Origin of the sequence: Brevundimonas sp. (assembly GCF_046295595.1) — a bacterium.
Taxonomy (GTDB): domain Bacteria; phylum Pseudomonadota; class Alphaproteobacteria; order Caulobacterales; family Caulobacteraceae; genus Brevundimonas.
The window spans coordinates 1-54,577 of sequence record NZ_JBKBMX010000011.1; the positions used below are offsets into that span (position 1 = coordinate 1).

A 54,577-nucleotide genomic window follows, 5' to 3' on the forward strand; every position below is an offset into this window, starting at 1 on the left:
GCGGCGGTGTCGGGCGCGGCGTGGGCCGCGGCGTCGGGGCCTTTTCCGGCGGACGCGGGGTCGGCACGGGCGCGGGTTCGGGCGTCGGCGGCGGCGGCTCGACCGCCTCGAGGGGCGGGGCGGCGGCGTTGTCGGCGGCCGGCTCTTCGGACGGCGCATCGGCGGGCCCGGCGAGGACCACGTCCTCGGACAGGATCGAGACCGGAACGGTGGTCAGGACCTCGCGCTCGGGCCGCTCGCCGCCCAGCGACAGGGCGAGCAGCACGGCGCCGATGATCGCCCCATGGACGACCACCGATCCGATCAGGGCCGGGCCGGGACGCTCCAAGGTTTCAGCCCTCCTCGCCCGGGCCGGCGGCGGTATCGGTGATCAGGTTCAGCCTGGTGTAGCCGGCGGCCGACAGCCGGGCCATGACCCGGGCCACGGCCTGATAGGGGGCCCGGCCGTCGCCGCGCACCGAGACCGGCTTGTCGCGCGCCTCGGGACCGCCGGCCTCGGCGACGCGGGTCAGCAGGTCGTCCCAGGCGACGGCGCTCTCGCCGACGAACATCTCGCCGTCCTGACCGATGGTGACGACCACCGGCTCGTCGACCGAGTTCATCGCGCTGGCCTCGGTCTTGGGCAGCTCGACCGGCACGGCGACGTTCAGCAGCGGGGCCGAGATCATGAAGATGATCAGCAGCACCAGCATGACGTCGACCAGCGGGGTGACATTGATCTCGCTCAGGGGCCGCTTGCGGGCCCGTCTGCGGCCGCGGACGTGTCCGCCGGCGCCGCCGCCGCCTCCCATCGCCATGCTCAGATCCCCCGACGGGCGTAGTCGGCCGCGGGCGCCGGCGGCGGCGGGCTGGCCGGGGCGCCGAGGCGGCGGGCGACGGCCGCCTGCAGGTCGTCGGCGAAGCTTTCCAGCCGGCCGGTGAACTTGCCGGCGTCGATCGAGAAGGCGTTGTAGGCCATGTAGGCGGGGATGGCGGCGGCGAGGCCCAGGGCGGTGGCGAACAGGGCCTCGGAGATCGCCGGAGCCACGGTGGCCAGGTTGGTGTTGCCCGAGGCGGCGATCGCTCCGAAGGCGTTCATGATGCCCCAGACCGTGCCGAACAGGCCGATGAAGGGCGAGGAGGTGGCGACCACCGACAGCACGCCGAGGCCGTTCTCGACGCGCTGGCTCTCGCGGGCGATCAGGCTGTCCAGCGCCCGGTCGGTGCGGGCCATCAGCATATTGCCCTGGCTTTCGGTCAGCGGGCCGCGGGTGCGCGCCTCGCGCCAGTCGGCGAGGGTGATGACCAGCATGCGCGGCAGGGGATGGGCGGGATCGGGGCCGGCCTGGGCGGCGATGTCTTCCAGCGAGCGGCCGGAACCGACGGCCTGTTCGAAGGCCGTGGCCTGACGGTTCAGGGCGGCGAGGCGGAGGGCCTTGTCGATGATCACGGCCCACGACCACAGCGAGGCCACCACCAGGCCGATCATGATCGCCTTGACGACGGGATCAGCCTCCATGAACAGGGCCACGGGGTTCAGCATCATCGATGCGTCGGCGGCGATGGTCATTCGGTCGTCCTCTTTCGTCCGTCCGCTCCTGTGCACCGGACCGGCGTGGCGGATGTGTGGCGATTCAGCCGGGTCTAGCGGGGTGTGGCCGCCACGTCACCCGACGACGTCTGACAGGTGTGTGAATGGTCAAGCTTCAGGCGCGAGCCAGGGCGTGACCTTCTCGATCAGTTGTCGGGTCGGACGACGCGGGCGGCCGTCCATGTGGATGCAGACCACCACGACCTCGGCGCGGCACAGGTCGTCGTCGCCGCGCGAGATGATCTGCGAGATATGCAGGCGCGGCCCCTTCACCCGGTCGTAGAAGGTGCGGACGACCAGTTCCTCGTCGATGCGGGCGGGCTTGAGGAAGGTCAGGGCCAGGGTCGAGACGACGAAGGCCATGGGCCGGTCGCCGTCCAGCAGTTCGGCGTGGCCGATGCCCATCAGCCGCAGGCAGTCGGAGCGCCCGCGCTCCAGATAGCGGACATAGTTGCCGTGATAGACCAGGCCGGTGAAGTCGGTGTCCTCGTAATAGACGCGGACCGGCAGGCGGTGTTCGCGGCCCTCGAAACGGCCGGCGGTGGGACGGTCGGTCATCGGCGGGCCCCTCCCCCCGGCCGCGTCGGTCGGGTCAGGAAGCCGGGGCAGACGTCGCGCAGCATTTCATCGAACTCGGCCTTCAGCGGATCGGTCTCCAGCAGGATCCGGTTGGGGCGGGAGATGAAGATGACCGGCTCGCCGCCGTTCGAGACATAGCCGCAGACGGCGCGGCGACGGCCGGTCTCGGTATAGCGCACCACGGCGCCGGGGCCGATGTGCTCGCGCAACTGGTCGCGGGCGCGCTCCTCGGCCGAGGGCTCGCCGCGGCCGAGGCCGTCGCGGGTGACCAGCCAGAACAGCAGGGCGCCGAGGACCAGCACCGCGCCGCCCAGCAGGGCGATCAATCGTTCGGTCCTGATCCTGCGTGTGGTCATGCGGTCTCCGTTGGCGGCGAAGCATGACGGGGTTCGCGGGCGGGGTGAAGGGGCCGGGGCTACTTGCCGCCGAACAGGCCGCCCTGTTCCGGCGCCCGCGGCGGTTCGGTCAGGCCGAGGTGGGCGTAGGCGCGGGCGCAGGCCATGCGGCCGCGCGGCGTCCGCTGGATGAAGCCCTGTTGCAGCAGATAGGGCTCGATGACGTCCTCGACCGCGTCGCGGGCCTCGGCGATGGCGGCCGCGAGGGTGTCCATGCCGACCGGCCCGCCGCCGTAGTTCTCGATCAGGGCCTTGAGGAAGCGGCGGTCGTTGGCGTCGAGCCCGGCCTCGTCGATCTCGAGCCGGGCGAGGGCGCGGGCGGCGGCGAGGCGGTCGATGGAGGTGGCGCCGTCGGCGCTGGCGAAGTCGCGCACCCGGCGCAGCAGGCGGCCGGCGACGCGCGGGGTGCCGCGCGAGCGCGAGGCGATCTCGCGGGCGCCGTCCTCGGCGATCGGGGCGCCCATCTTGCGGGCCGCGCCCATGATCACCTTCACCAGCTCGTCGGGCGTGTAGAATTCCAGCCGCAGCGGAATGCCGAAACGGTCGCGCAGGGGCGTGGCCAGCAGGCCGGCCCGGGTGGTGGCGCCGACGAGGGTGAACGGGGCCAGGTCGATGCGCACCGACCGGGCCGAGGGGCCCTCGCCGATGATCAGGTCGAGGACATGGTCCTCCATGGCCGGATACAGGATCTCCTCGACCGCCGGGGCGAGGCGGTGGATCTCGTCGATGAACAGCACGTCGCGCGGTTCGAGATTGGTCAGGATGGCGGCGAGGTCGCCGGCCTTGGCGAGGATCGGGCCGGAGGTGGCGCGGAAGCCGACGCCGAGCTCGCGCGAGACGATCTGGGCCAGGGTGGTCTTGCCCAGCCCGGGCGGGCCGAACAGCAGGACGTGGTCGAGCGCCTCGTTGCGGGCGCGGGCGGCGTCGATGAAGACCTTGAGATTGCCCTTGGCCTGCTCCTGGCCGACGAATTCGGACAGGCTCTGGGGGCGCAGGGCCCGGTCGTAGGTTTCGCCGGGGGCGGGATCGGGGGAGACGATGCGGTCGTCGGTCACCGCCCCAGCTCCTGCAACGCCGCGCGGATCACCGCCGACAACTCGGCCGCGTCGCCGAGGCGGATCAACGCCTGGTCGACGGCGCGGCGGGCGTTGATCTCGGCGACGCCGAGACCGAGCAGGGCCGAGACGGCCTCGCCGGTGACGCTGGGGACGGGCGGCGCGACCTCGGCGTGGACGCCGGGGGCCGAGGGGGTGAAGCTGACGTCGCCGAGCGGCTTGCCCTTCAGTTCGGTGACGATGCGCAGGGCCAGTTTGGGGCCGACGCCGTTGGCGCGGGCCACGGCGGCCTTTTCGTCGCGGGCCACGGCGGCGGCCAGCTCGCCGGGCGGCAGGACGTCGAGCACCGACAGGGCGGCCTTTGGGCCGACGCCCTGGATGTCGGTCAGGGTGCGGAAGGCGCGGCGGTCGTCGCGGGTCAGGAAGCCGTAGAGGCGCGGGCCGCTCTCGGCGTTGAAGGTCGATTCGATCTGCAGCGTCGCCTCGTCGCCGGGGGCCGGCAGCCGCTGCAGGGTGCGGGCGCCGCAGACGACGACATAGCCGACGCCGGCGCAGTCGATCAGGCAGTGGTCGGGCTCGACCTCGGCCAGCACGCCTCTGAGCCGGCCGATCATGACGCAATCCTCCCCCGCCGGGGTAGGGGGACCGCGAAGCGGTGGAGGGGGCCGGATCCGGGCGCCGTCGCGAGCCCTGCACCCCCTCCACCATGCTTCGCATGGTCCCCCTCCCCCACAGGGGGAGGAATGAGGAGCGCGCGTTTGCGCATCTGGGCGTGGGTGATGGCGACGGCTAGCGCGTCGGCGGCGTCGGCCTTCACATCGCCGGCGGCAGGCAGGAGCCGTTTGACCATGAAGGCGATCTGGGTCTTGTCGGCGTGGCCGGCGCCGACCACCGCCTTCTTGATCAGATTGGGCGAATATTCGGCGACGCTCAGACCGTGCCGGGCCGGGGCCAACATGACAGCGGCGCGGGCGTGACCCAGTTTCAGCGTCGAGCTGGGGTTCATGTTGACGAACACCTCCTCGATCGCCGCCTCGTCGCAGTCATGGGCGGCGCAGACGGCGCCCACGGCCTCGAGCAGGAACAGCAGCCGCTCGCTGAAGGGGGCGGTCTCGGGCGGGGCGACGACGCCGTGGGCGATCCAGCGCAGGCGCGAGCCCTCGGCCGCGACCACGCCCCATCCGGTGCGGCGCAGGCCGGGGTCCAGTCCCAGGATTCGAGTCGCGGCGTTCGTCATTCGTTCCAGTCATGCCCCAAAGAGGGTTGACGGACAATGACCGGAACGAAGGCCGGCCTATTCGGTGGTCTTGCCGTCGAAATGCTCTTCGGAGGCGTCGGCCTCTGTCTTGCCGGCGAAGCGGACGCCGTCGCGGTGCTCGGGCGGGCCGTACAGGGTGTAGAGGGCCAAGGGCTGGTCGCCGGTGTTGATCACATTGTGGCGGGCGCCGGCGGGGACGATGATCGCGTCGTCGTCCTTGATCGGGGTGCGCTTGCCGTCGATCTCGACGTGGCCGGCGCCGCTTTCGATGCGGAAGAACTGGTCGTGGTCCTCGTGCACCTCGGCGCCGATCTCCTCGCCCGGCTTGAGGGTCATCAGCACCAGCTGGAGGTATTGGCCGGTGTAGAGCACGCGCCGGAAGTCGGTGTTCTCGACAGTGAGCTTTTCGATATCGGCGATGAAGCCTTGCATGGCGGTCTTTTCCTGCTGTCCGGAGTAGCCCGGGAGAATGGGCCGGAGCGCCGTCCGGTCAAGGCGGGGCGGCATGGTCCGGCAACGACGGGGCCGCGCGCGGGTTCCCGGGGGCGACCTGCCCGACCGGCGGGAACCGGATTTCGGGCGCCGGGTTATTTTCCGGCGGCCAGCCCCGGCCGCCGGCTACGGGAGGCCCGTCGATGGGACGCTCGAACCAGAGGACGCTGCCGTCGGAGGCCTATGAGCAACTCAGGGCCGAGGTGCTGCGCGCCGCCGTGGAGCTGTCGGACGCCCAGCTGATGGAGCTGACCGACTCGCTGCACAGCGTCATCCGCCTGCGCCGCCCCGGACGCCCGCTGCGCAATCCGGACGGCTGGGTCACCGACGAACTGCGCGATTTCGCCCACTGAGCCTCAGCCGGCGTATTTGGCCAGGTCCTCGTCCGAGATGTCCTCGTTCGAATAGACGTTCTGCACGTCGTCCTCGGCGTCGAGCGCGTCGAGCAGCTTCATCAACGTGCCGACCGCCTCGCCGGTAACCGGGACCTCGGTCTGCGGCCGCCACACCAGCGCCGTCGACTTGGCGTCGCCGAGGATTTTCGACAGGGCCTCGGCCACCTCGTTCAGATCCTCGAACGTCGTCCAGATGGTGTGGCCGGGGGCGTCCTCATAGATGTCCGGCTTGACCAGATCGCTTTCGACGTCCTGCGCGCCAGCCTCGATGGCGGCCTCCATGACGGTATCCTCGCTGCCGGCCTCGGCGGCGTAGATGATCCGGCCGACGCGATCCCACATGAAGGCGACCGAGTTCATCTCGCTCAGCGCCCCGCCGTTCTTCTTGAACGCCGCGCCGATGTTGGAAGCCGCGCGGTTGCGGTTGTCGGTCAGGGCCTCGACGATGATGCCGACCCCACCGGGGCCGCGGCCCTCGTAGCGGACCTCCTCCATCGTATCGACGTCGCCGCCGGCGGCCTTGTTGATGGCCCGCTGGATCACCTCGCGCGGCAGGCTTTCGGCCTTGGCGTTGTTGACGGCCAGGCGCAGGCGCGGGTTCATCGCCGGATCGGGCAGGCCCAGCTTGGCGGCGACGGTGATGTCGCGCGACAGCTTGGAGAACAGCTTGGACCGCTGCGCGTCGGCGCGGCCCTTGCGGTGCATGATGTTCTTGAATTTGGAATGGCCGGCCATGAGGATCTCTTTGGTGCGCTATCGCTCGCGACGCGGTCGCTCGCTGCGTGAGCGCGGTCGCTGTTCGTCGGCGCGCCGTCTAGCCGATGGAAGGGCGGCTGTCACGGGACAGGAACCGTCAGGCTTGCGGGGCATTTCTGGACTGACCCCGCCGGAGCCCGACATGACCGCCCAGGACGCCCTGTACGACGCCGACCTCTACACCGATGAGGATTTCGAGGAGGCCGACATCGTCGAATGGTACGAGGCCCGCCCGGTCACCGTGCCCGCCGCCGTGGCCACCGGCGCCATCATCGGCGCCTTCGCCCTCGGCGTGCTGACCGCTGTCGGCGCGCTGGCGCTGATGGGACGGCTGGACGACTAGGTCTTCAGGCTTTCGAGGAAGCCGCGCATCTTGTCGTCGATCGGCGCCGGCCGTTTGCTTTCGCGGTCGACGTAGACATGGACGAAGCTGCCGACGGCGGCGGCCTCCTCCTCATTGTTGCGGAACAGGCCGATCTCGTAGCGCACGGACGAGGTCCCGACGTGGGCGACGCGGACGCCGGCCTGGATCTCGTCCGGAAAGGCGGTCGGCGAGAAATAGCGGCAGCCGGTCTCGGCGACCAGGCCGATGACCTTGCCGTGGTGGATGTCGAGCAGGCCGTTGACCACCAGCAGCCGGTTCACCGCCGTGTCGAACCACGAGTAGTAGACGACATTGTTGACGTGGCCGTAGACGTCATTGTCCATCCAGCGCGTGGAAATGGCCTGGAAGCGGCGGTAGTCGCCGCGCTTGGTCCGCTCGATGGTGCCGGTCATGAAGTCTCCCAGTCCCTTGGTGCGCTAACGCGAGCGACGCGGTCGCTCGCTGCTTGAGCGCGTTCTGTGTGCGGGCTTCGGTCGAGTCCGCTTGTAGTCAGCCTTGGGCTTGGCGGACGCGGCGTCAAGCGCCTAGCGTCGGCGCCATGAAGACCACCGCCGCCGTTCTCCGATCAATGGGCGCCGCCCGCCCCTATGCCGACAGCCGCCCGCTGGCGCTCGAGACGGTGACGCTGGACCCGCCGGGGCCCGGCGAGGTTCTGGTGGCGATCAAGGCGGCCGGCTTGTGCCATTCCGACCTCAGCGTCATCAACGGCGACCGGCCGCGGCCGATGCCGATGGCGCCGGGCCACGAAGCGGCTGGGGTAGTCGAGGCGCTGGGACCGGGGGTCGGGGACCTGGCCGTCGGCGATCATGTCGTCATGGTCTTCATGCCCAGCTGCGGCCATTGCGATCCGTGCGCCGGAGGCCGTCCGGCGCTGTGCGAACCGGGGGCGGCGGCCAATGGCAAGGGCGAGCTGCTGGGCGGCGGGGTGCGGCTGCATGACGGCGCAGGGGGCCTACATCACCACCTCGGCTGTTCGGCCTTCGCGGCGCATGCCGTGGTGTCGCGACGATCGCTGGTCAAGGTCGACGCCGACCTGCCGTTCGAACACGCGGCCCTGTTCGGCTGCGCCGTGCTGACCGGCGTGGGCGCGGTGGTGAACACGGCCGGGGTGCGGGCGGGGCAGAGCGTGGCGGTGGTGGGACTGGGCGGGGTCGGGCTGTCGTCGGTGCTGGGGGCGCTGGCCAGCGGGGCGTCGCCGGTGGTGGCCGTCGACCTGAGCGAGGACAAGCTGGCCCTCGCCCGCTCGCTGGGCCCGGTGCGGACCGTCAACGCCGCCGACGCCGACGCGGTGGAGCAGGTGCGGGCCCTGACCGGCGGCGGGGCCGATGTCGTGTTCGAGATGGCCGGCAGCTTGCGGGCGCTGGAGGCGGCGTGGCGGATGACGCGGCGGGGCGGGACCACGGTCACCGCCGGCCTGCCCCCGCCCGAGGCGGCGCTGGCGGTCAATGTGGTCCAGCTGGTGGCCGAGGAGCGGACGCTGAAGGGGTCGTACATCGGCACCTGCGTGCCCAGCCGCGACATCCCCCGCTATGTTGGCCTGTTCCGCGACGGGCGGCTGCCGGTGGACCGGCTGCTGAGCGGGACCATCGCCCTGTCCGACATCAACGCGGCCTTTGACGCCCTGGCCGACGGAGCGGCGGTGCGGACGGTGGTGACCTTCCCCTGAGGCCAAGCTAGAAGCCGGCAAACCCGCGAGGAGAGCGCGCCATGGCCACCGAACTGTATGACCTGACCGTCCCGGTCTTCACACGGGCGCTGAAGGCCCTGTCCGGCCTGCTCGACAAGGCGGTCGCCCACGCCGGCGAGGCGGGGGCGCAGGCGCTGCTGTCGAACCGGCTGATCGACGACATGCATCCGCTGGCCAAACAGGTGCAGATCGCCTGCGACTCGGCCAAGCTGTGCGTCGCCCGGCTGTCGGGGGCCGAGGCGCCGGTGAACGAGGACACCGAGACCACCATCGCCGAGCTGAACGCCCGCATCGCCGCGACCCTGGCCTTCATCGCCTCGGTTCCGCGCGGGGAGATCGACGGGCAGGAGGGCCGCGAGGTGGTGCTCAAATTCCCGGGCGGGGAGCTGCCGTTCCGCGGCCTGGCCTATGTCACCGGCTTCGCCCTGCCGAACTTCTTCTTCCATGTCAGCATGGCCTACGCCCTGTTGCGGCAGGCCGGGGTGCCGCTGGGCAAGCGGGACTATATGGGCGCCGCCCTGACCGGAGGCTGACCGGCCCGGGGGTGGACCGGGTCCGGCCAACGCTGCTACCCCATGCTCCATGGAAACCGGCGCCCTCATCACCATCGGCCTCTATTTCGTCCTGATGCTCGGCATCGGGGTCTATGCGTGGAGGAAGTCCACCAGCGACGTGTCCGGCTATATGCTGGGCGGGCGGCAGCTGGGGCCGGCGGTGACGGCGCTGTCGGCGGGCGCCTCGGACATGAGCGGCTGGCTGATGATGGGCCTGCCGGGGGCGATGTTCCTGAGCGGCCTGTCGGCGGCGTGGATCGGCGTCGGCCTCGTCATCGGGGCCTATCTCAACTACCTGATCGTGGCCCCGCGGCTGCGGGTCTATACCGAGGTCGCCGACGACGCGATCACCATCCCCGACTATCTGGGCAAGCGGTTCGCCGACCGGTCCTATCTGCTGCGGGTCATCTCCTCCCTCGTCATCGTCGTCTTCTTCACCCTCTACACCGCCAGCGGCCTCGTCGCCGGGGGCAAGCTGTTCGACAGCGCCTTCGGCCTCGACTACGCGACGGGGCTGTGGATCACCGCCGGGGTGGTGCTGGCCTACACCCTGTTCGGCGGCTTCCTCGCCGTCAGCCTGACCGACTTCGTCCAGGGCTGCATCATGTTCCTCGCCCTGATCCTCGTGCCCGTCGTGGCCATGATCAATGTCGGCGGACCGGTCGAGACGGCGGAGATCGTCCGCTCGGTCGATCCGGCGCGGTTCGACCTGCTGGCCGGCACGACCGCCATCGGCATCGTCTCGGCCCTGGCCTGGGGCCTCGGCTATTTCGGCCAGCCGCACATCATCGTCCGCTTCATGGCCCTGCGCTCTGTGCGCGACGCGCCGGCGACCCGCCGCATCGGCATGAGCTGGATGATCGTCTCCCTGCTGGGCGCCCTGGGCACCGGCATCAGCGGACTGGCCTACGCCACGGTCAACGGCCTGTCGGTCGCCGACCCCGAGACCATCTTCATCATCCTGTCCGACCTGCTGTTCGACCCGCTGATCTCGGGCTTCCTGCTGGCCGCCATCCTCGCGGCGATCATGAGCACCATTTCCTCGCAACTGCTGGTCTCGTCCTCCTCCCTGACCGAAGACTTCTACGGCCTGTTCGTGCGGCGCAGCGCGTCGCAGAAGGAGCTGGTGCTGGTCGGCCGCATCGCCGTCCTCGCCGTCGCCCTCGCCGCCATCGGCCTGGCGTACAATCCGGACAACAATGTCCTCGGCCTGGTGGCCAACGCCTGGGCCGGCTTCGGCGCCGCCTTCGGGCCGCTGATCCTGCTGTCGCTGACGTGGAAGCGGATGACCCGCAACGGCGCCCTCGCCGGCATGATCGTCGGCGCCGCCACCGTGCTGTTCTGGATCTTCGCCCCGGTGCTGGCCGACGGCGCGGCCCTGACCACGGTGCTGTACGAAATGGTGCCCGGCTTCGCCTTCAGCCTCCTCGCCATCGTCGTCGTCAGCCTGATGGGCAAGGCGCCGACGGGCGCGGTGGCCGAGACCTTCGACCGGGTGCGGGTCAAGCTGGACGAGGCGAAGCGGCCGGAAGGCCCGGCGGCGTCATGAGCCCGCGCCGCCTCGCCGACCTGCCGGGGATCGACGCGATCGAGCTGAAGGCGCTGATGAAGCCGGGCGTCGCCGACCCGGACCGGCGCGACGAACATCCCGAGGTCGACGCCGTCGCCATGGAGGCCTTCGGCCTGACGCTGGACGACGCCGAAGCGACCGCCCTGCCCGCCGATTGGCCCGAGCATCTGCGCGACCTGCATCGCCGCTCGCCGGCCGAACTGGTCGAGGCCTTCGAGGCCGAGGGCTGGGACGTCACCGACGCCAGGCGCAAGCCGCTGCGCACCCTGCCCCTGTTCGCCCTGCCGCTGGCCCTCGCCGCGCGCGGCGTCGCCGGGACCCTGCCGTTCGTCGCCGAGCCCGATCATCCGGAGACGGATTGGGGCGCCAGTCTGAAGGCCGAGGCGGGGCGGTTCAGGAAGCGCTGACACTGGCGGCCTCTGGCGCCGCCGCCTCGAGGCGGCATTGTTCGTCGATGTAGAGCAGCGGCGGCAGGATGAAGTCGCCCAGGGTCGCGCGCTCGCCCTGCAGCAGCCACCATTGAAAAAAGCCCTCGCGCTCGCCGACCGGCTCGATCTCGCCGCGCGCGATGCGAACGAGGCGGTCGCGCTGGACTTCGCGGAGGACGAGGGCGTCGATGCGGGCGCGGGAGGGCGGGCGGTGTTTCATGGGGCGCTCCGGGCGAGGGGATGAGGGATGAGGGATGAGGGATTGGGATCAGGCATGACTCTTCGCCGCTTCGGGGGAAGCGGGTGGGGAGAGAGCGGGGCGACCGGGCCTCGCCCGGTGCATTTGGTTTTACCGTTTCGACGAAGCTGGGCGCCCCGCGCGGTCGTTTTCCACACGACCCTCCGGCTGGCGGCCCGCTTTAGGCCTTACCGGAACGGGACGGAGCCATTGCTGGACCCCGCCCCGGGTCGGACGTGACCGCATGTAGCGGCATCGGCCCGATCCTCAAGCCGCGCGGCGAGCAAGCAAAGGCCATCCATCGACCTCCGCGAGGACCCCCGAACTCTCCATCGCCCGGGCTTCATCGCTCGACCACAGCCCGCCGCCATCGAGGAACGTGGATCCGACGCCCTCCCCGTTCGACGGGATGGGCAGCATTTTACGGGAGGCCGGCCCTAGTACAGCCAAAACGGTTCGAGAAAAGGTTAGTCCGTTGAATATTAGGGGGGAATATTTTGATAACTAGACTATAGATTCGCGGATTGTAAGCACAGCGTCATGGCCCCGCTTTCATCATCCCGGGGCCAGCGGCGCAAGCCGCGCGACCCCGGGACAGGGCGGCGCGCGAGAGCGCGACCCTGCGGAGAGAACCGCTGATCACAATAGCCCGGCTGAACAGGTCGCCTTCGGCGCCGCCCGGTCCCGGAGTTCGCTGCGCGCCCCCGGGATGACGAAAGCAAGGAGAGGCGGCGTCGGCGTGAAGCGTGTCGCTGTCCCGGACGGCGGCTTGCGACGACGGAACCAGCCGACCCTCATCCGGCGGGGCTCCGCTCCGCCACCTTCTCCCGAGGGAGAAGAATGGGTGGACAGCGGCGCTCCCGACAGCTTCGCGCTCGCGCGCGCCGCTGGGTCCCCCGGTCTGCGCCGCTGCGCGGCTTGCCGGAGGATGACGAAAGCGGGGAGAGGGCGACATTCGGCGCAAGCGGCGTCGCTGTTCCGTGCGGCGGCTTGCGCCGACGGAACCCGCCGACCCTCATCCGACGGGGCTCCGCCCCGCCACCTTCTCCCAATGGGAGAAGGGCCCGTTGAGCGTCGGGTCAAACGGGCGTACGGGCGCGGGCCTTCACGAGGCCGATGAGGTCGTCGAGCGAGAACAACCAAGCCTGTTGAGCCGGGCGATAACTGGCCTGAATCGGCGTGGGTACGACAAGTTGAAGCTGGGCGGCGCGCATCTCATCGGTCTGGTTCTCCGAGATGCCCGGTTCGAGCGTGACGAGGTGTTTGTCCCCGACCCGTTCGCCCTCGGATAGCACCTGTCGCCAACGGTCCTTGCAACTCGACTTGGCGCCCAGAAGGGTCAGACGCCCGGCGTCAAAATCGGCGTCCCGATAGGCCGCCGCGCCGGGAAACAGGAAATCCGGCTTCTTGTTGCCTTCGGTCCGACCACCCCGGTCGAATGTCAGACCGTGCGCCTCGAAAACGCCGGCTAAGTGGTGCTCCAACGAGTAGCCCGCGCGCGACTTTCGACGGTTTTGGACGCTCAGCGAGAACGAGATGAAGCCGTCAACGTCAGTCTTTCCGTCACCCAGAAACCCGGCCCGCAACCGGTCGTCGATGATATGTCGCTCGAGTGTGAAGAAGAGGATTTCTTCCAGTTCGAGCCAAGCCATTAGCGCCTGATCGGGTCGCTCGAGGGGGGCAACGTCAGGACAAAGCTTACGCGCAAATGCCGAAAAGGCAGCGGTTCCAGGAAACTTTGGCCCAAACGCCTTCAAGATGGTTTCAAGCCAGTGGTCGTCCGCCACCGGCACCTCGATCTCGATCGCTTCGAGGATGTGGCGCGCAGCGAAGTCTAAATGACCGTCATGGCCGGGGTCGAACGCCTTCTGATTGAAGCGCTCCGTTGGAGCCTCCAGACCGAACAGCCACAGCAACTGCTGTTCGATGTCGCTGGCAGCACGACAGAGGAGGATGAGCAAACGTCCGTCTCGGCCAAGGCAGACAAACAAGGTGTCCCCGTCCGCGGCCTGATAGACGATAGCCTCAGCTTCTGTCGTGTACAGGAGGCGGGGCTCAGGTCGTCGATGAGGTTGGTTGGCCCGCGCGTCATACCAGGTTGCCGAGGCATCAAGCCGAGCCGGTGGTTCGTCGTCGGTCAGCCACAAATAGGTGCAGGGGATAGACTGGCGGGTTGATGGGGGGCCCAGAAACGCCTGCAAAACCCGCGTGCCCTGGAACTCGTGACCGTTGGAAACCCGCGGGTCGATTTCTGTGCCGCTCAGCCGCTTGACGCCCACGCCGACGAAATAGTCAGCCAGATACCCACGCTTCATTGGCCGCCTCTATCCTCAGCACGGGCTCGTCACCGTGAAGCCAATCTGCGATCCCCGCCACTACCTCTGGCAATCTCGCCTGACCCTGACGCCCCTTTATGGCGCATTCCCAGATCACCGCAACGCGCCACCCTGCGCTCCGCAAAGCGTTGATCGCCGCCTCATCCACCGCCCGATTCCGCCCGATCTTCTCTCGCCAAAACTCCGGCCGCGTCTTCGGCCATTTGAATAGGTGGCAGCCGTGGCCGTGCCAGAAGCAGCCGTGGACGAAGATCACCGCGCGGTATTTCGGCAGGCAGAGGTCGGGATTGCCGGGCAGGTCCTTGCAGTGCAGCCGGTAGCGGAAGCCGCGCGCGTGCAGGGCCTTGCGGATCAGCAGTTCCGGCTTGGTGTTCTTGCCCCGGATGCCGGACATCATCCGGCTGCGGGTCGCCGCATCGACGACGTCAGCCAAGCGCGGCCTTCGGCCGTTTCCCGAGCGCGGCGAAGAGGTGCGGCTTCATGTGTTCGGCGACGGCTTTCACGGCCGGCACCACAACAGAATTCCCGAACTGGCGATAGGCCTGGGTGTCCGAAACAGGGATCAGGAAGTCGTTGCCCTGGGGGGCATCAAAACCCATCAGCCGGGCGCATTCGCGTGGCGTCAGCCGACGCGGGGCCTTGCCGTCCTCCTGCTTCACCAGGATTTCCGAACCGTCCTTGTGGTAGCGGGCCGACAGGGTGCGGGCGACGTCGCCGGGCCCGACCAGGCCGAAGCCGAAGCCGTTGCCGGCGGCTTGGTGCTTTTCCTTGTAGCGCTGGAGATAGTTCCAGAGGTGGTCGGTCAGGGTGTATTTGTCGGACACCCGCCCGGAGTTGCCGACGGTGAAGCGTTGGTCAGGGACCTCCGAGCCATCACCGGGATGCAGGATGGTCTCCAGCTTCGGAGCCGCGTCGGGCAGTTTCAGGTCAGCGAAGCGGAAGCCCTGGTGCTCGCGGAAGCCGATGATGAAGATCCGCTCGCGGTGCTGCGGCGTCCAGTGGCGGCCGTCGATGACGCGGAAGTCGATCGTATAGCCGAGCTCTTCGGTCAGGACGTCCTTGATGGTCTGGAAGGTCTTGCCCTTGTCGTGGCTGACGAGGTTGCGGACGTTCTCGAGCAGGAAGGCCGCCGGGCGATGGTGGGCGATGATGCGCGCGACGTCGTAGAACAGCGTGCCCTGGGTCTTGTCCTCGAACCCGTGCGCTCGGCCCAGGGCGTTCTTCTTGGACACGCCGGCGATGGAGAAGGGCTGGCACGGGAAGCCGGCCAGAAGGACGTCATGGGCCGGGATGTCTCCGGCCTCGATTTTGGTGATGTCGCCGTTGATCTCGTGATCGTCGTCGGGGAAGTTCGCCCGGTAGGTCTTCTGGCTGTACTTGTCCCACTCGGACGTGAAGACGCAGCGCCCGCCGATGGATTCGAAGCCGCGACGCAGGCCGCCGATGCCGGCGAACAGGTCGATAAAGGTGAAGTCGCCGGGGGCCGAATCCTTGTCGCTGCGGATCAGTTTCAGCGCAGGCTGTTTCGCGGCCGGCCGGACGGGGCCGTCGATGAGGCCGAGGTCGACCGCCTTGTCGGCCGTGGCCTGGCCAGCCTGTTTCACCATCAGGGCATACTCCGACACGGTCGACTCCGCGCTTGTTCAGCGTGGCAGGTTGAAGAGATTCCGCCAGGAGAACAAGTCAGGAACAACCTGATCATGAACAGCTTTCCGGATACCTACCGGAGCGTCGCCCCCTACGCCCGGTCCCGTACCCTCATCGCCCCGCCGCTGCCCGTCTCCACCTCGAACCGCCCCGTCCCCCGGATCAGGTCCGACAGCTTGGCGTAGCCGTACGAGCGCTGGTCGAAGTCCGGGTAGGCGTTGCGCAGGCGGTTGGCGATGCCGCCGGCGTTGACCCAGCCGTCGCCGTCCTCGTCCATGTCGGCGATGACCGAGGCGATCAGGCGGGCGGCCTCGGACGGGGGGCGTTTGCCGGGGGCGGCGGGCTCGGCCCGGACCGCCGGGGCGGCGGCGGTCGCGTCGGCGACGGGGCGGCGGGCGCGCTTCGGCGCGGCGGCGGCCTCGTCTTCCGCGGCGGGGGCGGCCACGGTCCCGGCGAGCGGGGCGCTGAGGTTCTCGGTGTAGATGAAGCGGGTGCAGGCCTGGCGGAAGCTTTCGGGCGTCTTGCGCTCGCCGAAGCCGTAGACGTCGACCCCCTCCTCCCGGATGCGCGAGGCCAGACGGGTGAAGTCGGCGTCGGAGGAGACGAGGCAGAAGCCGTCGAACCGGCCCGAATGCAGCAGGTCCATGCCGTCGATGACGAGGGCGATGTCGCCGGAGTTCTTGCCCTTGGTGTTGGCGAAATTCTGCTGCGGCTGGATGGCGAAGCGGGCGAGGACCTTGGTCCAGCCGGCCAGCTGGGCGCTGGAGAAGTCGCCGTAGATGCGCCGGGCCGAGGCCTCGCCGAGGGTGGCGATCTCGGTGAACAGGGCCTCGGCGATGCGTGGCGAGGCGTTCTCGGCGTCGATCAGCACGGCCAGGCGGGGGGCGCGGTCGGCGGCTTTGAGCGTGTCGGTCGCCATGATGGTTCGGTCCCTGCGGCTGGAGCCGGTGTGTCGCGCGGCGGCGGGAAAGGGTCAAGCGGGGGCGGCGGGGGCCAGCGCAGCCATTCGGGCGGTGCGGCGTTGTGCAGCTTCACAGGAGCGACCCATGAGCTACGGCAACCACTTTCTCGACAGCCTGGCGCCGGACGACGAGGCGGCGCTGCGGCCGCATCTGCGCGCGGCGGAGACGGCGTCGGGGCAGGTGCTGATCGAACAGGACGGGCCGATCCCGCAGCTGCATTTTCCGGTCACGGCGCAGCTGGTCAATCTGGTGCGGTTCTCGGACGGCTCGGCGGTCGAGACGGCGGTGATCGGGCGCGAGGGGCTGTCGGGCCTGGCCCCGTTCATGGCCGGGATGCCGTGCGGCTGGGAGGTGTCGGTCCGGGCCGGCGGCGGGCTGTATGTGATCGCCGCCGAGGTGGTGCGGGCGCGGCAGGGGGAGAGCGCGACGCTGCGCGACGGGCTGCTGCGGCTGTCGCATGTGTATCAGATGCAGGCGGTGCAGCATGCGGCCTGCAACGCCCGGCACAAGGTGCTGCCGCGGGTGGCGCGCTGGCTGTTGCTGGCCAGCGATCTGGGGCCGGGGGTCAAGCTGCAGATGACGCAGGAGGAGCTGGGCGGGCTGCTGGGGGCGCAGCGGACCACGGTCAATGATGCGGCCAGCCAGCTGAAGGCGGCGGGGGCGATCCGCTATGCGCGCGGGGTGGTCAGCGTGCTGGACCGGGGCGCGCTGGAGGGGCTGGCGTGCGAATGCTACGCCATGGAGCGGCGGCGGATCGAGGCGGCGGGGGTGATGCCGTAGGGGTCAGGGGGCGGGGTCGGCCGCGCCCGCCGCCTCGCCGTATCGTTCGCCGTCCCACCCCAGCACCTTGCGCCGCACCGCCTCGAAGGCGGCCGCGTCGGGCTCGGGCGTGTTCCAATTGTCGCCGCCGCGCCCGGCCCGGTCGGCCAGCCGCGCATAGCTCTCGGCCAGCCCGGCCAGCGCCCGCGCCTCGGCCCACAGCCGGCCGGTCATGGCCCGGCCCGAGGCCAGCACCGCCAGCCGCGCGAGGGCGGCGGGGTCGGCGGGGTCCTCCGGGGGATCGACGCCCTCGAACAGCCGCGCCGCCACCGCCTCGGGGCTGTTGCGCCGCGCCTCGTCCAGCTCGGCCTCGCGGGCGAGGGCCTGGCCGATCGCCTGGGCGTCGCCCCAGTCGCGCTTGGTGGCGTTGTGGCGGGTGATGCGGCGGCGAAGGGCGTGCTCGGACACCCGCCATTTGCGCGATAGCAAGGGCGCGGTGGCCCCGGCGCGATACTCGGCGAGGATGAGCGCCCAGGTCTCGGAGGAGAGGCGGTAGTGGGCGGGGCGGTCCTCGGCCGGCGGGGTTGGCAGCGGGACGGCGGCGGGAAGCGGGGCGAGGTCGGTCATGACGCGGGAGGGTAAGGGGCGGATGCGTCAGAAGCGGACGTAGGGGTAGAAATTCGATCGCCCCCGGTCGTCCCCTCCCCCTCTCCGATGGGGAGGGGGACCGCGAAGCGGTGAAGGGGTGGAGCAGCGAGCGGCTCGGCTTGACGGCTCTACTCGTCCTGATCCTCTGGCGAGACCAGCGGAACCGCCTCGCCCGCGAAGAAGTCCGCGACCCGCTGCTCGAACACCTCCGCCGGCTGCGGATGGGCCGCGAGCATTTCGGCGAAGGATCGTCCGGGGTGCAGCACATCCCAGGGCGAGCGATACTGCGTGGCCCGTCGGGCGCCGGGCGTCTTGTTGCCAAAGCCGTCGATCACGACGTTCCAGACGGGCTGGAAGCTCTCGATCAGCATGTTCTCGCCCAGCGGGATCCAGATGTCGTCGACCACCAGACTGCGCGTCTGAAAGTCGGTGATCTCCAGATTGACGGCCTGGTCGATGCTGGCCGCGTGCTGCCGCAGCCGATCCTGAAGCGCGCGCCCCACCCCGGTGTTCACCGACAGACCGCCCTTGCGACCGCCCTTGGGAATGGCCTTGCCGACATAGATCGGCCGGCCCCCGTCCGCGATGGCCGCATAGGCGGCGAAGGGCCCGGTGTAGTAGATCGCGTACACCCCGGCTCCGGCGATGGCGCCGAGGTCCGCCATCGGCTGCTTCGGGCGGCTCAGCAGTTCGACTTCGATGCTCCGCGCGAGGTTCAGCTTGTCGAGCGGATTATACGGTTCCGTCACGCGGCGAACCTCAGCGCCCGTTCGACATCCCGTCCGACGATCTCCGCCAAGCGCACCGGCACCGCGTTCCCCAACTGCCGCATCGTTTCCGACCACGAGCCCTGGAATACATAGTCATCCGGGAAGGTCTGCAAGCGCGCGCTTTCGCGGACGGTGAAATAGCGCACCTCGCCCGACGGCTTCAGCAGCATGTTCTCGCCGCCGGGCACGCCGTGGACGCCGGCCTTCAGGGTCTTGGCCGGTTCGTCCAGCGGGCTGCCGGTGTGGCCGGCGTAGCTGCGGGCGCCGGGCTGGAAGCGGTGGTTGGCGACGCCGCGCGCCTTGTCCGGCTGGTGCTCGGGATCGGGCAGGTCGGCGATCGCGTCGCGGACCGTCTTCCACGGCAGGCCGGCGGGCTTTTCGCCCAGCCGCGCGGCCCGCGCCTTGAGGGTAGGGTTGTCCGGCCGGTCCTTCGTCGCCACCCGGTGCCGGTCCCAATAGGCGCCGTCGCCATACTGGTCCCAGATCAGGGCCTCGGCCGTGTGCAGTTCCCTCGGGAAATGCCATTCCTCGGCGAAGTCCGAGCGGAAGCCAACGAACAGCACCCGCTCGCGCCGCTGCGGCACGCCGTGATTGGCCGCGTTCAACAGCCGCGTCACCAGATGATAGTGCAGGCCGTCGCGCGAGCCGGAGGTCTCGTGCTGCTCCAGCCGGACATGGTGATCGGTCCAGTCCTCGCCCGGACGCGCGACGACCTCGGGGTGGCGCATCTGCAGCTGGATGTATTCGAAATAGTTCTGGAAGCTGGCCCGGGTCAGGCCCTTGACGTTCTCGAACACGAAGGCCCGAGGCTTGGCCTCGCGCACGGCGCGGACGGCCTCCGGGAACATGTCCCGGGCGTCGTCGTAAGCCCTGTGCTTGCCGCCCATCGAGAACGGCTGGCACGGCGGACCGCCCGAGATCAGGTCGACCCTGCCCTCGTGCTCGCGGAAATCGACCTGGCGGACGTCGCCCTGCTCCAGCAGCCAGTCGGTCACGACGGAGCCGGCCAGCGTCTGGTTGGCGCGAATGGTGTCGCAGCACCAGACGTCGCGCTCGACCACCTTCACAGGGTGGAAGCCGGCGCGGTGCAGGCCGATGCCCAGCCCCCCGGCGCCGGCGAACAGTTCGATGGATTTCATGTGACCCTGGCTCATGAGTCCAAGAATGTTCTAATTCTGTTCTCGAGTGAAGCGGCGTCCCGCAGTTCGCATTCCCAGATCGTCATCACGCCCCAGCCCGCGTCCGTCAGCGCCGCCTCGTGGCGGAGATCGCGGGCGCGATTCCCCTCCAGCTTCGGCTTCCAGAATTCCTGCCGCGATTTGGGCATCCGCGCCAGCTTGCAGTCCGGATCGGGATGCCGATGCCAGAAACAACCGTGGACGAAGACGACCTTGCGCCGGCCGGCGAAGACCAGGTCGGGCGTGCCGGGCAGGTCGCGGCGGTGCAGGCGGAAGCGGTAGCCGAGGGCGTGGATCAGGCGGCGGACGGTGAGCTCGGGGCCGGTGTTCTTGCCGCGGACGCGGGACATGCGTTCGGAGCGTTGGGTGTCCGTAAGCGGGTCCCTACGGGCGGGTGGGTTCTTCAAAACAGGTCGCGATACGGGACAAACGCCTGATTTGTTTCCGACGCTCTACGCGCCTTTGCAGCCAGAAGGTCAGAGAGCTTGGTCTGACCGCGAAGCATTTCGATGAGGTCCAAGCCTTCCAAACATATGATGTTTGTTCGGCGCCCCCTAGAGAAAGCGGCAAGTCCGTCCGAAGAGAAGCCACTGTAACTGACGAATAAGCCTCGGGTCCAAATAGCCTTTCCATCAACCTTGCCTCCAAAGGCGAGGAGGTCTTGTTGACCAGTTCGAACTGCGTGCCACTTAGCCTCGACCAGATAGGTCTGGCTCTCGAATTGGAAGCTTCCGTCGATTTGTTCTCCCACCAATCTGAAGGCGGAACGAGGGGCCAATCCGGCGACACTAAACAGGTCGGTAAGAAATCGCTCAAACGCGTATCCTCGCTCATGCGGAGCCACCGCATTGAGGGCGAGCAGTTGTGAGCTCAATCGGTCCGCGTGGTCGGCCCAAGGCACTTCCTTGATCACCGGCGCTTCGTTCGGAGTTTGAATCGGCTCGGGAATGCCAGCCAAGCCTTTCAGAAATGCATCGCTGGCCAAGTCCTTGACCCGAAAGCCTAAGGCTAGAAGCAGGTCATTGAGCCGGTCGGCTTCTGCGCGCGTGAGCGGATTTCCCTTCCGCTTTCGCCAAGTCATCGACTGCCGAGCGACGCAGAGCATCAACGACGGCAACCGATCTCTCTTGGTGAGAAGTGTGCGTGTCAGAAGACCGACAATAGCTGGCCGCTTACTATACTCGAGGCTCCAAAGCTCACCGACTCCCGCCATGCGCGCAGCGATCGGGAACGACGTGGACGTATTTCCGCTCGCCGGGAGAAAATCATAGAGAAGGTCGGCAAGGTCCTCGACAACCGTATATTCTTTTGACGTGAGCGGCATAAGCGAATCCTAGCAGCGCCAGTTTCTTGCGCAATGAGCAGGCTGCTGCCTCTCTGACCGGAGATCATCGTGTCGACTTTTAAGATAGCTCACCGGCCGGATGATCAACGCATCGAGATTGCGGTGGACCTGAATGCACTACGGGAGGTTGGTCACGTCGGCGTCCGGCGAGCGTCCTGCTTTCTCGGGCTCGGGCTAAGAACTACATTAGAGGGGCCGCCAGACTCCGTCACGCTCGGAGAGACGTTTACCTATCAGTTCATGCCGGACCCGTTGCCGGATGAGATCAGAGAATCGGTGGCTTCTGAATACGAAGCATGGATCGTTGGGAGTGCCCTCAAGGAGCTAGATCAGTATTTAAGCCTGTTTTTGGATGACGCTTGGGATGTCATCCAAATTATGGATCGCCATGAGCAGGCTGTGGATATGTCGGAGGTTCTGTTCGACCAAAAATTCCGCATGGCGACCAACGCTGGAAAGAAGCTCGCAAGAGTAGCCGAGGCCATTGGCGCTGATCTCGACGCCTCTCCCCACCGTAGCCTTAGTCTGGCACGAAACGCGCTGACGCACACTAGGGGTGTCGTTTGCGTCCAGCACACAAATGAAGACGAAACGCTTCGGGTGCATTGGTTTGCTCCTCAGACCTACATCAAGGAAGGCAATGAGGAACGCCCGTTTGCGGGACTGGTACGGGTTGAGCAGCCGGACGGAGCTCAAGTGATGATGCGTATTGAGGAGCGCTCTGAGCGATTTAAGTTGGGAGCGAAAGTAAGGCTAACCGCTCACCAACTGTCGGAAATCTGTTTCTTCTACCATCAGCAGATCGAGGTCATTGTCGTGCGCCTCGCCGACTTTCTCAGGCAACGGGGCTTGACCGTTTAAGCCCTCAATCCTCATCCATCTTCAGCGCCGCGATGAACGCCTCCTGCGGGATCTCGACCTTGCCGAACTGGCGCATGCGCTTCTTGCCGGCCTTCTGCTTCTCGAGCAGCTTCTTCTTGCGGGTGGCGTCGCCGCCGTAGCATTTGCTGGTCACGTCCTTGCGCAGGGCGCGGACGGTCTCGCGGGCGATGATCTTGCCGCCGATGGCGGCCTGGATCGGGATGACGAACAGGTGGGGCGGGATCAGCTCCTTCATCTTCTCGACCATGCTGCGCCCGCGCATCTCGGCGCGGCCGCGGTGGACCAGCATGGAAAGGGCGTCGACCGGCTCGGCGTTGACGAGGATGTTCATCTTGACCAGGTCGCCGACCTTGTACTCGCTGAGCTCATAGTCGAACGAGGCGTAGCCCTTCGAGATGGATTTGAGGCGGTCGTAGAAGTCGAAGACGACCTCGTTGAGCGGCAGTTCGTAGACGACGAGGGCGCGGCTGCCGACGTAGCTGAGCTCGACCTGGGCGCCGCGGCGGTCCTGGCACAGCTTGATGACGCCGCCGAGGTATTCGTCGGGGGTCAGGATGGTCGCCTTGATCCACGGCTCGCTGATTTCCATGATCTGCATCACGTCGGGCAGGTCGGCCGGGTTGTGCAGCTCGATCTCGGAGCCGTCGCGCAGGGCGATCTTGTAGACCACCGAGGGGGCGGTCGCGATCAGGTCGAGATTGAACTCGCGGCTGAGCCGCTCCTGGATGATCTCCAGATGCAGGAGGCCGAGGAAGCCGCAGCGGAAGCCGAAGCCGAGGGCGGCCGAGGACTCCATCTCGTAGGTGAAGCTGGCGTCGTTAAGGCGCAGGCGGCCGATGGCGGCGCGCAGGTCCTCGAAATCGGCGGCGTCGACCGGGAACAGGCCGCAGAAGACGACGGACTGGACCTCCTTGAAGCCCTTGAGCGGTTCGGCGGTCGGCTTCTTCTCGTCGGTGATGGTGTCGCCGACGGCGGCGTGGGCGACCTCCTTGATCTGGGCGGTGATGAAGCCGACCTCGCCGGGGCCGAGCTGGTCGACCGGGGTGTTCTTGGGCAGGAAGACGCCGACGCGGTCGATCAGATGGGTCGAGCCGTTCTGCATCATCTTGACGCGCTGGCCGGTGCGCAGGGTGCCGTCGAAGACGCGGACGAGGACGACGACGCCGAGGTAGGGGTCGTACCAGGCGTCGACCAGCAGGGCCTTCAGCGGGGCGTCGGGGTCGCCCTTGGGAGCCGGCAGGCGGGTGACGATGGCTTCCAGCACATCCTCGATGCCGATGCCGGACTTGGCGCTGCACAGGACGGCCTCGGAGGCGTCGATGCCGATGACGTCCTCGATCTGCTGGCGCACCCGCTCGGGCTCGGCCGCGGGCAGGTCGATCTTGTTGAGGACGGGGACGATCTCGTGATTGTTGTCGATCGCCTGATAGACATTGGCCAAGGTCTGGGCTTCCACGCCCTGGGAGGCGTCAACGACCAGCAGGGAGCCCTCGCAGGCGGCCAATGAGCGCGAGACCTCATAGGCGAAGTCGACGTGGCCCGGGGTGTCCATCAGGTTGAGGACGTAGTCGAGGCCGTCCTTGGCCTTGTAGTTCAGGCGCACGGTCTGCGCCTTGATGGTGATCCCCCGCTCCTTCTCAATATCCATATTATCAAGGACTTGCGCCGACATCTCACGCGCGGTCAGTCCGCCCGTGAACTGAATCAGGCGGTCGGAGAGGGTCGATTTGCCGTGGTCGATGTGGGCGACCACGGAAAAATTGCGGATGCGTTCGATGGGAGGGGTCGTCATGGCCGCGCCGGTAGCACGGCGGGGCCGGATCGCCAACGCGGACGCTGCTCCGGGATGTTTCATCGCTGAAATCAGAGGCGGATTACTTCGGCGTAAGGCCCGTAATGTCGTTTGAGAAGCGGGCGCTAAACCGCTATTCAACGGCTGATGACCGGGCGCCCAGGACGGGCGACCCGAACACCCGGCCCGCGGCTCCCCCTCCGCGCAGCCCAAGGGGATCAGACGTGACGATCACTCTCGACAAGACCCGCGCCGGCGGCCTCGCCGTCCTGATGGCCGCGAGCCTGTTGCTGGCCGCCTGCGATCACAGCACGGAGAACAAGAAGGAAGAGGCGCCGGCCGGCGGCCAGGCGGTCACGGTCCAGCCGGCGCTGACGGAGAACCTGGCGCGGACGGTGTCCGCCTCGGGCACGGTGTCGGCATGGGAAGAGGTGCCGGTCGGGGCCGAGGCCGGCGGGCTGACGGCGACCGGGGTGTTCGTCGACGAGGGCAGCTATGTGCGGCAGGGCCAGCCGCTGGTGCAGATGAACGACGCCCTGCTGCGGGCCCAGCTGCGCCAGCAGCAGGCGGCGGTGCAGACGGCCGAGGCCAATGTCGCCCGCGACGACGCGGCGCTGGGCCGGGCCCAGGAGCTGAAGGAGCGCGGCTTCCTGAGTCAGGCCTCGCTGGACACGGCCCTGGCCAACCAGCGCTCGGCCCAGGCCAATCTGGCCGCCGCCCGCGCCTCGCTGTCGGAGACCCGCACGCGGCTGTCGCAGGCGACCATCAAGGCTCCGGTGTCGGGTCTGGTGATCAGCCGCAGCGTCACCCGCGGCCAGATCATCACCGCCGGCGAGGAGCTGTTCCGCATCGTCCGCGATGGCCGGCTGGAGCTGGACGCGCGCATTCCCGAGACCCAGCTGGGTCTGGTCCGCGCCGGCCAGACCGCGGTGGTCACCTCGGACCAGGCGGGCCAGACGACCGGCCGGGTGCGCATCGTCACCCCAGAGGTCGACGCCCAGACCCGTCTGGGCGTGGCCCGCATCGCCCTGACCGCCCCGGGCGCCCTGCGCCCCGGCATGTTCGCCCGGGCCAGCATCGAGGTCGGCGACCAGCCGGCCATGACCGTGCCGACCGCCGCCCTGCTGTATCGCGACAACAAGGCCGGGGTGTTCGTCATGGCCACCGGCGCGACGGTGCGGTTCCAGCCGGTGACGGTGCTGTCGCGCACCGACACGCGCACCGCCGTCGAGGGCCTGCCGGCCGGTTCGCGGGTCGTGGTCGAGGGGGCGGGCTTCCTCGGCGACGGGGACACGGTGCGGATCGTCGCCCCGCGCGCCTCCCCGGCTCCCGCAGCGGCGCCGGCCGCGCCCGCCAAGACGAGCCGATAGGCCGACCGATGCGCAACATCTCCTCCTGGTCGATCCGGAATCCCATTCCGATCCTGCTGCTGTTCGCCCTGCTGACCCTCGCCGGGGTCGTCGGCTTCTCGGGCATGCGGATCAACAACAACCCCGACATCGACTTCCCGCTGGTGGCGGTGACGGCGGCGCGGCCCGGGGCGGCCCCGGCCGAGATGGAGGTGCAGGTCACCCGGCTGATCGAGGATTCGATCTCGGGCCTGTCGGGCGTCCGCCACATCTATTCGAACATCAACGACGGCGTCTCGATGACGACGATCGAGTTCGAGCTGGGCACCGACACCGAGCGCGCCACCAACGACGTGCGCAACGCCATGAGCGGCGTGCGCGGCTCGCTGCCGCAGGACATGCAGGAGCCGTCGGTGCAGCGCATCGACATCACCGGCGACGCCCTGATCACATGGGTCGTGCGCTCGCAGACCATGTCGCCGGAGCAGATCAGCTGGTTCGTCGACAATGAGATGAGCCGGTCGCTGCTGGCGTTGGGCGGGGTCGGCGAGGTCAACCGCTCGGGCGGTGTGGATCGCGAGATCCGGGTCGAGCTGGATCCGGACCGCCTCGCCTCGTTCGGCGTCACGGCGGCGGCGGTCAGCCAGGCCCTGACCAATGTGAACAGCGACCTGCCCGGCGGGCGGGTCACCGTGGCCGGCTCGGAACGGGCGATCCGGACGCTGGGCGCCGCCAATTCGATCGAACAGCTGCGCCAGACCCTGGTGCCGCTGGGCGACGGCCGCACCGTGCGGCTGGGCGATCTGGGCACGGTCGAGGACAAATGGACCGAGCCGCGCCGTCTGGCCCGCTACAACGGCCAGGAGGCGGTGACCTTCAACTTCCTGCGCTCGCGCGAGGCCAGCGAGGTCACGGTGGCGGAGAAGGTGCGCGCGGAGGTCGCCCGCATCGACGAGGCCCATCCGGAGCTGACCATCTCGCAGGTCACCTCCAGCGTCCAGTATATCGAGGAGAGCTATCTGGCGTCGCTGGAGGCGCTGGCGCTGGGCGCCTTCCTCGCCGTGATCGTGGTGTTCATCTTCCTGCGCGACTGGCGGGCGACGGTGATCGCCGCCGTGGCCATGCCGATGTCGCTGATCCCGACCTTCGCCATCCTCGGGCCGATGGACCAGTCGCTGAACGTGGTGACGCTGCTGGCCCTGTCGCTGACCATCGGCATCCTCGTCGACGACGCCATCGTCGAGATCGAGAACATCGTCCGGCACATGCGCGACGGCAAGTCGCCCTATGCGGCGTCAATGGAGGCGGCCGACGAGATCGGCCTCGCCGTTGTCGCCACGACCTCGACCATCATCGCCGTGTTCGCCCCGGTCGGCTTCATGCCGGGCATCATCGGCCAGTTCTTCAAGGCCTTCGCCCTGGCGGCCTGCGTCTCGGTGGCCTTCTCGCTGGTCGTGGCGCGGACGCTGACGCCGCTGATGGCCGCCTATATGCTGAAACACAGCAATCACGAGGATCGCGATCCGCCGTGGATGAACAACTATCTGAAGGCCCTGCGCTGGTCGCTGGCCAACCGGTGGAAGGTATTCGTCAGCGGTTTCGCCTTCCTGGTGCTGTCGATCGTGCTGGCCGTGGCGACCTCGCTGTCGTTCGAATTCATGTCGGCCGGCGACGAGTCGCGCGCCTCCTTCCAGGTCGAGCTGCCGCCCGGATCGACGCTGCGGCAGACCGACGACATGGTCCAGCGCATCACCACGGTGCTGGAGAACCGGCCGGAGGTGACCTCGGTCTATGCCGCGATCGGCGGACAAGACGTCAACCAGGCCAATATCTACGCCGACATGGTGCCCAAGGGCGACCGCGACCTGAGTCAGCAGGCCTTCGCCCGCACCATGGTCGACGAGCTGAAGGCCATCCCCGGCATCCGCATCCGCGCCGGCATCGCCCAGCAGGGCGGCGGGCCCGGCGACGGCACCAGCTATACCTTCTCCATTCTGGGCGACGACCCGGACACCCTGACGGCCGCCGCGAGGGCGGTCGAACAGGAGATGCGCGCCGTCCCGGGTCTGGCCAATGTGGTCAACTCGGCGGCCATCGCCCGGCCGGAACTGCTGGTCACCCCGCGTCCGGACGAGGCCGCCCTCGCCGGCGTCTCGACCGGGGCCATCTCCCAGGCCGTGCGCGTCGCCACCATCGGCGACGTCGAGCAGAACCTGCCGAAATACAATCTGGGCGACCGTCAGGTGCCGATCCGGCTGCAGCTGACCGCCGAGGCGCGCGAGGATCTGTCGGTGCTGCAGACCCTGCAGGTGCCGACCGCCGGCGGCGGCACGGTGCCGCTGGGCGCGGTCGCCGACATCGCCTTCGGCGGCGGCCCGGCGACGGTCAGCCGTCAGGACCGCTCGCGCGTGGCCTCGATCACGGCCGAGCTGGACGGCATCGCCACGGGCGCCGCCGGCACGGCGGTGCAGGCCCTGCCCTCGGTGCAAAACCTGCCCGAAGGGGTGCGTCAGGTGCCGGCCGGGGACGCCGAGTTCATCCAGGAGATGATCATGGGCTTCGCCGTGGCCTTCATCTCGGGCATCCTGCTGATGTACGCCGTGCTGGTGCTGCTGTTCAAAAGCTTCGCCTATCCGGTCACCATCATGGCGGCGCTGCCGCTGGCGGTCGGCGGGGCGATCATCGGCCTGGTCATCTCCAGCACAAACTTCAGCCTGTCGGCCCTGATCGGGGTGCTGATGCTGATGGGGATCGCGGCCAAGAACTCGATCCTGCTGGTCGACTATGTGATCATCGCCGAACAGGGCGGGATGAGCCGCTACGACGCCATCATGGACGCCGCCCACAAGCGGGCGCGGCCCATTCTCATGACCACCTTCGCCATGGGCGCCGGCATGGTGCCGATCGCCATCGGCTGGGGCGCCGACGTCGAGTTCCGCTCGCCCATGGCCATCGCCGTGCTGGGCGGACTGATCTCGTCGACCTTCCTGTCGTTGCTCTACATCCCGGCGATCTTCACCATCGTGGACGACATCTCGGGCTGGATCGCGCGGCGCTTCGGCGGCGGCTTCGCGGCGCGGCGGACCGAAGAGAACCGTGTCCCGGCGGCCCCGGCGGCGGACGCCTGAGCCGGACCCAGGTCTTCGGGCCGGGGTCTAGAGCCAGCGCGCCCGCTTGAAGCGCACGTAGAGGGCGGCGCAGGCGGAGACGATCACCGCCATCACCACGGGATAGCCCCAGCGGCTGTCCAGCTCGGGCATGTGCTCAAAATTCATCCCGTAGATGCCGGCGATCGCCGTCGGCACGGCGAGGATGGCGGCCCAGGCGGCGAGCTGGCGGGTGATGGCGCCGGTGCGCTGCTGCTCGAGCAGATTGCTGAATTCGAACACCGAGCTGAGCACGTCGCGCAGGCCGTCGACCATGGTCTGGACCCGCCGCACATGGTCCAGCACATCGCTGAAATAGGGCCGCGCCTCGGGGTCGATGCCCGGCAGGTCGAGGCGGGTGAATTTGGCCACCACCTCCGCGGTCGGGGCCAGCACGCGCTGGAAGCGGATCAGCTGGCGGCGGATCTCGAAGATGCGGTTGATTTCGCCGCGGGCGAGGAAATTATCGACCGCCCGCTGCTCCATCGCCAGGACCTCGTCCTCAAGCGCCTCGCCGAGCGGCAGATAGCCGTCGACGATGAAGTCGAGGATGGCGTGCAGGACATAGTCGACGCCGTGGCTGAGCAGGCCCGGGGCGGCCTCCAGCTGGGCGCGCAGGGCGGCGTGGCCCCGGCCCGAGGTGCGGCGGACGCTGATCAGGTGGCTGTGGCCGACGAAAATCGCCGTCTCGCCGTATCGGATGTCGCCGTCCTGCAGCCAGGCCGTGCGGGCGACGACGAAAAGCTGGTCACCGAAGATGTCGAGCTTGGGCAGTTGTTCGCCCTTGAGGGCGTCCTCGACCGCCAGGGGATGAAGGCCGTAGCTCTGTTGCAGCGCGCCGAGCTCTTCGGGCGTCGGATCGACGAGGCCGATCCAGACGAACTGGGACTTGTCTTCCGGGCAATCGACCCGCTCGTCGATGCTCACCGGCCGGACCCGGCGGCCGTGCTGGTACAGATGGGCGGCGACGACAGTCATGGCCGGATGGGTACCGTGGAATGACGCGCGGCAGAAGCGCTCAAAACAAGACCGGCCGGGGTTTCCCCCGGCCGGCTGGGTCGACCCGCCTTGCGGCGAGACGGTCTAGTATTTGACGCGCAGGGTGACGCCGTAGGTGCGCGGCGCGCCGAGGAAGGCGTTGTAGGTCGTCGTGTCGGCGGCCGGGTTGTAGTAGGTGCCGTCCGGCTGGAGGGTCGAGAACGACGAGCCCTGCAGCGGGCCGTTGAACACGACCTGGTAGTATTCCTCGTCCGTCAGGTTCTGACCCCAGACGTCGAGGGCCCAGCGGTCGTTCTCCGAACCGATGGTGACGCGGCCGTTCACGAGGGTGAAGGCGTCCTGCATCTTGGCCGGCAGGAGGTCCGAGCCGGTGTTGTATTCGGTCGTGTATTTGGCCGACAGGTTCAGGCCGAGGCGCAGGCCCATGCCGATCGAGCGGTCGAAGCTCATCGCGGCCGAGGCCGTGTATTCCGGCGCGAAGGAGACGGTGTTGCCCGGCAGCAGGCTGAGCGAGGGGAAGCGCGACGGCACCTGCAGGTCGGCGGCGGTGAAGTCGCCGTACTCGCTCTTGGTCCAGGTCGCGCCGCCCGAGAAGGACAGGCCTTCAAGCGGGGTGAACCAGAAGAAGTCGAGATCGACGCCGCGGGTGTCCAGCTCGGGGATGGCCTCAACGATGAAGTTGGGGCTGACGAAGGTGTTGAGCTGGAAATTCTCGAAATTCTGCTGGTAGGCGGTGGCGTTCAGCAGCAGCGAACGGTCGAACAGGGTGCTCTTGAAGCCCAGTTCGTAGCTCTGGACCGTCTCCGAGGCGAAGGAGGTGTCGTCGATCGGCGACGGGTTGCTGTTGCCGGCGACGGTCGGGCCCGACGAGCGCTCGAGGTTGAAGCCGCCCGCCTTGAAGCCGCGCGCGTAGGAGGCATAGACCATCAGCGACGGGTTGAAGCGGTACTGGGCCGCGAACTTGCCCGAGATGTCGTCGTCCTCGAACTCCTGGGTATAGGCCCGGCCGTCGAAGTCCGGGTTGGTCTGGTTGATGCAGAGACCGGCGCCGAGGAGGGCGTTCAGCGGCTGGCCGCCGGCGAGCAGCGGGTTGGCGCGGGCGGCCGTGCAGACCGCGCCATTGCCGCCGATGTTGTCCTGGAGGGTCGACATCTCTTTGGTTTCCTTCGTGTAGCGAAGGCCAAGGGTCAGTTCGAACTGGTCGGTCACCCGCCAGGTGTTGTTGGTGAAGATGGCGAAGGATTCCGACGTCTGGGAGTAGCGGTCCTCATAACCGGAGCCGGCCGCGATGCTGAGGCCCGGAGCGAGCGGAGCGACGAAGCCCTGGCTGGCGCACACGAGGTTGGCCGGAACCGTCACGCCCGGCGCGACCGGGATCGGCACAGGGGGGGCCGTGAGGCAGCTCAGGAAGGTTCCGCCCCGGGCCGGGAAGCCGGCGGCGCTGGCCAGCAGGGTCGAGAAATAGCCGTTGGCGGCGGGGCCGAACAGGAAGCTGTCGTTACGCTGCAGATCCTCGGTGGCGTACAGTCCGCCGATCAGCCAGTCGAAGCTGTCGGTCGAACCGGCCAGGCGCAACTCCTGGCTGAGCTGCTCGAGCGCAAAGCTGAAGGCGCCGTCATCGTCGCGGTAGAACAGGTCGGCGCCGGAGAAGTCGACGTCTGAGCCGTTGATCGACTCCCAGTCCCGCCAGGCGCTGATCGAGGTCAGGGTGGCGTTGATGGACGTCAGGTCGATGTTGGCCTCGGCCGACAGGCCCATGTCCTCGATCGACTGTTCCGTGCCGCGATTGGCGTAGACGTCGCGCGAGAACGGTAAGGGCGTCGAGGCCGCATAGTTGGGCGAGATCGGGCCGCGGATGCCGGTGCCGCCCGGGGTCAAGCCGTTGATGATCGCGCCGGTCGGGCCGGTGACGACCTGGCTGGCGACGCAGCAGTATTCGTCGCGCTTGCTGTAGTCGGCGATCAGGCGGATCGAGGCCGCGTCGCTGGGCAGGATCAGCAGCTGGCCGCGGGCGGTCCAGAAATTCTGGTTCTGGTCGTCGGTCTCGGTGCGGGGGCCGCTGGGGAAAGGCCCGGCGCCGGTGGGGATGGTGACATTGTAGAAGCCCTCGCGTTCGCGCTGGCCGATGTAGAGGCGGCCGGCGATCTGGTCGGTCAGGGGGCCGGTGACCGAGGCGGAGGCGCCGAAGGCGCCGTAGTTGCCGGCGGTGACCTCGCCGGCGAAGCCTGGCGTGAAGGACGGGGCCTCGGAAACGATGTTGATGACGCCGGCCGAGGTGTTCTTGCCGAACAGGGTGCCCTGCGGGCCCTTCAGCACCTCGACGCGCGACAGTTCGCCGAGGTCGCCGAAGCCGACGCCGTTGCGCGAGCGGTAGACGCCGTCGATGACGATGCCCACCGAGCTCTCGATGCCGGGGTTGTCGGCCACGGTGCCGACGCCGCGGATGCGGGCGGTGGTGACCGATTCATTGGTGGTCGAGGTGACGATCAGGCCCGGCGTCAGGATCTGCAGATCCTTGATGTCGCGCACGCCGGCGCCTTCCAGCGTCTCCTGCGACAGGGTCGTGACCACGATCGGCACGTCCTGGAGGTTCTGCTCGCGCTTCTGGGCGGTGACGATGATGTCGTCGACGCTGGTCGGGCCCTGCTGGGCTCCGTCCTGGGCCGAGGCCGCGCCGGCGAAACCGAAGGCGACGGCGCCGACAACGGCGGCCGACGCCGTGGTGCGAAGAAGATTGGTAAGGCGCATAGACGGCTCCCCGACAAATGGCCGGGGTCCCGCATGAGCGGGCGCCGCGGCGTTTCCTGATCCCTGACCCGCGCTCTTCTTGTCGAAGCGCGGAAATCCAGCATCCGGGGTAATCCAAGCCGGACTCCGCCACAAGCTTCGGCCGCCGGGGCGGCGCAATTTCCAGCCCGTGGCGAGCGGAACTGTGACGCAAAAGAGACAGAAACCGATGACGCTAGGTCAATATTCGCCCCCGCGACGCCAGTATCGGATCAGACGACGGGCGAAATCGTCCTCTTTGCCAAGAGTGCTGGTTGGCGACGCGGAGGGGGCGCATGCCGGGTGCGGCGCCACGCCCGCGGATAAAATCCCCGCCGGGGGGAGAAATCCGCAGCGGCAGCCTCTATCAAGGTCGTCCGCCCGCACGCCCGACCGACCTTTCAAAGGCCGATAGTTGCTGTTTCTGCTCGCCCTTCTCCCGCTGATCGGGGCCCTCGCGCCGGCCCTCGCCATCCGGCTGGGGCGCAACGCATCGGCGCTGGCGGCCGGGAGCGTCACCCTCGCCGCCCTGATCGTTCTGGGACTTCTGGCCCCGGCGGTGATGGCGGGCGAGACGATCCGGGCCAGCGTGCCGTGGATTCCGGCGCTGGGACTGAACGCCAGTCTGTTCCTCGATCCGCTGGGCCTGATGTTCGCGGGGATGATCCTCGGCATCGGCCTGCTGGTCATCATCTATGCCCGCTTCTATCTGGCGGCCGCCGACCCGATGGGGCGGTTCTTCACCTATCTGCTGCTGTTCCAGGGGGCGATGCTGGGCATCGTCCTGTCGGACAATGTGCTGCTGTTGCTGATCTTCTGGGAGCTGACCAGCCTGTCGTCCTTCCTGCTGATCGGCTTCTGGCGGCATTCGGCCGAAGCCCGGCAGGGGGCGCGGATGGCGCTGTTCGTCACCGGCGGCGGCGGTCTGGCGCTGATCGGCGGGCTGCTGATCCTCGGAAACATCGCCGGCTCCTACGATCTGACGGTGATCCTGCAACAGCGTGAGGCGATCCAGGCGTCGCCGCTGTATCTGCCGGCCCTGCTGCTGATCCTCGGCGGCTGTTTCACCAAGTCGGCGCAGTTCCCGTTCCACTTCTGGCTGCCGCACGCCATGGCCGCCCCGACGCCGGTCAGCGCCTATCTGCACTCGGCGACCATGGTGAAGGCCGGGGTCTTCATGCTGGCGCGGCTGTGGCCGGTGCTGGCGGGGACTGAGGCCTGGTTCCTGATCGTCGCCACGACCGGACTGGTGACCATGGTGTTCGCGGCCTGGGTGGCGCTGTTCAAGGACGATCTGAAGGGGCTGCTGGCCTATTCGACCATCAGCCACCTCGGCTTCCTGACCATGCTGTTCGGCATCGGAACGCCGATGGCGGCGCTGGTCGGGGTGTTCCACATCATCAATCACGCGACCTTCAAGGCGGCGCTGTTCCTCAACGCCGGTATCGTCGACCACGAGACGGGTACGCGCGACATCAGGCGGCTGGGCGGATTGTTCGGCCTGATGCCGATCGCCGGGACCCTGGCGCTGATCGCCGGCCTGTCGATGGCGGGGGTCCCGCCGCTGAACGGTTTCATCTCCAAGGAGATGATGCTGGAGGAGGCGGCGCATACGGTGTGGCTGGGCCAGCCGTGGGTGTTCCCGGTGCTGGCGACGCTGGGCGCGCTGCTGTCGGTGGCCTATTCGCTGCGCTACATCGTGCACGTCTATTTCGGGCCGCGACGCGACGACTATCCGAAGACGCCGCATGATCCGGGCGTCGGTCTGTGGGGGCCGCCGGCGGTGCTGACGGCGCTGGTCGTGGCCATCGGCCTGGCCCCGGCCCTGTTCGCCGGGCCGCTGGTGGACGCCGTGGCGGGGGCGGTGACAAACGGAGCCGCGCCGCATGTGCATCTGTCGCTGTGGCACGGGATCACGCCGGCCCTGTTCATGAGCGTGGCGGCCATCGCTCTCGGGGCTCTGGCGCTGGTCATGCACGGCCGCCTGCATAGGCTGTTCGAGGCGGTGCGGCTGCCGCAGGCCAAGGCCCTGTTCGACGCCGGGGTCGAGGGCGCGGCGACGCTGGCGCGGCGCGGCGTCGACGTCCTGCAGAACGGCTCGCTGCAGCGGGCCATGGCGGCGCTGATCGGCACGGCGGTGGTGGTCGGTTTCGCCGGCTTCTTCAGCGCGGATTACGTCGCCGGCGAGCGTCCGGGCGTGCCGGCCTCGCCGGCCGCCGTGGTCGGCTGGCTGGCGCTGGTGACGGCCACCGTGCTGGTCGTCCTGACCCACCGGTCGCGCTATGTCTCGCTGATCTATATCGGCATCGTCGGCCTGGTCATTTCGCTGGCCTTCGCCCACCTGTCGGCGCCCGATCTGGCCCTGACGCAGATCTCGGTCGAGGTAGTGACCATCCTGCTGATGCTGCTGGCGCTGAACCTGCTGCCCAAGACGACGCCGGTCGAGAGCCGGCCGTGGCGGCGGGTGCGCGACGGGGCGCTGGCCTGCGTCGCCGGCCTCGGCGTCGGCGGGGCGGCCTGGGCGGTGATGACCCGGCCGCTGGACAGCATCTCGGGCTATTTCTGGGAGAATTCCTATTCGGGCGGCGGCGGCACCAATGTCGTCAACGTCATCCTGGTGGACTTCCGCGGCTTCGACACCTTCGGCGAGATCATCGTGCTGGGCATCGCGGCGCTGGGCATCTTCTCGATGCTGGAGACGGTCGGCGTCGGGGCCAGCGGCCGGCGGCTGCTGGCGTGGAAGCCCGACACGGTGCGCTCGCCCGAGCACCATCCGATGATGCTGGTGGTGGCCACCCGCCTGCTGCTGCCGCTGGCGGTGGCGGTGGGGCTGTACATCTTCCTGCGGGGGCACAACCAGCCGGGCGGCGGCTTCATCGCCGGTCTGGTGATCGCGATCGCCATACTGATGCAGTACATGGGCTCGGGTCACAGCTTCGCCCATCAGAGGCTGCGGGCCGACCACCACAGCCTGATCGGGGCCGGGGTGCTGATCGCCGCCGCGACCGGGCTGGGGTCGCTGCTGTTCGGCTATCCGTTCCTGACCAGCGCCTTCGACTATTTCAGCCTGCCGCTGATCGGCGAGTTCGAGCTGGCCACGGCCATGGCGTTCGACATCGGCGTGGCCCTGACGGTGATCGGCGCGGTGATGCTGGCGCTGGCCCAGCTGTCGCGGGTGGCGCAGAGCGCCGAGAAGGAGACGCCGCCGGAGTCGCTGGAGGCCATGGACGTCGACCCCTCGCGCGCCCGACCCGCCGCCTCGCCGAAGGAGGCCGGCCAATGACCATGGAGCTGCTGATCGCCTCGGCCATCGCCGTGCTGACCGCCGCCGGGGTCTATCTGGTGCTGCGTGGGCGGACCTTCCCGGTGGTGCTGGGGCTGGCCTTCCTGTCCTACGCCATCAACCTGTTCCTGTTCGCCATGGGACGGCTGGTGATCAACCGGCCGCCGATCTACGACAAGGCGGCGGAGGCCTATACCGACCCCCTGCCCCAGGCCCTGGTGCTGACAGCCATCGTCATCGCCTTCGGCATGACCGCCTTCGTCGTGGTGCTGGCGCTACGGACCTATCTCGAGACCGGCGCGGACCAGGTCGACGGCCATGTGGACGGCCCTGAAGATGCGGAGGGCGGATCGTGAGCCCCGCCATCTCCCTGCTGGTCGTGGCGGCCGTGGTGCTGCCGGCGATCGTCGGCGCCGCCAGCGTGCTGATGCTGCGGCATCGACTGGATGCGTCGCGTCTGGTGTCCCTGGGGGCCTGTCTGGCCCTCGTCGGCATCGCCGCCGCCCTGGTGGTTCACGCCGCGGGCGGGACGACCGAGAGCTATGCGCTGGGCAACTGGCGCGCGCCGTTCGGCATCGTGCTGGTGCTGGACCGGCTGTCGGCGATGATGCTGCTGCTGACGGCGGTGCTGGCCACGGCGGTGATGACCTATGCCGTGGCCACCGGCATGGACCGCAAGGGCTGGCATTTCCACCCGCTGTTCCAGTTCCAGCTGCTGGGGCTGAACGGCGCCTTCCTGACCGGCGACCTGTTCAACCTGTTCGTCTTCTTCGAGGTGCTGCTGATCGCCTCCTACGGCCTGTTGCTGCACGGTCAGGGCGCGGCTCGGCTGAAGGCGGGGGTGCAGTATGTGGTCATCAATCTGGTCGGCTCGACCCTGTTCCTCGTCGGCGTCGGCCTGCTGTACGGCGTCACCGGCACGCTCAACATGGCCGATCTGGCGGTCAAGGTCGCCGCCGCCCCGCCGGGGGATCAGGGGCTGATCGCCGCCTCGGCCCTGATCCTGACGGTGGTGTTCGGGCTCAAGGCGGCGGTCGCGCCGCTGCATTTTTGGCTGCCGGGGGCCTATTCGGTCACCACCGGGGCGGTCGCCGCCCTGTTCGCCATCATGACCAAGGTCGGGGCCTACGCCATCATCCGCACCAGCACATTGATTTTTGGCGAAGACGCCGGGGCGGCGGCCTTCGTCGTCGGGCCGTGGCTGCTGCCGGCGGCGCTGGCGACCATGGTCATCGGCTTCGTCGGCCTGTTCGCCGCGCGCGGCGTACGGGCGATGGCGGCCTGGTCGATCATCGGCTCGATGGGGGTGCTGCTCAGCGCCATCGCCGTGTTCCGCGTCGAGGCGATGGGTGCGGCGCTGTACTATGTGCCGCATTCGACCCTCGCCGGGGCTGCCATGTTCCTGATCGCCGACCTGATCGCCAGGCGCCGGGGCGAGCATGGCGACTCCCTGACCCTGGCCCCGCCGTTCCGCCAGTCGGGGGTGTTGTCGGGCCTGTTCTTCCTCGCGGCCATCGCCATTGTCGGCCTGCCGCCGCTGTCCGGCTTCATCGGCAAGCTGCTGATCCTCGACGGGGTGCGGGCGGCTCCGGAGGCGGCGTGGATCTGGGGGACGATCCTGATCACCACCCTGATCGGGGTGCTGGCCTTCGCCCGGGCCGGCAGCCTGCTGTTCTGGAAGAGTTCGGAGATCGAGGGCGAGATCCCGGTCCGGGCCCTGCGCGGACATGTCGCCGGCGTGGCCGCGGCGGCCGGTCTGCTGGCGGCGCTGGCCGGGCTGACGGTGCTGGCCGGGCCGGTCACCGCCTATACAGACGCGGCGGCGGCGCAGCTGTTCGCACCGCAGGGCTATATCGACGCCGTGCTGGGTCCTGACGCGGGAGGCCGGCGATGATCCGGCGTCTGCTGCCCCACCCGGCCCTGAGCGTCCTCGTCGGCGTGGTCTGGATGCTGCTGGTCAACGAGATCACCTTCGGGGCCCTGTTCCTCGCCGTGATCGTCGGGGTGGCAGCGCCGCTGGCGACCAGCCGGTTCTGGCCCGACCGGCCGAAGATCCGCTTCGGCTCCGCCCTGCTGGGCTATGTCGGCATCGTCCTGTGGGACATCGTCGTGGCCAATTTCCAGGTCGCCTGGGTGATCCTGACCCGCCGCAACCGCGACATCCGCTCCCACTGGCTGGTGGTGCCGCTGGAGCTGCGGTCGCCGGAGGCCATCACCGTGTTCGCGGGGACCATCAGCCTGACCCCCGGGACGGTGACCAGCGACGTGTCCGCCGACGGCCGCGCCCTGCTGGTGCACGCGCTCGATGTCGACGATCCCGAGGCCGAGATCGCGCGGATGAAACAGAGGTATGAAGTCCGGCTGCTGAAGGTGTTCCGATGAGCGGATCGATCCTGTCCCTGGCCCTCGCCTTCGCCCTGGCCTGCGTCAGCGTGGCCATCCTGCTGAACCTGTACCGGCTGGTGCGCGGGCCGACCTCGGGCGATCGCATCCTCGCCGTCGACACCCTGACCATCAACGCCATCGCCCTGATCGTCGTGTTCGGCGTGGCGCACGCGACCCAGACCTATTTCGAGTCGGCCCTGCTGCTGGCCATGGTCGCCTTCGTCGGCACCGTCGCCTACTGCAAATTCCTGCTGCGCGGGGACATCGTCGAATGAGCCTGTTCGCCGAAATCGCCGTCGCCCTGCTGCTGGTGCTGGGCGGGGCCTTCATCCTGATCGGCTCGTGGGGTCTGGCGCGGCTGCCGTCGCTGATGACCCGGCTGCACGGCCCGACCAAGGCCAGCACCCTGGGCGTCGGGGCCTGTCTGATCGCCTCGATGATCTATTTCCCGGCGACCGGCGAGGCCTGGTCGGCGCACGAGCTGCTGATCACCATCTTCCTGTTCCTGACCGCCCCGGTGTCGGCCAATATGATCGCCAAGGCGCATCTGCACCGGCAGGGGCATGGCATCGATCCCAACCCGGCCGACGACATCGTCACCGGCCTGCCGCGGCCGCCCGGCGAAGACGACTGGGCGACCTATCACGGCGCCGCCGACGACCCCGAACCGGATCCGCAACAGGTCCCGCCGGCGCGCCGCGTCGACTGAGGCGGCGGCGCCCATTGCAGCCTTCGACGGTCGTGGGCATTTGCCCGGCATGCCCGTCGCCCCCGCCTACCGCCCCGACCCCCGCTTCTTCGATCTGGGGGAGGACTATGGCGACGCCGTGCGGGCGGCGGATTTTCCGCGGACCCTCCTGCGCCATCGCAACGACCGGGCGGCGGCGACGGTCGGGCTGGAGACGCTGACGGACGCGGAGTGGCTGGCCCATTTCGGCCGGTTCGAGCCGTTGCCCGGCCAGCCCGGGCCGGTGGCGATGCGCTATCACGGGCACCAGTTCCGCACCTACAATCCGGACATCGGCGACGGGCGGGGGTTTCTGGCGGCGCAGCTGCGGGCCGCCGACGGGCGGTTGCTCGATCTTGCGACCAAGGGTTCCGGCCAGACGCCGTGGTCGCGCGGCGGCGACGGGCGGCTGACGCTGAAGGGCGGCGTGCGCGAGGTGCTCGCGGCGGAGATGCTGGAGGCGCAGGGCGTGCCGACGAGCCGCGCCTTCAGCCTGATCGAGACCGGCGAGGCGCTGCAGCGGGGCGACGAGCCGTCGCCGACGCGCTCGGCGGTGCTGGTGCGGCTGTCGCACAGCCATGTGCGCTTCGGCACCTTCCAGCGCGCCGCCTATATCGGCCGGCCGGACATGATCGAGGCGCTGGTCGAGCATGCGCGGGCGCTCTACCACCCGGACGTGGCGGCGGGGGACGTGCCCGGCTTCCTGCGGGCGGTGGTCGAGGCCTCGGCGCGGCTGACGGCGCGGTGGATCGCGGCCGGATTCGTCCACGGGGTGCTGAACACCGACAATCTGAACGTCACCGGCGAGAGCTTCGACTACGGGCCGTGGCGCTTCCTGCCGCACTATGAGCCGGGGTTCACGGCGGCCTATTTCGACCAGTTCGGCCTGTACGCCTTCGCGCGCCAGCCGGAGGCGGTGTTTTGGGCCCTGACCCAGCTCGGCGGGGCGCTGAAGCTGGTCGCCGAGGCGGAGCCGCTGACCGATGCGCTGAACGGGTTCGGCCCGGCCTATATCCGCGAGCTGCGGGCGGCGTTTCTGGCGCGGCTGGGGGTGTCGAGTCTCGGCGAGGCGGCGGACCAGAGGCTGCTGGACACGACCCTGGCCCTGCTGCGCGAGGGCGGCGAGGCGCTGCGGTGGGAGCCGCTGTTCTTTGACTGGTTCGGCGGCTTCGCCTCGTCGGCGCGGGCGCTGGGCGGGCCGCGCGGCAAGCTGTACCAGGGCGAGGCCTTCGACGCCTTCCGCTTCGCCCTGTTCGAGCACGAGCCGGACCGGCCCGAGCGGCTGGAGCATGCGATGTTCGCGGCGCCCGAGCCCGAGGAGATGCTGATCGACGAGGTCGAGGCGATCTGGGCCGCGATCGAGGCGGACGACGACTGGGGCGCGTTCCGGGACAAGCTGGCGCGGCTGGCCGGGGCGCGCGCGGCCTGGGGTATGGCTGACTGCTGACAGCAGGCTGGCAACAGGGCGGCGGTAGGAAGTCCGGGCCGGGATGGTCCGGCGCCGTCAGGAAGCCGCGCCGTGTCCCGTCCCGTTCAACCGTCAGCCGGCGCCGGTCTTAAGGCGCCCGAAACCCCGTCCGCATTACAGGGAATTATGGATACGGCCACGCTTTGGCCGTCGGGGTCCCGCAGAAGGCGGTCACGGATGGTTACGGCCTCGCTTCGCGCCCTTGCGGAATGGATCGCTCGATCCGACATCGACACTGTTGCCAATAGAATGAGCGTCCCTCCCCGGGCGTCAGAAAAAATGAACACTCAGGTCTTCTCCCCCGCCCGCTCGCGCCTGAACGCGAGCTACCGCAATCTGGCCCTGTGGACGCTGCAGGGCTGGCTGGCGATGTTCTTCGTCGCCGCCGGCTACGCCAAGCTGAGCGAGCCGATGGCCAATCTGATCGAACTGATGCGCTGGCCGGCGCTGGTGTCCGAGAACATGGTGCGCGGCCTCGGCGTGGCCGAGATCGTGCTCGCCCTGCTGATCCTCGCCCCGCTGGTGTCGTGGAAGCACGGCCGCCCGCTGCTGGTCACCGCCGGCGCCGGCCTGCTGGCGCTGGAGACGATCATGCTGGGTGTTCACGCGCTGGGCCTGGAGACCGGGCTGGCGGTGACCAATGTCGTGCTGATCGCCATGACGGCGCCGATGCTGTGGATGCGGGCGCGGGAAGTCCGCTGACGCGCAGGGATGAGGGATTAGGGATGAGGGATTAGGGATTAGGAGTTGGCGCGCACCGCGCGTCCGGGCGTCCCGCACGCCGGACCTCTATTCCTCAACCCTAATCCCTAATCCCTCATCCCTAATCCCTAATCCCTCACGCTCCCTCCGAACCTTCCCTTTACGTCCACGTCAAGATCGGCTTATCTGCCGAAATGGCGACCGCCGACGACCATCGCACCTATTCGATCCGCCAGCTGTGCCGCGAGTTCGGGGCGACGGCGCGGGCGCTGCGTTTCTATGAGGACAAGGGCCTGCTGACGCCGGCCCGCAAGGGCCAGACGCGGGTCTATGACGCGCGCGACCGGGCGCGGCTGAAGCTGATCCTGCGGGGCCGCCGCATCGGCTTCTCGCTGCAGGAGATCCAGGAGATGCTGGATCTGTACGACCACGACAATCACAACGCCCACCAGATGGCCGTCGCCCTGCGCCGCCACCGGGCCCAGATCGCGGCGCTGAAACAGCAACGCGAAGACCTCGACGCGGCCATCGAGACCGCCGAGGAAGCCTGCGCCGTGATGGAGCGGAAGCTGGGCGAGTACCGCCCGGACCTGCTGCCCGGCGCCGAAGAATACGCCGATCTGCTGAAGGCCCGGCTCAATCCGGACCACGGCCACGGCGCCATCCACCAGCCCTTCAAAGCGAGAGCGTAAGTCCATGGCCTACAAGGCGCCCGTCCGCGATCTGACCTTCGTCCTCAACGAGGTTCTGGAGATCGACCGCTACGCCAACCAGCCCGGCTTCGCCGACGTCTCGTCCGATCTGGTCACCCAGATCCTCGAGGAAGGCGCAAAATTCGCCGAGGAGGTCATTGCCCCGCTGAACCGCGTCGGCGATCAGGAAGGCTGCAAATGGGATAACGGCAAGGTCACCGGCCCGACCGGCTGGAAGGAAGCCTACAAGGCCATGGTCGAGGCCGGCTGGCCCGCCCTGTCGGCCCTGCCCGAGCACGGCGGCCAAGGCATGCCCTCAGTCGTGGCCATGGCCTTCGGCCAGATGACGGCCGCGGCCAGCGCCGCCTTCTCGATGTATCCGGGCCTGACCGCCGGCGCCTACTGGGGTCTGAACGCCAACGGCTCCGACGAGCAGAAGGCGATGTATCTGCCGAAGATGGCGACCGGCGAATGGGGCGGGACCATGAACCTGACCGAGCCGCAGTGCGGCACGGACCTGGGCCTGATCCGCACGAAAGCCGTCCCGAACGGCGACGGCAGCTACAACATCACCGGCCAGAAGATCTGGATCAGTTCGGGCGAGCACGACTTCACCGACAACATCATCCATCTGGTGCTGGCCCGGATCGAGGGCGCGCCGGCGGGGATCAAGGGCATCAGCCTGTTCGTCGTGCCCAAGGTGTTCGTCAATGAGGACGGCTCGCTGGGCGAGCGCAACGCCGGCGCGGCCTGCGGCGGCCTCGAGCACAAGATGGGCATCCACGGCAACGCCACCTGCGTGATGGACTACGACAACGCCAAGGGCTGGCTGGTCGGGACCGAGAACAAGGGCATGGCGGCCATGTTCGTGATGATGAACGAGGCGCGGCTGGGCACCGGCCTGCAGGGGCTGTCGATCGGGACGGCCGCCTATCAGGCCGCCGTGGAGTTCGCCCATGACCGGCTGCAGGGCCGTTCGCTGACCGGACCGAAGAATCCCGAAGGTCCGGCCGATTCCATTATGGTTCACCCCGACGTGCGGCGCATGCTGCTGGAGGCCAAGGCCTTCGTCGAGGGCGGCCAGGCCTTCACCCTGTGGACCGCCCTGCAGGCCGATCTGCAGCACTCCGGCGACGAGGCCGAGGCGCAGAAGGCCCGCGACTACATGGGTCTGATCACCCCGGTGCTGAAGGCCTATCTGACCGACAAGGGCTTCCACGTCGCCTCGCTGGCCATGCAGGTGCACGGCGGCAGCGGCTACACCGAGCATTTCCCGGCGTCGCAGTATCTGCGCGATGCGCGGATCACCATGATCTACGAGGGCGCCAACGGCATCCAGGCGCTGGATCTGGTCGGGCGCAAACTGCCGGCCAACGGCGGGCGCGCGATCATGAGCTGGTTCGCCGACATCGACGCCTTCGTGTCGGAGAACGGCGGCGAGGGCCCGATCAAGCCCTATGTCGACGGCCTGGCCGACGCCAAGAAGAAGCTGCAGGAAGGCACGATGTGGCTGATGCAGAACGGGATGCAGAACCCGGACAATGCGGGCGCCGCGAGCACCGACTATCTGAACATCTTCGGCCTGACGGCGCTGGCCTATCTGTGGGCGCAGATGGCGATCGCGGCGCAGAAGCAGATCGACGCCGGTTCGACCGATCCGTTCTACGCCAACAAGCTGATGACCGGCCGCTATTTCGTGGAGCGGATCCTGCCCGATACGGGGGCGCATCTGGCGAAGCTGAAGACCGGCGCCGAAGTGCTGATGGCGATGCCGGCGGAGGCGTTCTAGAGACGCACTGATGATCTCCCTCCCCCTCGGGGGAGGGTCGTCGGCGAAGCCGACGGGGTGGGGAGGGCTCGGCTATCCAGCCGCGCCGTCGTCGCCCAGCCCCTCCCACCCGGCCCCGCCTTCGGCGTGGCCACCCTCCCTCGGAGAGGGAGGGTGAAGCTGAGCGTATGCCCATGAACGTCCTCAACGTCCCCGAGCCCGATTTCATGCAGGAAGAGGAGATCGTCCTCTTCTCCGACTCCGTCGGCAAATGGATCGACGAGCACGCCTCGCCTGAGGCGGTGCAGTCGTGGATCGCCAACTCCTCGGTGCCGCGCGAACTGTGGAGCCAGTCCGGCGAGGCCGGCCTGCTGGGCCTGTCGATGCCCGAGGAAGACGGCGGCATGGGCGGGGACTACCGGCATGAGGTGGTGCTGATGCGCCAGCTGGGCTGGAAGGGCGCGGACCATTTCGGCATCTCGCTGCACAATGCGATCGTCATGCCCTACATCTGGCACTACGGCACCGAGGAGCAGAAGGCGCGCTGGCTGCCGCGGCTGCAGTCGGGCGAACTGGTCGGCGCCATCGCCATGACCGAGCCGGGCGCCGGGTCCGACCTGCAGGGGGTCAAGACCACCGCCATCAAACAGGGCAACCAGTATGTGGTGAACGGGTCCAAGACCTTCATCACCAACGGCCAGCTGGCGAACTTCATCATCGTCGTGGCCAAGACCGATCCGTCGGAAGGGGCCAAGGGCACCTCGCTGATCGTGGTCGAGACCGACGGGGCCGAGGGCTTCGAGCGCGGCCGGAACCTGCACAAGATCGGCATGGAGGGGAACGACACCTCCGAGCTGTTCTTCAACGATGTGAAGGTTCCGGGCGAGAACATCATCGGCGGCGGCGAGGGCCAGGGCTTCATCCAGCTGATGCAGCAGCTGCCGCAGGAGCGGCTGAACATCGCCGTTCAGGGCGTGTGCGCGGCCGAGCGCGGGCTGGAGCAGACGCTGGCCTATGTGAAGGAGCGCAAGGCGTTCGGGAAACGGGTCATCGACTTCCAGAACACCCAGTTCAAACTGGCCGAGGTGAAGACCAAGTTGACCGTGGCCAAGGTGTTCGTCGACCACTGCCTGGGCCTGCATCTGCAGGGCAAGCTGGACGCCGCGACGGCCTCGATGGCCAAATACTGGGTCACCGACATCCAGGGCGAGGTCATCGACGAGATGCTGCAGCTGCACGGCGGCTATGGCTATATGAACGAATATCCGATCGCCCAGCTGTACAAGGACGCGCGGGTGCAGCGGATCTACGGCGGCACCAACGAGATCATGAAGCTGCTGATCGCGCGCACGCTGTAGGTGATCTTGATTCAACGTACGCAAAGACGTACGTTGAATGCATGAACGCCATCTCCGTCACCGAGCTCCGCAAGAACCTCGCCGCGAACATCGAGCGGGTCACGGCGGATCACGACTATACGATCATCACGCGCGAGGGCGGCAAGCCCGCCGCCGTGCTGATGTCGCTCGAGGATTTCGCGTCTTGGCAGGAGACCGATTACCTGCTGCGGAGCCCGGCAAACCGCGCCGAACTGCTGGCCTCAATCGCCGAAGCTGATGCCGGCAAGGTTGTGGTGCGCGATCTGATCGAATGAACATCATGTTCACCGGCCGGGCGTGGTCTCACTACCTCCACTGGCAGGACAATGATCGAAAGCTTCTCGCGAAGGTCAACGGCTTGATCAAGGAATGCGCTCGCACGCCTTTTACCGGCTCGGGAATGCCGGAACCCCTCCGCGGCGATCTGAGGGGTTGGTGGTCGCGACGGATCAATCAGGAACATCGGCTGGTGTATCGGGTAACCGACGCCGGACTGGAGATCGTTCAGTGCCGGTATCACTATTGATTCAGGACCGGGACTCCCGCGTTAGCAGGAAGAAGAAGGGCTCGGGCGTCAGGCGCAGGTCCATCAGGCCCAGCACCCGGTCGGGGTCGATCTGGCGGAAATGGTCGATGATCGGCAGGTCGTCGTAGATCATCGCCGCCGAGACCAGACCCCGGTGCGCCACGGATCGCAGGCGGGCCCTGGGCTTACGGGTGCTGATCAGCGGCTGGACGAGGCGGAACAGGCCGCGCGCGGCGTCGGTGCGGGCGATGCGCGGCAGGGCCAGAGCCAGGCCCAGCGGCAGCCGGGCCGGATCGAGGGCCAGCACCTCGTCCTCGCGATCGAACAACAGCGGGTCGACCCGCTCGGCGTCGACGAACCGCTTGCCGCGCCAGCCGTAGAAGGCCAGCAGGCCGTCCAGCGGGTGGCCGGTCGGCAGTTCGCCGCCGCGCCATGAGCCGATCATGGCCTCGGGCGTCACGACGGGCAGGCTGTCGAAGGCGTCGAGCGCCGCCGCGGTGGTCAGGCCCTCGTCGGCCCAGATCTTCAACCACGGCATGGTCCGGCCTCTCTCAATCCTGTGGAACGCAGCACGGGTAACGGTTTAGGAGAAGGCATGATCCGCCTGTTCGTCCCTACCCCCCTCGCCGCCGACGCCGCCGTCCTGCCGACGCTGGATCAGTCGCGCTATCTGAGCCAGGTGATGCGGCTGAAGATCGGGGACGACCTGCTGGTCTTCAACGGCCGCGACGGCGAGTGGCGGTGCGTCATCACCGAGGTTCTGAAAAAGGGCCTGGTGCTGAAGGCGGAGGCGCAGGTGCGGCCGCCGGCCACCGGCCCCGACCTCGAACTGCTGATCAGCGTGGTGAAGAAGAGCGCGCTGGAGTTCGCCGTCGAAAAGGCGACCGAATTGGGGGTGCGGCGCATCCGGCTGGTCGTCACCCACCGGACCCAGGTCCAGCATGTGCGGATGGACCGGCTGGACGCCATCGCCATCGAGGCGGCGGAACAGACGGGGCGGGTCGACGTGCCGATGATCGACGAGCCGGTGAAGCTGGGCGAGCTGCTGGACCGCTGGGAGGCCGGGCGGCGCCTGATGTTCTGCGACGAGACCGGGGGCGCGCCGGCGACGGCGGCGCTTCAGACCGCGGGTGAAGATCCCTGGGCCGTCCTGATCGGGCCCGAGGGCGGCTTCTCGCCGGAGGAGCGCGAGCGGCTGCGCGCCCTGCCCTTCACCACCGCCGTGTCGTTGGGGCCGCGCATCCTGAGGGCCGACACCGCCGCGATCGCGGCGCTGACGCTGTGGCAGGCGGCGGTCGGGGACTGGGAACGCCAACCCAGGGCCAGCTTATCGACCCCGCAGCAGAATGGGGCTTGAGCCCGCCGCCTCGCCCGCCCATCTAGCGGCGACACGAGGGGCTGGAACACCGCATGATCGACGCCGAACCGCTTACCCGCGCAGACCTGATCGGCGCCCTGTCGAAGGGCTCCAAGCCGAAATCCGAATGGCGCATCGGCGCCGAGCACGAGAAATTCGGCTTCGACATGTCGACGCTGCGGCGGCCGACCTATGAGGGGCCGAACGGCATCAAGGCCATGCTGGAGGGTCTGACCCGGTTCGGCTGGCGCGAGGTGCGCGAGGCCGGCCATGTCATCGCCCTGGAGCGCGAGAACGCCGAGGGCTACACCGCCTCGATCAGCCTCGAGCCCGGCGGCCAGTTCGAATTGTCCGGCGCGCCGCTGAAGGACATCCACGACATCTGCGACGAGACCGGCCGCCATCTGATGGAGGTCAAACAGGTCGCCGACCAGCTGAACCTGGGTTTCCTCGGGGCCGGCTTCGACCCGCTGTGGCGGCGCGAGGACGTGCCGATCATGCCCAAGGGCCGCTATGAGATCATGCGGGCCTATATGCCGAAGAAGGGTTCGCTGGGCCTCGACATGATGCTGCGCACCTGCACCATCCAGGCCAATCTAGACTTCGCGGACGAGGCCGACATGGTGGCCAAATTCCGCACCTCGCTGGCGTTGCAGCCGATCGCCACGGCCCTGTTCGCCTGCAGTCCGTTCACGGAGGGCAAGCCCAACGGCTTCCTCAGCGCCCGGGCCAATGTCTGGACCGACACCGATCCGGACCGCACAGGCATGCTGGATTTCGTCTTCCGCGACGGCTTCGGCTTCGAGTCCTATGTCGACTATGCGCTGGACGTGCCGATGTATTTCGCCAAGCGCGACGGCCGCTATGTCGATCTGTCGGGCCAGTCGTTCCGCGCCTTCATGGACGGAAAGCTGGACGCCCTGCCGGGCGACCGGGCCAACGCCAAGGACTGGGCCGACCACCTGACGACCCTGTTCCCAGAAGTCCGGCTGAAGGCTTATCTGGAGATGCGCGGCGCCGACGGCGGTCCGTGGAGCCGCATCTGCGGCCTGCCGGCGCTGTGGGCCGGGGTGCTGTATGACGCGCCCTCGCTGGCGGCGGCCTGGGACCTGGTCAAGGACTGGGACATCGCCGACCACGAGCGGCTGCGCCGCGACGTCACCCGGCTGGGCCTGAAGGCGGAAGTGGCGGGCCGATCGGTGCGCGACGTGGCCGTCGATCTGGTCGACATCGCGCGGCACGGGCTGAAGAACCGCGCCCGTTTCTCGGGCGGCATGGTCGACGAGCGCGGCTATCTGTCGGAGCTGGAAGACATCGCCGACAGCGGGGTGACCCCGGCCGACCGGCTGCTGGAGCTGTATCATGGCGACTGGCAGGGCGATGTCAGTCGGATCTACCGTGATTTCGCCTACTAGGCCGCCCGCCTGCCCGACGTCCCGGCCAGGGCTACCGAGCCGCCTTTCGCCCGGGCGGCGATCCATGCGGTGAGGCTGGGCGGTGCAGCGGATCAAGGTCCTGAAAAATCGATCAGCGAACGCTGAAAGACGCACTTGATTGTTAATCGCATTGGACGAAAAGTGCGGCTCCTCTCTCCCCGGGGCCCCCATGACGCCGACGCTGACGCCCATCTTGCACGTGCCCGATGTGCCGGCCTCTCTGGCCTGGTACGAAGCCCTCGGCTTCGAGGTGCTGGATGTCGATCCCCACGACGCGGCGGCGCAATGGGCCCACCTGGCCTATGGCGCAGGGCGGGTCATGCTGCGGACGAGCCAGGGGCCGGCGGCGTCCACGCCAGCCAGCGCCGACCTGTATATCCGCATACCCGCCGTCGACGCCCTGCATGCCGCCCTGCCCGCGACGGTGGAGGTGATCTGCGGGCCGAAGGACAAGGCCTATGGCATGCGCGAGCTGACCGTGCGCGATCCCAATGGCTTCGCCGTGACCTTCGGCGAGACCCTCGACCGTCCGTTTGAGTGTCGATAGGCTGGCCCTCGAAGGGCGCATTCCATGACCGGCAAAATCCATATCGGCGTCGGCGGCTGGACCTATGAGCCGTGGCGCGGCGTCTTCTATCCGTCGGACCTGACGCAGAAGCGCGAACTGGAGTTCGCCTCGCGAGCCCTGACCAGCATCGAGATCAACGGCACCTATTATTCGACGTTCAAGCCGGACAGCTGGATCAAGTGGCGCGACGAGACGCCGGACGGGTTCGTGTTTTCGGTCAAGGCCAGCCGCTACTGCACCAACCGCAAGGTGCTGTCGGACATGGGCGAGTCGATGGAGCGGTTCCTCAATGAGGGGCTGACGGCGCTGGGCGACAAGCTGGGGCCGATCAACTGGCAGTTCATGGCGACCAAGAAATTCGACCCGGTCGACTTCCAGGGCTTTCTCAAGCTGCTGCCGAAGGAGAAGGACGGGGTGCGGCTACGCCACGCCCTGGAGGTGCGCAGCGGCACTTTCGACACCGAACAGTTTTACGACCTCGCGCGCCGGTACGGCGTGGCCATCGTCTATGGCCAGGACGACGAGGCGCCGGAGTGGCCGACGATCGATCAGGACACCGCCGATTTCCGCTACGCCCGGCTGATGTCGAGCCGCGAGGACGAGCCGACCGGCATGACCTCGCAGGAGCTGGACGGCATCGTCCGGCAGACCCGTGACTGGGCCAAGACCGGCGATGTGTTCGCCTATTTCATCGCCGGGGCGAAGGTGCGTAATCCCGCCGCGGCCCGGGCCTTGATCGAAAAGCTGGGCTGACGCGTTGCACCTTCGGGTCGGCGCCCTCACCTGAAGGCCATACCCAAGGAGCCCTTTCGCATGCCCATCGCCACCCGCGCCTTCGCCGCCACCTCCAGCGACGCCCCGCTGTCGCCCTTCAGCTTCAACCGGCGTGATCCGGGTCCGGACGATGTTGCGATCGAGATCAAATTCTGCGGCGTCTGCCACTCGGACCTGCATGTGGCGAGGAACGAGCTGGGCGGAACCCGCTATCCGATCGTGCCGGGCCACGAGATCGCCGGGGTGGTGACGGCGGTCGGCGCAGACGTCAGCCGCTTCAAGGTCGGCGACCGCGTCGGCGTCGGCTGCATGGTCGACAGCTGCCGCCAGTGCCAGCCCTGCCTCGACGGCGAGGAGCAGTACTGTGTGCCCGGCATGACCCAGACCTATGGCTCGGCCGACCCCAAGGGCGAGGCTGTCGGGCAGACGGTCAACCAGGGCGGCTATTCCAACGCCATCGTCGTCGACCAGAACTATGTCGTGACCATCCCCGACAGCATTCCGCTGGACGCGGCCGCGCCGCTGCTGTGCGCCGGGATCACCACCTATTCGCCGCTGCGCCACTGGAAGGTGGGCCCGGGTTCGAAGGTGGCGGTGATCGGCCTCGGCGGCCTCGGCCATATGGCGGTCAAACAGGCGGCGGCCATGGGAGCCGAGGTCACCGTCCTGTCGACCTCCGACCGCAAGAAGGCCGACGCCGAGCGGATGGGGGCGAAGCATTTCCTGATCAACTCCGACAAGACGGCGATGAAGGCGGCGGGCGAAAGCTTCGACCTGATCATCAACACCGTCTCGGCCACGCATGAGATCGCCAACCACGTCCAGCTGCTGGCCAAGGACGGGACCATGGTCATGCTGGGCCTGACCACCGAAGGCCTGCCGGTCTACGCCATGGGCCTGCTGTGGCGCCGCCGGTCCGTCGCCGGCTCGCTGATCGGCGGCATCCGCGAGACCCAGGAGATGCTGGACTTCTGCGCCGAGCACGGCCTGGCCTGCGACATCGAGGTGATCGCCCCGGACCAGATCAACGAAGCCTATGCGCGGATGGAGAAGTCGGACGTGCGGTACCGGTTCGTGCTGGATATGTCGCGGATCTAGGGTCTGATTAGTGGTTAGTGGTTAGCGGTTAGTGGTTAGTGGCTGGCGAGCGCCTGTGTGACGGTGCGGCCAGCGCCGCCCTTCCGCAGGCCGTGACGCTGCAATCACTAACCACTGGCCACTAACCACCAGCCACCCTTCCCGCGCAACCGGCATCCGGCTAAGCATGGGTTGAAGGCCGCGCGTCAGACGGGGCTCCAAGGGACAAGGAAACGCACATGGCACGAGTGGCTCTGGTGACGGGCGGCACCCGCGGCATCGGCAAGGCGATCGTTCAGCGCCTCAAGGAGGACGGCCTGTCCGTCGCCGCCGGCTATTCCGGCAATGTCGAGGCGGCCGAGGCCACGGCGCGCGAACTGGGCGTCACGATCGTCAAGGGCAATGTCGGCTCGTTCGATGACTGCGCCCGCGCGGTCAAGGAGGTCGAGGACCAGCTGGGGCCGGTCGACATCCTGATCAACAACGCCGGCATCACCCGCGATGGCTTCTTCCACAAGATGACCGCCGACCAGTGGTCGGACGTCATTCGCGTCAACATGGATAGCGTGTTCAACATGACGCGCCAGGTGATTACCGGCATGCGCGATCGCGGCTTCGGCCGAATCGTCAACATCAGCTCGATCAACGGTCAGAAGGGCCAGATCGGCCAGACCAACTACTCCGCCGCCAAGGCCGGGATGATCGGCTTCACCAAGGCGCTGGCGCTGGAGAATGCGCGCAAGGGGGTGACGGTGAATTGCATCGCGCCCGGATATATCGACACCGAGATGGTCGGGGCCATGGACGAGAAGGTGCTGGCCGGAATCATCGCCCAGATCCCGGTCGGAAGACTCGGGAAAGGCGAGGAAATCGCCGACATGGTGTCGTGGCTGGCCGGGGAGCGTGCCGGATATGTCACAGGCTGCACCCTGTCACTGAACGGCGGTCAGTATCTGGTCGGCTAGGGCGCGGCCGCCCAAAATCCGCCGCGCAAGGATTCCACGACTGACAACATGGAGTTGACGGCAAGGGTCAGAACGGCGGGACGGCCGCTTCCGGCCGCGATGGCGATCGCCCTCGCGGCGGCGATGCTTTCGCTGCTGTCGTTCGCCCCGCAAGCCGCCGCCCAGATCCGCGGCAATGTCCAGGCCGAAGAAAGCCAGAGCCTGCGCGACCGGCGGCCGCAGCCCCCGAGCCTGCCGCCCGTGGGCCGCTATGTCGCCGAGTCCGGCGAGGGCTTCATTCTCGACCGGTCGGGCCGCCACCCGCTGCTGCGCTTCGACCGCCGCGACGAGACCTGGGTGCTGCGGCCCAGCGCCGCGCCGCGCGGCGACGTCATCTATCGCAACGACGCCGGCCAGCAGGTGCTGAGGGTGACCCCCGGCGGCGGCATGACGGTCTATACGCCGGGCGCGCCCGGGGGGTCGCCCGCCTCCTTCAACGGCTCCGGCCCGAGCCTGAGCCCGCCGACGCTGGGTCCGGTGCTGCTGTTCCGCCTGATGGCCCAGCGCAGCGCCCTCGTCAGTCAGGCCGTGGGCCGGCTGGTCGAGGTCAATCTGGACGGCGACCAGTCTGAATCCCTGTGCGTCGAGGCGATGATCGTCACCACCGAGTCGGTGGTCCGCATCGCCCGCTCGCCGAGCGCCCGGCAGTACATCGCCGATCTGCGCAGCATCACCATCGTCGAGGGCCCGCGCGCCGGGGTGACCTATTCGCGCGGTCGGCTGACGGTCACCGTCGATCCGGACGAAGGCCTGGCCGGGCGCCCGTCCTCGGCCCGGGTAATCCGCGCCATCCTGCCCCGCTAGAAACTGTCCTTGGCCGCGCGCCGCGCCGCGAACCCGGCGAGGTCGGCGGCGCGCAGGAAGGGATTGAAGGCCTTTTCCGCTCCCAGGGTGGTCGGAACCGTCGGCTCTCCCCGCTCGCGCGCGGCGAATACCTCAGCGGCGCGCGCCGCCATTTCCGGCCGGTCGTCGAGGCTGAGGGCGAAGCGGGCGTTGGCCGCGGAATATTCATGGGCGCACCAGATCGTGGTCTCGTCGGGCCAGGCGGCGAGGGTTTGCAGGCTGTCCCACATCTGCTCCGGCGTGCCTTCGAACAGACGTCCGCAGCCGAGGGTGAACAGGACGTCGCCGACAAAGGCATGGCCCCCGGCGGCGTCGCGGTAGACCACGTGGCCAAGGGTGTGGCCGGGCGTGTCCGTCACCTCCAGCGCCGTGTCGCCGAGCCGAACGACATCGCCGCCACGGACGATCCGGTCCAGCGGCGCGGCCTTGCGCACCTCCTCCGGTCCGACGATGGCGCAGCCGGTCGCCGCCTTGACCGCGCCATTGCCCTGGGTGTGATCCGGATGCCAGTGGGTGTTGAGGATCAGGTCGAGGCGGCCCCAGCCCGACTGATCCAAGTCGGCGAGGACCGCGGCGGCGTCGGGCGTGTCGATCGCGGCGACCGCCCCGGTGGCGACGTCGCGGGCCAGAAAGCCGTAGTTGTCGGACAGGCACGGAAACAGGCGTATATCGAGGCTCATGCCGCCTTGTAGCAGCGGCCCGAGCCCCGGCCTATGGTGAGCGGATGCGGCGCAGCATCGAGGACCTTCGCACCTTCTACGGCGAACCCGCCGGAACCCTTGCGCGCCGCTTGCTGGCGCGACGGCTGGAGGACGCCTGGGGGGAAGCGACCAACAGCGACGTGCTGGGGATCGGCTATGCGACGCCCTGGCTGGACGCCTTCGTCGGGGCGCGACGGGTGGTCGCCGCCATGCCCGGCGGTCAGGGCGTCGAGCCGTGGCCGTCCGTCGGGCGCAACCGCACGGTTCTGGTCGACGAGCGCCGCCTGCCGTTCGCGGCGGGCAGTTTCGACCGCATCCTGCTGATCCACGCCCTCGAAGAGGCCGACGACGCGGCCGGTCTGTTGCAGGAGGCGGTGCGGGCGCTGTCGCCGGCCGGGCGCATCATTCTGGTCGCCGCCGCGCGCGGGGGGATGTGGTCGCGGGTCGAGGCCACCCCGTTCGGCCACGGCCGGCCCTTCACCCGCCGCCAGCTGGAGCAGCTGGTGCGGGGAGCGGGGCTGGAGCCCACGGCCTGGTCGCAGACCCTGTATGTGCCGCCCTGGGGGCCGCTGCTGCCGTTCGCCGACGGCTTCGAACAGGTCGGCCGGCGCCTCATGCCGGGGGGCGCCGGCGTCATCCTGCTGGAGGCGACGCGCCGGGCCTACGCCCGCGTCCACCCGGGCAGCGCCGTGGCCGCCTCGACTGTGTTGAACCCCGGCTTCGCCCCCCATCCGGCGTCGCGCAACCGCCGCGGCGGGACCTGAGCCGCCCTGATCCGCCCCGGGGGCGCTTTGCAGCCGGACCGACAGGCCCTAAAGGGCGGGCATGCAGAGACTGATCCTGATGCGGCACGCCGAGGCCGAACGGGCGCCGGGGCCCGGCTCCGACCGCGACCGGCCGCTGGCGGCCCGGGGACGCGACGACGCCGCCGCCATGGGTCGGGCGCTGGCGGCGCGCGGCCTGCGCCCGGATCTGGCGCTGGTGTCGCCGGCGAAGCGCACGCGCCAGACCTGGGACCTGCTGCATGACGCCTTCGGCGACGTTCAGGTCCGCGACGACGCGGCCTTGTACAATGGCGAGGCGGACACCCTTCGGCGCCTGATCGAGGCGGCCGAGGACGAGGCCGGCTGTCTGATGGTCGTGGCGCACAATCCGGGCATCCATCTGCTGGCGGTGGAATATCTGGTCGAGGGGGCCGCTTCCCCGTCGATCCTGGACCGCATGAGCGGCGGATTCCCGCCGGGGGCGGCCGCCATCTTCGGCGTCGACGTCGCCGGACGGCCGACGCTGGAGGGCTATCTGCAGCCGCGCGATCTGGCGACCGGATGAGCGGGGTCGCCTACAAGCTGGTCGAGCGGGCGGACTGGGAGGCGGCGCGAGGAGCCGGCGCCTATGCCGGCTCGGCGGTCGATCGCGTCGACGGCTACATCCATATGTCGAGCGCCGGTCAGGTGGCGGAGACGGCGCGCCGACACTACGCCGGCCGGCCGGACCTGGTGCTGGCGACGGTGGAGCTGGCGCGGCTGGGCCCGGCCCTGAGGTGGGAGGCGTCGCGCGGAGGCGAACTGTTCCCGCACCTGTACGGCCCCCTGCCGATGGCCGCCGTCACCGCCGAACGCGCCCTGTCGGTCCGCGACGACGGGGTGATGGCGTTTGAGGATGGAGCGGTCGGATGGCCCTGACCGACTTCGCCGCCGCCGCCCTGCGCCGGCTCGATCCGGAGACCGCGCACCAGTTGGCCATACGCGCCCTGAAGATGGTCCCGCTGCCCACGCCGGGCGCGGACGATCCGGTGCTGGCGACCTCGTTCGCCGGCCTGAGCCTGAGCAATCCGGTCGGTCTGGCGGCTGGCTTGGACAAGAATGGCGAGGCGCTGCACGGCCTGTCGCGACTGGGCTTCGGCTTTATCGAATGCGGCTCGGTGACGCCGCGGGCGCAGCCCGGCA

Annotated in this window: 58 protein-coding genes and 2 pseudogenes (1 of these 60 cut by a window edge); 34 read left to right on the top strand and 26 right to left on the bottom strand. The window is 68.5% G+C overall.

What is annotated here, in order from left to right:
- The 9 genes and pseudogenes from ACK4JY_RS08855 to ACK4JY_RS08895 form a co-directional block, all read right to left on the bottom strand.
- Positions 1-328 (bottom strand): annotated as a pseudogene (locus ACK4JY_RS08855) (hypothetical protein); the annotation flags it as partial.
- 4 nt (positions 329-332) lie between these two features.
- The gene (locus ACK4JY_RS08860) at positions 333-797 is read right to left on the bottom strand and encodes an ExbD/TolR family protein (protein WP_409604798.1); all 465 of its coding nucleotides are present in this window, start codon (positions 795-797) and stop codon (positions 333-335) included.
- Positions 798-799: 2 nt separating this feature from the next.
- A complete protein-coding gene (tolQ, locus tag ACK4JY_RS08865) occupies positions 800-1,549 on the bottom strand; it encodes a protein TolQ (RefSeq protein ID WP_409604800.1) in 750 nt (249 codons plus the stop codon).
- A gap of 129 nt (positions 1,550-1,678) precedes the next feature.
- Complete coding sequence (locus ACK4JY_RS08870; RefSeq protein WP_409604802.1) at positions 1,679-2,128, bottom strand: YbgC/FadM family acyl-CoA thioesterase; 450 nt, start codon at positions 2,126-2,128, stop codon at positions 1,679-1,681.
- Entirely contained in the window at positions 2,125-2,505 is a 381-nt protein-coding gene (locus ACK4JY_RS08875; RefSeq protein ID WP_409604804.1) for a hypothetical protein, read from the bottom strand. Before ACK4JY_RS08875 ends, ACK4JY_RS08870 begins: the two co-directional genes overlap by 4 nt.
- Before the next feature lie 59 nt (positions 2,506-2,564).
- The gene (ruvB, locus tag ACK4JY_RS08880) at positions 2,565-3,599 is read right to left on the bottom strand and encodes a Holliday junction branch migration DNA helicase RuvB (RefSeq protein WP_409604806.1); all 1,035 of its coding nucleotides are present in this window, start codon (positions 3,597-3,599) and stop codon (positions 2,565-2,567) included.
- On the bottom strand, positions 3,596-4,213 hold the full coding sequence (gene ruvA / locus ACK4JY_RS08885; protein WP_409604808.1) for a Holliday junction branch migration protein RuvA: 618 nt from the start codon (positions 4,211-4,213) through the stop codon (positions 3,596-3,598). Before ruvA ends, ruvB begins: the two co-directional genes overlap by 4 nt.
- A 134-nt stretch (positions 4,214-4,347) precedes the next feature.
- Positions 4,348-4,836: pseudogene (gene ruvC, locus ACK4JY_RS08890) on the bottom strand (crossover junction endodeoxyribonuclease RuvC); the annotation flags it as partial.
- A 57-nt stretch (positions 4,837-4,893) separates the two neighbouring features.
- Positions 4,894-5,289 carry a cupin domain-containing protein gene (locus ACK4JY_RS08895; protein WP_409604810.1) on the bottom strand — a complete coding sequence of 132 codons (396 nt, stop codon included), beginning with the start codon at positions 5,287-5,289 and terminating at the stop codon, positions 4,894-4,896.
- Between the two features lie 203 nt (positions 5,290-5,492).
- On the opposite strand from ACK4JY_RS08895, the gene ACK4JY_RS08900 reads away from it, so the two are divergent.
- Positions 5,493-5,702, top strand: a complete 210-nt coding sequence (locus ACK4JY_RS08900) for a hypothetical protein (RefSeq protein ID WP_409604812.1) — start codon at positions 5,493-5,495, stop codon at positions 5,700-5,702.
- A 3-nt stretch (positions 5,703-5,705) separates the two neighbouring features.
- On the opposite strand, the gene ACK4JY_RS08905 is transcribed toward ACK4JY_RS08900, so the two are convergent.
- Entirely contained in the window at positions 5,706-6,479 is a 774-nt protein-coding gene (locus ACK4JY_RS08905; protein WP_409604814.1) for a YebC/PmpR family DNA-binding transcriptional regulator, read from the bottom strand.
- Positions 6,480-6,642: 163 nt separating this feature from the next.
- Here ACK4JY_RS08905 and ACK4JY_RS08910 point away from each other — a divergent pair, with 163 nt between their 5' ends.
- Positions 6,643-6,843, top strand: a complete 201-nt coding sequence (locus ACK4JY_RS08910; protein WP_409604816.1) for a hypothetical protein — start codon at positions 6,643-6,645, stop codon at positions 6,841-6,843.
- Here ACK4JY_RS08910 and ACK4JY_RS08915 read toward each other — a convergent pair.
- Positions 6,840-7,277 (bottom strand): acyl-CoA thioesterase, encoded by a 438-nt coding sequence (locus tag ACK4JY_RS08915; protein WP_409604818.1) that lies wholly within the window; start codon positions 7,275-7,277, stop codon positions 6,840-6,842. The genes ACK4JY_RS08910 and ACK4JY_RS08915 overlap by 4 nt on opposite strands.
- Positions 7,278-7,423: 146 nt before the next feature.
- Between ACK4JY_RS08915 and ACK4JY_RS08920 the strand changes: the two genes are divergently transcribed.
- Genes ACK4JY_RS08920 through ACK4JY_RS08935 form a run of 4 tightly spaced genes read left to right on the top strand, consistent with a single transcriptional unit; the run spans position 7,424 to position 11,103 of the window.
- Entirely contained in the window at positions 7,424-8,551 is a 1,128-nt protein-coding gene (locus ACK4JY_RS08920; protein WP_409604820.1) for a zinc-dependent alcohol dehydrogenase family protein, read from the top strand.
- A gap of 41 nt (positions 8,552-8,592) precedes the next feature.
- Positions 8,593-9,105: a DUF1993 family protein gene (locus ACK4JY_RS08925; RefSeq protein WP_409604822.1), complete on the top strand. Its 513-nt coding sequence runs from the start codon at positions 8,593-8,595 to the stop codon at positions 9,103-9,105.
- Positions 9,106-9,154: 49 nt separating this feature from the next.
- Positions 9,155-10,675, top strand: coding sequence for a sodium/proline symporter PutP (putP, locus tag ACK4JY_RS08930; protein ID WP_409604824.1), 1,521 nt, complete (start codon positions 9,155-9,157; stop codon positions 10,673-10,675).
- Entirely contained in the window at positions 10,672-11,103 is a 432-nt protein-coding gene (locus ACK4JY_RS08935; RefSeq protein WP_409604826.1) for a hypothetical protein, read from the top strand. The genes putP and ACK4JY_RS08935 overlap by 4 nt, the downstream gene beginning before the upstream one ends.
- Here ACK4JY_RS08935 and ACK4JY_RS08940 read toward each other — a convergent pair.
- The 5 genes from ACK4JY_RS08940 to ACK4JY_RS08960 all read right to left on the bottom strand — a co-directional run bounded on the left by ACK4JY_RS08940 (position 11,090) and on the right by ACK4JY_RS08960 (position 16,264).
- Positions 11,090-11,344 (bottom strand): hypothetical protein, encoded by a 255-nt coding sequence (locus ACK4JY_RS08940; protein ID WP_409604827.1) that lies wholly within the window; start codon positions 11,342-11,344, stop codon positions 11,090-11,092. The genes ACK4JY_RS08935 and ACK4JY_RS08940 overlap by 14 nt on opposite strands.
- 1,097 nt (positions 11,345-12,441) lie before the next feature.
- Positions 12,442-13,677 (bottom strand): type II restriction endonuclease, encoded by a 1,236-nt coding sequence (locus tag ACK4JY_RS08945; protein ID WP_409604829.1) that lies wholly within the window; start codon positions 13,675-13,677, stop codon positions 12,442-12,444.
- Complete coding sequence (locus ACK4JY_RS08950; RefSeq protein WP_409604831.1) at positions 13,655-14,131, bottom strand: very short patch repair endonuclease; 477 nt, start codon at positions 14,129-14,131, stop codon at positions 13,655-13,657. The genes ACK4JY_RS08945 and ACK4JY_RS08950 overlap by 23 nt, the downstream gene beginning before the upstream one ends.
- Complete coding sequence (gene dcm, locus ACK4JY_RS08955; RefSeq protein ID WP_409604833.1) at positions 14,124-15,323, bottom strand: DNA (cytosine-5-)-methyltransferase; 1,200 nt, start codon at positions 15,321-15,323, stop codon at positions 14,124-14,126. Before dcm ends, ACK4JY_RS08950 begins: the two co-directional genes overlap by 8 nt.
- A gap of 113 nt (positions 15,324-15,436) precedes the next feature.
- Complete coding sequence (locus ACK4JY_RS08960; RefSeq protein ID WP_409604835.1) at positions 15,437-16,264, bottom strand: NYN domain-containing protein; 828 nt, start codon at positions 16,262-16,264, stop codon at positions 15,437-15,439.
- 127 nt (positions 16,265-16,391) lie between these two features.
- Between ACK4JY_RS08960 and ACK4JY_RS08965 the strand changes: the two genes are divergently transcribed.
- Positions 16,392-17,087: a Crp/Fnr family transcriptional regulator gene (locus ACK4JY_RS08965; RefSeq protein ID WP_409604837.1), complete on the top strand. Its 696-nt coding sequence runs from the start codon at positions 16,392-16,394 to the stop codon at positions 17,085-17,087.
- 3 nt (positions 17,088-17,090) lie between these two features.
- Here ACK4JY_RS08965 and ACK4JY_RS08970 read toward each other — a convergent pair whose 3' ends face one another.
- The 5 genes from ACK4JY_RS08970 to ACK4JY_RS08990 form a co-directional block, all read right to left on the bottom strand.
- Positions 17,091-17,693: a hypothetical protein gene (locus tag ACK4JY_RS08970; protein ID WP_409604839.1), complete on the bottom strand. Its 603-nt coding sequence runs from the start codon at positions 17,691-17,693 to the stop codon at positions 17,091-17,093.
- Positions 17,694-17,842: 149 nt separating this feature from the next.
- Positions 17,843-18,463: an Eco29kI family restriction endonuclease gene (locus tag ACK4JY_RS08975; protein WP_409604841.1), complete on the bottom strand. Its 621-nt coding sequence runs from the start codon at positions 18,461-18,463 to the stop codon at positions 17,843-17,845.
- Entirely contained in the window at positions 18,460-19,623 is a 1,164-nt protein-coding gene (locus ACK4JY_RS08980) for a DNA cytosine methyltransferase (protein ID WP_409604842.1), read from the bottom strand. The genes ACK4JY_RS08975 and ACK4JY_RS08980 overlap by 4 nt, the downstream gene beginning before the upstream one ends.
- A gap of 11 nt (positions 19,624-19,634) precedes the next feature.
- On the bottom strand, positions 19,635-20,069 hold the full coding sequence (locus ACK4JY_RS08985) for a very short patch repair endonuclease (protein WP_409604844.1): 435 nt from the start codon (positions 20,067-20,069) through the stop codon (positions 19,635-19,637).
- The gene (locus ACK4JY_RS08990) at positions 20,066-20,986 is read right to left on the bottom strand and encodes a restriction endonuclease (protein ID WP_409604846.1); all 921 of its coding nucleotides are present in this window, start codon (positions 20,984-20,986) and stop codon (positions 20,066-20,068) included. The genes ACK4JY_RS08985 and ACK4JY_RS08990 overlap by 4 nt, the downstream gene beginning before the upstream one ends.
- A gap of 69 nt (positions 20,987-21,055) precedes the next feature.
- Here ACK4JY_RS08990 and ACK4JY_RS08995 point away from each other — a divergent pair, with 69 nt between their 5' ends.
- On the top strand, positions 21,056-21,868 hold the full coding sequence (locus ACK4JY_RS08995; protein ID WP_409604848.1) for a hypothetical protein: 813 nt from the start codon (positions 21,056-21,058) through the stop codon (positions 21,866-21,868).
- A 4-nt stretch (positions 21,869-21,872) separates the two neighbouring features.
- On the opposite strand, the gene lepA is transcribed toward ACK4JY_RS08995, so the two are convergent.
- Positions 21,873-23,681 (bottom strand): translation elongation factor 4, encoded by a 1,809-nt coding sequence (lepA, locus tag ACK4JY_RS09000; RefSeq protein ID WP_409604850.1) that lies wholly within the window; start codon positions 23,679-23,681, stop codon positions 21,873-21,875.
- Positions 23,682-23,905: 224 nt separating this feature from the next.
- Between lepA and ACK4JY_RS09005 the strand changes: the two genes are divergently transcribed.
- Entirely contained in the window at positions 23,906-25,051 is a 1,146-nt protein-coding gene (locus ACK4JY_RS09005; RefSeq protein ID WP_409604852.1) for an efflux RND transporter periplasmic adaptor subunit, read from the top strand.
- Between the two features lie 8 nt (positions 25,052-25,059).
- Positions 25,060-28,158, top strand: coding sequence for an efflux RND transporter permease subunit (locus ACK4JY_RS09010; RefSeq protein ID WP_409604854.1), 3,099 nt, complete (start codon positions 25,060-25,062; stop codon positions 28,156-28,158).
- Positions 28,159-28,185: 27 nt separating this feature from the next.
- Here ACK4JY_RS09010 and ACK4JY_RS09015 read toward each other — a convergent pair whose 3' ends face one another.
- Positions 28,186-29,154, bottom strand: a complete 969-nt coding sequence (locus ACK4JY_RS09015; protein WP_409604856.1) for a magnesium and cobalt transport protein CorA — start codon at positions 29,152-29,154, stop codon at positions 28,186-28,188.
- A gap of 105 nt (positions 29,155-29,259) precedes the next feature.
- Positions 29,260-31,923: a TonB-dependent receptor gene (locus tag ACK4JY_RS09020; protein WP_409604858.1), complete on the bottom strand. Its 2,664-nt coding sequence runs from the start codon at positions 31,921-31,923 to the stop codon at positions 29,260-29,262.
- 433 nt (positions 31,924-32,356) lie between these two features.
- Between ACK4JY_RS09020 and ACK4JY_RS09025 the strand changes: the two genes are divergently transcribed.
- From ACK4JY_RS09025 to ACK4JY_RS09085, 13 genes are all read left to right on the top strand, one after another.
- The gene (locus tag ACK4JY_RS09025; RefSeq protein ID WP_409604859.1) at positions 32,357-35,224 is read left to right on the top strand and encodes a monovalent cation/H+ antiporter subunit A; all 2,868 of its coding nucleotides are present in this window, start codon (positions 32,357-32,359) and stop codon (positions 35,222-35,224) included.
- Between the two features lie 2 nt (positions 35,225-35,226).
- Entirely contained in the window at positions 35,227-35,580 is a 354-nt protein-coding gene (locus ACK4JY_RS09030; protein ID WP_409604980.1) for a Na+/H+ antiporter subunit C, read from the top strand.
- Positions 35,577-37,118 (top strand): monovalent cation/H+ antiporter subunit D, encoded by a 1,542-nt coding sequence (locus tag ACK4JY_RS09035; RefSeq protein WP_409604861.1) that lies wholly within the window; start codon positions 35,577-35,579, stop codon positions 37,116-37,118. The genes ACK4JY_RS09030 and ACK4JY_RS09035 overlap by 4 nt, the downstream gene beginning before the upstream one ends.
- A complete protein-coding gene (locus ACK4JY_RS09040; protein WP_409604863.1) occupies positions 37,115-37,606 on the top strand; it encodes a Na+/H+ antiporter subunit E in 492 nt (163 codons plus the stop codon). The genes ACK4JY_RS09035 and ACK4JY_RS09040 overlap by 4 nt, the downstream gene beginning before the upstream one ends.
- Positions 37,603-37,884: a K+/H+ antiporter subunit F gene (locus tag ACK4JY_RS09045; protein ID WP_409604865.1), complete on the top strand. Its 282-nt coding sequence runs from the start codon at positions 37,603-37,605 to the stop codon at positions 37,882-37,884. The genes ACK4JY_RS09040 and ACK4JY_RS09045 overlap by 4 nt, the downstream gene beginning before the upstream one ends.
- Positions 37,881-38,318, top strand: coding sequence for a Na+/H+ antiporter subunit G (locus ACK4JY_RS09050; protein WP_409604867.1), 438 nt, complete (start codon positions 37,881-37,883; stop codon positions 38,316-38,318). The genes ACK4JY_RS09045 and ACK4JY_RS09050 overlap by 4 nt, the downstream gene beginning before the upstream one ends.
- Positions 38,319-38,367: 49 nt before the next feature.
- On the top strand, positions 38,368-39,783 hold the full coding sequence (locus ACK4JY_RS09055) for a protein adenylyltransferase SelO (RefSeq protein WP_409604869.1): 1,416 nt from the start codon (positions 38,368-38,370) through the stop codon (positions 39,781-39,783).
- 300 nt (positions 39,784-40,083) lie between these two features.
- Positions 40,084-40,506, top strand: a complete 423-nt coding sequence (locus ACK4JY_RS09060) for a DoxX family protein (protein ID WP_409604871.1) — start codon at positions 40,084-40,086, stop codon at positions 40,504-40,506.
- Positions 40,507-40,700: 194 nt separating this feature from the next.
- Positions 40,701-41,198, top strand: a complete 498-nt coding sequence (locus ACK4JY_RS09065) for a MerR family transcriptional regulator (RefSeq protein ID WP_409604873.1) — start codon at positions 40,701-40,703, stop codon at positions 41,196-41,198.
- Between the two features lie 4 nt (positions 41,199-41,202).
- The gene (locus ACK4JY_RS09070) at positions 41,203-42,987 is read left to right on the top strand and encodes an acyl-CoA dehydrogenase C-terminal domain-containing protein (RefSeq protein WP_409604875.1); all 1,785 of its coding nucleotides are present in this window, start codon (positions 41,203-41,205) and stop codon (positions 42,985-42,987) included.
- 173 nt (positions 42,988-43,160) lie between these two features.
- On the top strand, positions 43,161-44,324 hold the full coding sequence (locus ACK4JY_RS09075; RefSeq protein ID WP_409604877.1) for an acyl-CoA dehydrogenase family protein: 1,164 nt from the start codon (positions 43,161-43,163) through the stop codon (positions 44,322-44,324).
- Positions 44,325-44,365: 41 nt separating this feature from the next.
- A complete protein-coding gene (locus ACK4JY_RS09080) occupies positions 44,366-44,620 on the top strand; it encodes a type II toxin-antitoxin system Phd/YefM family antitoxin (protein WP_409604879.1) in 255 nt (84 codons plus the stop codon).
- Positions 44,617-44,871, top strand: a complete 255-nt coding sequence (locus ACK4JY_RS09085) for a Txe/YoeB family addiction module toxin (RefSeq protein WP_409604881.1) — start codon at positions 44,617-44,619, stop codon at positions 44,869-44,871. Before ACK4JY_RS09080 ends, ACK4JY_RS09085 begins: the two co-directional genes overlap by 4 nt.
- A gap of 1 nt (position 44,872) precedes the next feature.
- Here ACK4JY_RS09085 and ACK4JY_RS09090 read toward each other — a convergent pair whose 3' ends face one another.
- Positions 44,873-45,409 carry a DUF4334 domain-containing protein gene (locus ACK4JY_RS09090; protein WP_409604883.1) on the bottom strand — a complete coding sequence of 179 codons (537 nt, stop codon included), beginning with the start codon at positions 45,407-45,409 and terminating at the stop codon, positions 44,873-44,875.
- Positions 45,410-45,466: 57 nt separating this feature from the next.
- On the opposite strand from ACK4JY_RS09090, the gene ACK4JY_RS09095 reads away from it, so the two are divergent.
- From ACK4JY_RS09095 to ACK4JY_RS09125, 7 genes are all read left to right on the top strand, one after another.
- Positions 45,467-46,228: a 16S rRNA (uracil(1498)-N(3))-methyltransferase gene (locus ACK4JY_RS09095; RefSeq protein WP_409604884.1), complete on the top strand. Its 762-nt coding sequence runs from the start codon at positions 45,467-45,469 to the stop codon at positions 46,226-46,228.
- Positions 46,229-46,281: 53 nt separating this feature from the next.
- Positions 46,282-47,643, top strand: coding sequence for a glutamate--cysteine ligase (locus ACK4JY_RS09100; RefSeq protein WP_409604886.1), 1,362 nt, complete (start codon positions 46,282-46,284; stop codon positions 47,641-47,643).
- Positions 47,644-47,833: 190 nt separating this feature from the next.
- Positions 47,834-48,211: a VOC family protein gene (locus tag ACK4JY_RS09105; protein WP_409604887.1), complete on the top strand. Its 378-nt coding sequence runs from the start codon at positions 47,834-47,836 to the stop codon at positions 48,209-48,211.
- 24 nt (positions 48,212-48,235) lie between these two features.
- Positions 48,236-48,985 carry a DUF72 domain-containing protein gene (locus ACK4JY_RS09110; protein WP_409604889.1) on the top strand — a complete coding sequence of 250 codons (750 nt, stop codon included), beginning with the start codon at positions 48,236-48,238 and terminating at the stop codon, positions 48,983-48,985.
- A gap of 60 nt (positions 48,986-49,045) precedes the next feature.
- Positions 49,046-50,104 (top strand): NAD(P)-dependent alcohol dehydrogenase, encoded by a 1,059-nt coding sequence (locus tag ACK4JY_RS09115; protein ID WP_409604891.1) that lies wholly within the window; start codon positions 49,046-49,048, stop codon positions 50,102-50,104.
- 218 nt (positions 50,105-50,322) lie between these two features.
- Entirely contained in the window at positions 50,323-51,048 is a 726-nt protein-coding gene (phbB, locus tag ACK4JY_RS09120) for an acetoacetyl-CoA reductase (protein ID WP_409604893.1), read from the top strand.
- A 99-nt stretch (positions 51,049-51,147) separates the two neighbouring features.
- Entirely contained in the window at positions 51,148-51,891 is a 744-nt protein-coding gene (locus tag ACK4JY_RS09125) for a DUF4908 domain-containing protein (protein WP_409604895.1), read from the top strand.
- On the opposite strand, the gene gloB is transcribed toward ACK4JY_RS09125, so the two are convergent.
- Complete coding sequence (gloB, locus tag ACK4JY_RS09130) at positions 51,888-52,610, bottom strand: hydroxyacylglutathione hydrolase (protein WP_409604897.1); 723 nt, start codon at positions 52,608-52,610, stop codon at positions 51,888-51,890. The two genes, ACK4JY_RS09125 and gloB, sit on opposite strands and share 4 nt — an antisense overlap.
- Positions 52,611-52,654: 44 nt before the next feature.
- Here gloB and ACK4JY_RS09135 point away from each other — a divergent pair, with 44 nt between their 5' ends.
- The 4 genes from ACK4JY_RS09135 to ACK4JY_RS09150 all read left to right on the top strand — a co-directional run.
- Positions 52,655-53,395, top strand: coding sequence for a class I SAM-dependent methyltransferase (locus tag ACK4JY_RS09135; protein WP_409604899.1), 741 nt, complete (start codon positions 52,655-52,657; stop codon positions 53,393-53,395).
- Positions 53,396-53,456: 61 nt separating this feature from the next.
- Positions 53,457-53,960: a SixA phosphatase family protein gene (locus ACK4JY_RS09140; protein WP_409604901.1), complete on the top strand. Its 504-nt coding sequence runs from the start codon at positions 53,457-53,459 to the stop codon at positions 53,958-53,960.
- A complete protein-coding gene (locus ACK4JY_RS09145; RefSeq protein WP_409604903.1) occupies positions 53,957-54,313 on the top strand; it encodes a DUF952 domain-containing protein in 357 nt (118 codons plus the stop codon). Before ACK4JY_RS09140 ends, ACK4JY_RS09145 begins: the two co-directional genes overlap by 4 nt.
- On the top strand, positions 54,304-54,577 hold the beginning of the coding sequence (locus ACK4JY_RS09150; protein ID WP_409604905.1) for a quinone-dependent dihydroorotate dehydrogenase. 764 nt of this gene lie beyond the right edge of the window; the window shows 274 of its 1,038 coding nt (coding positions 1-274); its start codon is at positions 54,304-54,306; its stop codon lies off the right edge, out of view. The genes ACK4JY_RS09145 and ACK4JY_RS09150 overlap by 10 nt, the downstream gene beginning before the upstream one ends.

Excerpts from the sequence above, each read along its gene's own strand:
- ACK4JY_RS09095 (WP_409604884.1), top strand. The coding sequence starts at position 45,467 with ATGATCCGCCTGTTCGTCCCTACCCCCCTCGCCGCCGACGCCGCCGTC.
- ACK4JY_RS09115 (WP_409604891.1), top strand. The coding sequence starts at position 49,046 with ATGCCCATCGCCACCCGCGCCTTCGCCGCCACCTCCAGCGACGCCCCG.
- ACK4JY_RS09040 (WP_409604863.1), top strand. The coding sequence starts at position 37,115 with ATGATCCGGCGTCTGCTGCCCCACCCGGCCCTGAGCGTCCTCGTCGGC.
- ACK4JY_RS09070 (WP_409604875.1), top strand. The coding sequence starts at position 41,203 with ATGGCCTACAAGGCGCCCGTCCGCGATCTGACCTTCGTCCTCAACGAG.
- ACK4JY_RS09010 (WP_409604854.1), top strand. The coding sequence starts at position 25,060 with ATGCGCAACATCTCCTCCTGGTCGATCCGGAATCCCATTCCGATCCTG.
- ACK4JY_RS08870 (WP_409604802.1), bottom strand. The coding sequence starts at position 2,128 with ATGACCGACCGTCCCACCGCCGGCCGTTTCGAGGGCCGCGAACACCGC.
- ACK4JY_RS09125 (WP_409604895.1), top strand. The coding sequence starts at position 51,148 with ATGGCGATCGCCCTCGCGGCGGCGATGCTTTCGCTGCTGTCGTTCGCC.
- ACK4JY_RS09075 (WP_409604877.1), top strand. The coding sequence starts at position 43,161 with ATGAACGTCCTCAACGTCCCCGAGCCCGATTTCATGCAGGAAGAGGAG.
- lepA (WP_409604850.1), bottom strand. The coding sequence starts at position 23,681 with ATGACGACCCCTCCCATCGAACGCATCCGCAATTTTTCCGTGGTCGCC.
- putP (WP_409604824.1), top strand. The coding sequence starts at position 9,155 with ATGGAAACCGGCGCCCTCATCACCATCGGCCTCTATTTCGTCCTGATG.
- ACK4JY_RS09030 (WP_409604980.1), top strand. The coding sequence starts at position 35,227 with ATGGAGCTGCTGATCGCCTCGGCCATCGCCGTGCTGACCGCCGCCGGG.
- ACK4JY_RS09145 (WP_409604903.1), top strand. The coding sequence starts at position 53,957 with ATGAGCGGGGTCGCCTACAAGCTGGTCGAGCGGGCGGACTGGGAGGCG.
- ACK4JY_RS08925 (WP_409604822.1), top strand. The coding sequence starts at position 8,593 with ATGGCCACCGAACTGTATGACCTGACCGTCCCGGTCTTCACACGGGCG.
- ACK4JY_RS09135 (WP_409604899.1), top strand. The coding sequence starts at position 52,655 with ATGCGGCGCAGCATCGAGGACCTTCGCACCTTCTACGGCGAACCCGCC.
- ACK4JY_RS09045 (WP_409604865.1), top strand. The coding sequence starts at position 37,603 with ATGAGCGGATCGATCCTGTCCCTGGCCCTCGCCTTCGCCCTGGCCTGC.
- ruvA (WP_409604808.1), bottom strand. The coding sequence starts at position 4,213 with ATGATCGGCCGGCTCAGAGGCGTGCTGGCCGAGGTCGAGCCCGACCAC.
- ACK4JY_RS08910 (WP_409604816.1), top strand. The coding sequence starts at position 6,643 with ATGACCGCCCAGGACGCCCTGTACGACGCCGACCTCTACACCGATGAG.
- ACK4JY_RS09090 (WP_409604883.1), bottom strand. The coding sequence starts at position 45,409 with ATGCCGTGGTTGAAGATCTGGGCCGACGAGGGCCTGACCACCGCGGCG.
- phbB (WP_409604893.1), top strand. The coding sequence starts at position 50,323 with ATGGCACGAGTGGCTCTGGTGACGGGCGGCACCCGCGGCATCGGCAAG.
- ACK4JY_RS09080 (WP_409604879.1), top strand. The coding sequence starts at position 44,366 with ATGAACGCCATCTCCGTCACCGAGCTCCGCAAGAACCTCGCCGCGAAC.
- ACK4JY_RS09140 (WP_409604901.1), top strand. The coding sequence starts at position 53,457 with ATGCAGAGACTGATCCTGATGCGGCACGCCGAGGCCGAACGGGCGCCG.
- ACK4JY_RS09020 (WP_409604858.1), bottom strand. The coding sequence starts at position 31,923 with ATGCGCCTTACCAATCTTCTTCGCACCACGGCGTCGGCCGCCGTTGTC.
- ACK4JY_RS08940 (WP_409604827.1), bottom strand. The coding sequence starts at position 11,344 with ATGAAACACCGCCCGCCCTCCCGCGCCCGCATCGACGCCCTCGTCCTC.
- gloB (WP_409604897.1), bottom strand. The coding sequence starts at position 52,610 with ATGAGCCTCGATATACGCCTGTTTCCGTGCCTGTCCGACAACTACGGC.
- ACK4JY_RS08920 (WP_409604820.1), top strand. The coding sequence starts at position 7,424 with ATGAAGACCACCGCCGCCGTTCTCCGATCAATGGGCGCCGCCCGCCCC.
- ACK4JY_RS09015 (WP_409604856.1), bottom strand. The coding sequence starts at position 29,154 with ATGACTGTCGTCGCCGCCCATCTGTACCAGCACGGCCGCCGGGTCCGG.
- ACK4JY_RS08960 (WP_409604835.1), bottom strand. The coding sequence starts at position 16,264 with ATGGCGACCGACACGCTCAAAGCCGCCGACCGCGCCCCCCGCCTGGCC.
- ACK4JY_RS08900 (WP_409604812.1), top strand. The coding sequence starts at position 5,493 with ATGGGACGCTCGAACCAGAGGACGCTGCCGTCGGAGGCCTATGAGCAA.
- ACK4JY_RS09105 (WP_409604887.1), top strand. The coding sequence starts at position 47,834 with ATGACGCCGACGCTGACGCCCATCTTGCACGTGCCCGATGTGCCGGCC.
- tolQ (WP_409604800.1), bottom strand. The coding sequence starts at position 1,549 with ATGACCATCGCCGCCGACGCATCGATGATGCTGAACCCCGTGGCCCTG.
- ACK4JY_RS08965 (WP_409604837.1), top strand. The coding sequence starts at position 16,392 with ATGAGCTACGGCAACCACTTTCTCGACAGCCTGGCGCCGGACGACGAG.
- ACK4JY_RS08915 (WP_409604818.1), bottom strand. The coding sequence starts at position 7,277 with ATGACCGGCACCATCGAGCGGACCAAGCGCGGCGACTACCGCCGCTTC.
- ACK4JY_RS08875 (WP_409604804.1), bottom strand. The coding sequence starts at position 2,505 with ATGACCACACGCAGGATCAGGACCGAACGATTGATCGCCCTGCTGGGC.
- ACK4JY_RS08895 (WP_409604810.1), bottom strand. The coding sequence starts at position 5,289 with ATGCAAGGCTTCATCGCCGATATCGAAAAGCTCACTGTCGAGAACACC.
- ACK4JY_RS09060 (WP_409604871.1), top strand. The coding sequence starts at position 40,084 with ATGAACACTCAGGTCTTCTCCCCCGCCCGCTCGCGCCTGAACGCGAGC.
- ACK4JY_RS08970 (WP_409604839.1), bottom strand. The coding sequence starts at position 17,693 with ATGACCGACCTCGCCCCGCTTCCCGCCGCCGTCCCGCTGCCAACCCCG.
- ACK4JY_RS08945 (WP_409604829.1), bottom strand. The coding sequence starts at position 13,677 with ATGAAGCGTGGGTATCTGGCTGACTATTTCGTCGGCGTGGGCGTCAAG.
- ACK4JY_RS08990 (WP_409604846.1), bottom strand. The coding sequence starts at position 20,986 with ATGCCGCTCACGTCAAAAGAATATACGGTTGTCGAGGACCTTGCCGAC.
- ACK4JY_RS09055 (WP_409604869.1), top strand. The coding sequence starts at position 38,368 with ATGCCCGTCGCCCCCGCCTACCGCCCCGACCCCCGCTTCTTCGATCTG.
- ACK4JY_RS08860 (WP_409604798.1), bottom strand. The coding sequence starts at position 797 with ATGGCGATGGGAGGCGGCGGCGGCGCCGGCGGACACGTCCGCGGCCGC.
- ACK4JY_RS08905 (WP_409604814.1), bottom strand. The coding sequence starts at position 6,479 with ATGGCCGGCCATTCCAAATTCAAGAACATCATGCACCGCAAGGGCCGC.
- ACK4JY_RS09100 (WP_409604886.1), top strand. The coding sequence starts at position 46,282 with ATGATCGACGCCGAACCGCTTACCCGCGCAGACCTGATCGGCGCCCTG.
- ACK4JY_RS09050 (WP_409604867.1), top strand. The coding sequence starts at position 37,881 with ATGAGCCTGTTCGCCGAAATCGCCGTCGCCCTGCTGCTGGTGCTGGGC.
- ACK4JY_RS08980 (WP_409604842.1), bottom strand. The coding sequence starts at position 19,623 with ATGAAATCCATCGAACTGTTCGCCGGCGCCGGGGGGCTGGGCATCGGC.
- ACK4JY_RS08935 (WP_409604826.1), top strand. The coding sequence starts at position 10,672 with ATGAGCCCGCGCCGCCTCGCCGACCTGCCGGGGATCGACGCGATCGAG.
- ACK4JY_RS09085 (WP_409604881.1), top strand. The coding sequence starts at position 44,617 with ATGAACATCATGTTCACCGGCCGGGCGTGGTCTCACTACCTCCACTGG.
- ACK4JY_RS09065 (WP_409604873.1), top strand. The coding sequence starts at position 40,701 with ATGGCGACCGCCGACGACCATCGCACCTATTCGATCCGCCAGCTGTGC.
- ACK4JY_RS09110 (WP_409604889.1), top strand. The coding sequence starts at position 48,236 with ATGACCGGCAAAATCCATATCGGCGTCGGCGGCTGGACCTATGAGCCG.